Origin of the sequence: Aeromonas sp. QDB25 (assembly GCF_027707725.1) — a bacterium.
In the GTDB taxonomy this organism is placed as follows: Bacteria; Pseudomonadota; Gammaproteobacteria; order Enterobacterales; family Aeromonadaceae; genus Aeromonas; species Aeromonas caviae.
This window is the reverse complement of sequence record NZ_JAPCIZ010000027.1, coordinates 1-55,733: the sequence shown is the minus strand read 5'-3', so window position 1 is coordinate 55,733 and position 55,733 is coordinate 1. Positions and strand designations below refer to the sequence as shown.

Below are 55,733 nucleotides of genomic sequence, written 5' to 3'. Positions count from 1 at the left end.
ATGAAAAGCTAGCCAAGAGTTTTGCAGCCTTTATCAAACTGGCTTTCTGCCTTCGCTACTTGCGCGAGTTATGTGTGGACAGAAAACCAGCATTTTGAGAACACAGCCTAGCCGACATCATAAAGAAGAGGGCACCCTGGGGTGCCCTCTTCTCATGTGGGGTGTTCATCCATGACGGGCGCTCAGCGCAGCACCGCACCCGCCTCGGCCAGCAGGGGCCTCAGCACACTGCGATGGCAGCGGGACTCCTGTTCGCAGTAGCACCCCACCGAGAAATGGGTGGTGTGGGAGAGGGCGGCCAGCAGGGCCAGATCGTGCTTCGCGGCCGGGGCGGCCATCTCGGCCTTGTACTGCTTGCAGAAGGCGGTCCACCGGGCCGGGGTGTCGGCAGCCTGACCGAGTTTCATGGTCTCGGCGCTGGGGGCCAGATTGGGGAACCAGACGTCGTACCAATCCTGGCTGGCGAACGCCGCTTTGGGCACGCCGCGAGGGGGGCGACGCACGGTGCCGATGCGAAGCCCCTCATCCTCGAGGCGGGGGCTGCCGAGTCGCACGATGGCGATCGCCATGGCAGGACTTACTTCTCTTCGGCCACTTTCAGCGCCTGACCGTAGCAGATCACCTGCTTCAGGCAGCCGGGCACGTCGCTGAACTCGGCGCACTTGTCGAAGCTGACGCCGTTGCCCCCCATGTCCGCCACGCGGCGGCGGGCCAGGGTGCGGGCTTCACCGGCATTGGGCACCGCCTGATTGGCATCGCTCTGGCAGGATTCCCCCTCGACGGTGCCGAGATAGAGGTAGTTGAGGTCGGCGAGCTCGCTCTGCTCGTAGATCCGCACGCTCCCCGGCTTGAAGTACTCGTCGAAGTTTTCCTTGTCCAGATTGCTGTTGAAGGCGAAGTCGGCGCAACCGGAGGCAATCAGGGGCATCATCAGGATCAGGCGTTTCATATCGGCATCTTGTTGGGTGGCGAGTGGGCCATTATAGGGGGCAGTCGCCGATGGCGACCAGCCCCATTTTTAGCCATATCAATGGATTGTAGCGAGACGATCCCGGATCAGGCGGGGGCCAGCCGCCGGTGCAGGCTGCGGTAGTGATCATCTTCCAGCAGCTCCTGGTGGGGGGCACACAGACGGATGCGACCCTCTTCCATCAGGGCTACCCTGTCCATCCGTTCCAGCCCCAGCAGGCGGTGGGAGATGAGCAGCAGGGTGCGATCCGCCCCCAGGGTCAGCAGCAGATCCATGATCTCCCGTTCGGTCTGGGTATCGAGCCCTTCGGTGGGCTCGTCCAGCAGCCAGAGCGGTGCATCGTGGAGCAGGGCGCGGGCGATGCCGATGCGGCGGCGCTCCCCGCCGGAGAGCGGACGCCCGCCATCCCCGAGCCAGGCATCCAGTCCCTGTTCGGCCTGCTCACCCTCATCGCGCAGCAGAGTTCCGAGCCCCACCTGGGTGAGTACCTCGATGAGCCGTTCGTCGCTGGCTCCGGGGGCGGCCAGGGTGAGGTTGCCACGCAGGGTATCGGCAAACAGGTGGACCCGCTGGCTCACCACGGAGCAGGAGGCGCGCAGCGCCTCTTCGCTGTAATCGGTGAGGGGCTTGCCATCGAGCAGGATCTCCCCCGATAGGGCCGTCCACTCCCGGGTCAGCAACCCCATCAGGGTGGACTTGCCACAGCCGGTCTGCCCCAGCAGCGCCAGCTTCTCTCCGGCATGCAGTTGCAGGGTGCACCCTTGCAGCACGGGTGCATCCTGGCCTGGATAGGTGAAATACAGGTCGCTTATCTGCACGGCACCCCGGGCAGCGGGGGCTTGCTGTGCTCCCCACTCCGGCGCCTTGGCCTCTTGCAGGATCTCGTTGAGACGGCGGGCGGAGGTGAGGCTGGTGGAGAGGTGCTGGAAGGCACCGGCCAGCGGCAGCAGCGCCTCGAAGCTCGCCAGGGTAGCGAACACCATGAGTGCCGTGATGGGGTCAGGGGCATTGCCACCGACGCCGTGACCGGCCAGCCAGAGCATCAGGGTCAGAGTCCAGCCGCTCAGCAACTGCACCGAGAAGGCGGCCAGGCCGCTGACGCGGGCCATGCGGGCCTGGGCCCGGATCAGGGCCTGCTCCGCCTGCTGCAATCCGGTGAGCGCCTCGGGAGCGGCGGCGAACATCTGCAGTTCGGCCTGGCCGTCCAGATAGTCCACCATGCGGGTGCGCAGGTTGGACTTCTCGGCGATGAGCTGGCGGCCCGGCGCGCGCCCGGCAAAATAGAAGACCAGGGGCAAGGCCAGCATGCCAAAGAGTAGAATGGCTCCCAGCGTCAGCGCCAGGCGACCATCGAAGAAGGAGAGGAAGAAGACCAGCCCGAGGCAGCTCAGCAGCGCCGCCCCAATGGGGGTGATGAGGCGCAGATAGACGTGATCCATGGCATCGATGTCGGCCACCAGACGGTTGAGCAGGTCAGCCTGGCGAAAACCGGCAAGGGAGCCGGGGGAGAGAGGGGAGAGCTTTTGCCAGAACCAGAGCCGCAGCCGGGTCAGCACCCGGAAGGTGGCGTCGTGGCTCACGACCCGCTCGCCCCAGCGACTGGCGGTGCGCACGATGGAGAAGAAACGCACGCCCCCCGCAGGGGTCATGTAGTTGAAGGTGTCTCGGGTGGCGACCGCCAGCCCGGCGACGGCGGCGGCGGAGAGGAACCAGCCGGAGAGGGAGAGCAGGCCCATGCCGGCCACCAGGGTGACCAGGGCCAGCAGCAGGCCGATGGAGAGGCTGAGCCAGTGCTGGCGATAAAGGCGCAGGAACGGCAATAGATCAGTCATCGAGAGAGTCTCCGAAACCTTGGGATTGCGACAGGAGGCGGGCGAAGGGGCCCTGGGCCTCGCCGAGTGCGGCAAAACGTCCCTGCTCCACCAGCTTGCCGTGCGCCAGCACCAGGATGTTGTCCATCTGGCTGAGCTGATCGAGGCGGTGGGTGATCATCAGCAGGGTCTGACCTTGTGCGGCCTGTTCGAGGGCGCTCATGACGGCTCGCTCAGAATGGCGATCCAGGCTGGCAGTGGGTTCATCCAGCACCATCATCTGGGTCGTCTTGAGCAGGGTACGGGCAAGGGCGATGCGCTGGGCCTGGCCGACGGAGAGACCGCCCGCCTGATCCCCGACCCGATAGTCCAGCCCTTTCTCGTTGACGAACTCCCAGGCCTGGGCGCGCTTGAGCGCGGATTCCAGCTCGGCGTCGCTGGCGGATGGTCTGGCCAGAAGCAGGTTGTCCCGCAGGGAGCTGTGGAAGAGTTGGGGATTCTGGGAGAGCCAGCCTAGCTGCTGGCGCCACTGGCTGATGTCCAGGGTACGAAGTTCCACTCCGTTGACGCACAGGGAACCGCGATAGGGGGCAAAACCGAGCAGGGCATTGACCAGGGAGCTCTTGCCCGCGCCGCTGATGCCGACCAGGGCGGTGCGCGTGCCGGCTTCCAGCGTGAAATCGAGGGGACCGACCAGCACCTTGCCCTCGGCGCTCAGCACTTCCAGGCTGCGGGCTTCTACCTTGACGGGGCCATCCGCATGGAAAGGGAGCGTCCCGGAGGCGGGTTCGCTCACGTCGGCCTCGAGAAATTCCAGCAGTTGTTCGGCGGCGCCAATGGCCTGTGCCTTGGCGTGATAGTGGGCACCGAGTTCCCGCAGCGGCGCGTAGAACTCGGGGGCGAGGAAGAGCACGAACAGGCCGGTAAAGAGGGTGACCTTGACGCCATAGCTGCCAAAATTGAGGTGATCGATGTAGGAGAAACCGAAGTAGACGGCCACCAGGGCCACCGCGATGGCGGCGAAGAACTCCAGCACGGCCGTGCTCAGGAAGGCGAGGCGCAGTACCTCCATGGTGCGCTCGCGAAAATCTTCCGATGCATCGCGGATGGCCTCCCCTTCCGCCCGGGTACGCATGAAAAGCTGCAGGGTGCGAAGTCCCTTCAGGCGATCGAGGAAGTGGCCTGAGAGGCGCGCCAGCGACTGGAAGTTGCGGCGGTTGGCATCGGCGGCACCCACCCCCACCAGGATCATGAAGAGAGGAATGAGGGGGGCCGTGCCGAGCAGAATGAGGCCCGCCGCCCAGTTGACCGGGAACACGGAGACCAGGATCACCAGGGGAATAAAGACGGCGATGGCCATCTGGGGCAGATAGCGGGAGAAGAAGTCCTGCATCTCTTCGATCTGCTCGAGCAGCAGGCTGGCCCAGCTACCGGCGGGGCGACGCTGGATATAGGCAGGGCCGAGCCTGGCGAGGCGGGTGAGTACCAGCTCGCGGATGGCCTGGCGCACCGCACTGCCCGCCTTGAAACTCGCCACCTCGCGGCCATAGGCCAGGGCCGCCTTGGTCAGGGTCACCAGCAACAGACTGATGAAGAGGGGGGCGGAGTGCTCCGGCGTGGAGCCTTCGATGATGAAACCGTGCAGCAGGGTCGCCAGCAACCAGGCCTGCATCACCATCAGGACGCCCTGACCCAGCCCGAAGGCGATGGAGATGCCGATCCAGCGCCGACCATGGCCCGATTGTTTGCGCAACCAGCCATAGAGATGTTTCTGTCTGTTCTTGTCCATTACCACCCTCCTCAAACGAGTGGCGCAAGACTATCGTCGCCCCCACGGCTTGGCAACCTTGCAGAACCGGGCGGAGGAACATCATTGTGTGAAAAATCGGCTTCATGCTCATTAGTTGGCCGAACAGCTTGATTTATGGCAAAAAATGCGAGGTCGGTGATTGCGCTCGGCGGCAAAATGCATATAGTAGAGGCCACTGACGCGGGTGTAGTTCAATGGTAGAACGGTAGCTTCCCAAGCTGCATACGTGGGTTCGATTCCCATCACCCGCTCCACATTCCAGATAGCGGCACGCGCCGTTGTCCATATCAGCCAGATGGCTGTCTGTCGTGGGGATTCCCCATCACACCAAGCAAGTTTTGATGCCTAGCGGGCATCGTATAATGGCTATTACCTCAGCCTTCCAAGCTGATGATGCGGGTTCGATTCCCGCTGCCCGCTCCAGTCTTCACACAAAAAGCCCACTCCTGCGAGTGGGCTTTTTGTTGTGCATTTTTTGAGGGGCAAGTTGCCTGGGGGCGACTTGCAGACATGGAAAAGGCGCCACAGGGCGCCTTTTCAACTCGGGAGTGGGGAGGATTACTCCTGCTCCAGCTCGCCGCAGAAGCGATAGCCTTCGCCATGGATGGTGGCGATGATCTCCGGGGTGTCGCCCACGCTCTCGAAGTGCTTGCGAATACGGCGGATGGTCACGTCCACGGTGCGGTCGTGGGGCTTGAGTTCGCGGCCCGTCATCTTCTTGAGCAGCTCGGCACGGGTCTGGATCTGGCCCGGGTTCTCGCAGAAATGCAGCATGGCGCGGAACTCGGAGCGGGGCAGCTTGAACATGTCCCCTGCCGGGCTGACCAGGGCGCGGCTGTTGATGTCCAGGGCCCAGCCATTGAACAGATAACGTTCCACCAGCTTCTTCTCTTCGCCACCGGCGGCCACGTTCATGGTGCGGCTCAGCAGGTTGCGGGCACGGATGGTCAGTTCACGGGGATTGAACGGCTTGGTGATGTAGTCATCTGCGCCGATCTCCAGCCCCAGGATCTTGTCCACTTCGTTGTCGCGACCGGTCAGGAACATCAGGGCGATGTTGTCATCTTCACGCAACTCGCGCGCCAGCAGCAGGCCGTTCTTGCCCGGCAGGTTGATGTCCATGATCACCAGGTTGATGGTGTGGCTGGTCAGGGCCTGGTGCATCTCGTCACCGTTGTTGGCTTCCAGCACGATGTAGCCTTCGGCTTCGAAGATGCTCTTGAGGGTGTTGCGGGTGACCAGCTCGTCTTCGACGATCAGAATATGTGGTGTTTGCATGAGTATTCCCAGATTCTTATCAGTTAATTATCGAAATTTTAACACTCTTTGGCGTTATCCGACCGGTCCTGAAAATTTATTACGTCATCCTGGGTATGAATATCAGGTCGAATCATCGCGAATTTGGTAACTATGTCGGCAAGCATCCCTGTGCCGTACATGGGCTCTCAACAAGTCTGAACAAGAGAAGCCCGGAGAGGTAGTCCATTACAAAAGTTGCTGCATTTTATCAGTTAACAGGCGCATAACAACACTCTTTGCCGTCAGATAGCAACTTTTTAACTCAGCTTTGATATAAGTCAATCCCCGAGTTCGCAGCATCATACTTGGGCTGACCCGCTTTTTCGCCCTTAATAAATGTAATGGGATGTAACATGTGGTTGACATGACTTTGTGGGAAAACTACAGAAAAGTGTGCTTCATCGCCCCCTTTGCACCCCCCAACTGCCCAGCCTATGCCATTGTCACGGCCTGGAACCCGGCCAGCCAGTGGGTGGGGCTGCGCCGCAATGCCCGTCGCCAGCGAGCCCTTGTCCGGCAAGTGGGCGAGTGTCCCGTCATGGGAGAGGTCTGGGGGAGCGATGAGGATGGGCGCTGGCAGGAGGCGTCTCTGTTGTTGCCGCTTTCGCTGCCAGAGGCGATCCGGTTGGCCGCCCGATTTGGCCAGAATGCCCTCTATTGGGTGCGTGAAGGAGAGCTCTGGCTGGTGCCCGTGTTGCTGGAAGGGACGCCCTGTCATCTGGGGGCGCTTGCGTCCCGCTGGCGGTTCAGGCCTTCAGGCTGACATGGCCCCCCGCCATCCGGACAGGACACCCGGCCGGTGGATTGTCAGCGCCCCGACATGATGAAAGAATGAGCGAACACATTTCACTCCATGGAAGGATGATGATCATGCTGGACCTGCTGCCCGACCTTTGCGATGAACATGGCGATGCCCTTAGGATCGCTGACCCCCTGTTTCAGGACTATGGCGGCAAGGCGCTGTTTTACGGCGAGGCCGTGACCCTCTCCTGCTTTGAAGACAACAGCCTGGTGCGTGAGCTGGTCAATCGTCCCGGCCATGGCAAGGTGATGGTGATCGACGGGGGCGGCTCCCTGCGTCGGGCGCTGCTCGGGGATCAGCTGGCCATCAAGGCGGTGGAGCAGGGGTGGGAGGGGATCCTCATCAATGGTGCCGTGCGGGATGTGGGGACGCTGGCGACCCTGGCGCTGGGTGTCAAGGCCTTGGCCCCCTGCCCGGTCAAGACCGAAAAACGGGGCCTGGGCACGCTGGACACCGTGGTCTCTTTTGCCGGTGTGACCATAGCGCCCGGCGACTATGTCTACGCCGACCTCAACGGTGTGCTGGTGAGCGGCGCCAGGCTCCTCTGAGCCTCAGAAGTTGAAGCCCACTCCCAGAGTGAGAAAGTGTTCCGTACTGAAGGCACTGAGTCCGTAATTGGCGGTGATGGCCAGGGAGGGGGTCACCAGCAGGCTGCTGTTGAGCTCCAGCAGGGTGCTGGCCTTGCTCACCTCCAGCTGTTTGAGCTGGCTGCCGATGTTGAGTGACGGGGAGAGGCGATAGCGCACCCCAGAGCTGATATTGAAGCCGGCCTGCCCACTTTGGGGGCCGATGGCGGGGCCGGCCTCCATGTAGAGGCTGATGTCATCCTGAAGCGGGTATTGATAGCCGGTATTGATGAGCCAGAGGTCGAAGTTGTCGCCCAGGTGGCTCTGGTTGCCGAGCAGTACGCCGGAATAGCTTTTGACGTAGAGCGGGTTATCCGATTCGGTCTGGAGAAAACTCCAGTCGGCGGCCTGAGCCGAAAAGACGAGGCTGGATGCCATTGCGATGACGAGAGACTTGACCATTCGTTTCCCCTCCCTGGGTCCGAACAGGACTACAAGCATGGCACATGCCAGCGGGGAGTAAAGGGAACCCCGATCACAATAAAAGAGTTTTGATTGACGCTGCAGTCATGGTACACAGGCCCCTCACTCCGTGTCGTTACGACACGCTCCATCACGAGGTGAACTGATGAACAACAAACTGATCCTGCTGGCCGCTCTGGCCCTGGGAGGCTGCGCCATGACTACGGGTTCCACTCTGGCACAATTGCAGGCATCGACCTGGCAACTGCAAGGGGCGAGCGGTGATACCTTCACCCTGCAGGTCGCCGGTGACAAGGTGGCGGGCAAGGGCGGCTGCAACCGCTACTTTGGCGGCATCACAGAGCAGGGTGACGGCGTGTTGACGCTGGGCGCCATGGGTTCGACGCGCATGATGTGTGCGGGGGATCTGGCCGGCAAGGAGATGAACTACCTGCAGACCCTGGAGAAGGTGGCGAGCTTCCAGATCAGCGGCAAACAGCTGGTGCTAAAGGATGCCGACAAGGCCACCTTGCTGACCTTTGACGCCGTGAAATAAGCCGGAATCTCGTCAAAGGCTGTCGCAGGCGACCCCTGCGCCAGCGTGCAGAAGAATGTGAAAAGGGACGCCATGGCGTCCCTTTTTGTGCCTGATGCCGGGTCATCCCCCTCGCTGGAAGCGAAACCGCTTCTTGCGTCGGTAGGGATAGACATCCTCGAACATCCCCTCCTTGATGTTGCTCTGCAGCATCTTCCAGTAGTTGGCATCGAAGAGCTCCTTGTGCAACTGCATCATGATCTCCCGCACCTGGGGTTTTTGCAGCAGGAAGGTGGCGAACTCCTCCGGGAAGATGTCGTTGGGTGCCACCGAATACCAGGGTTCGGCGCTCCACTCGTCCTCCGGGTAGCGCGGCGGCGGGATCTGGCGGAAGTTGCACTCCGTCATATAGCAGATCTCGTCGTAGTCGTAGAAGACCACCCTGCCGTGGCGAGTCACCCCGAAGTTCTTGAACAGCATGTCGCCGGGGAAGATGTTGGCCGCCGCGAGCTGGCGGATGGCGTTGCCGTACTCCTCCAGGGCGAGGCGGGTCTGCTGTTCGTCCGCCTGATCCAGATAGAGGTTCAGGGGGATCATCTTGCGCTCGGTGTAGAGGTGCTTGATCACCAGCTTGTCGGCGGTGAGGGTCAGCGCAGAAGGCGCCACCGCCTTGAGCTCGGTCAACAGCTCCGGCGAGATGCGATCGAGGGGAAACTCGAAGTTGGTGAACTCCTGGGTATCTGCCATGCGGCCCACTCTATCGTGCTGTTTTACCAGCCGGTATTTCTCCTTCACCTGCTCGTGGCTCACCTCCTTGGGCGGGGTAAACTCGTCTTTTATCACCTTGAACACCACATCGTAGGAGGGGAGGGTGAACACGCTCATCACCATCCCCTTGATGCCGGGCGCAATGACGAACTGCTCCCGGCTCTGGGCCAGGTGCTGCTGGTAGTGACGATAGAGCTCGGTCTTGCCGTGTTTCTGGCAGCCGATGGCGTTGTAGATTTCATAGTCCGGCTTGCGGGGCATGATCTGGCGAAGGAAGGCCACAAAGAGCGCCGGTACCGGGGCATAAACCATGAAGTAGGCGCGGGCGAAGCCGAACACGATGGAGGCCAGCTCCGGCTCGAAGATGACGGTGTCCACATAGATGCTCTGACCGGTGCTGAGCAGGGGCAGGATGAAGGGATAGACTTCTCCCTTCACCCGGATGAGCCCCACCAGATAGGCTCCCTTGTTGCGATAGAACACCTCCCTGAGCAGCTCGATGGCGAAGGGCTCCTCGTGCAGGATGGCCGGGCCGCTCTCTGCCAGATGGCGGTGGATGTCCATGATGTCCCGCTGCTTGTCTTCGAAAGGGAGGGTGAAGCTGTAATCCCCGAGCAGCTGGCTCAGGGTCTGGGGCAGGTGGGAGAGATCGGTGCGATAGATACGCAGCAAGGATCCCAGGTCAGGCTTGTCGCCCCGGCTCACGAAGGGGTGGATATAAAGGTTCTCGTCGCGGATGTTGCGATGGCGGAAGATGCGGCGATAGACGGAATTGAAGAAGGACTCCGCCACCTCGAAGTTCTCGCAGCGGGGCAGGAGATCGCTGAAGGCGCCTTTCACCTGCTTGAGCAGGGCCTGGGTCGGCAGCTGCTCCCCCATCATCTGTTTGATCTGCGCCGTGGTGGCGCCGACATGGTGATCATAGAGGCGGATGCGCTCTCGACCGGCGAGCTGGACCCCCAGCCAGTCGCTGTTCTCGAAACGGCTCTTGCTGCCCTGGGTTATCTCGAGAAAGCGGCTGTAAAACGACTCAAAACGTTGCAGGATCGTCTCGGCGACCGCTTGCTCCAATGGCTGCTGCATCTCTCTCTTCCTTGTGATCTGTCGGGCCCATGGCGTCAGTGCCCTGAGGCGGCGGACTCGCGTCCAAGGCCACTATGGCAACATCCAAACATCTGTTCAAGTGGCAATATTTCGGGATAAACGGTAGATTGCGCCCCTGTTTTGCCGACGGTTCGCCGCAGTTCGCGGCGTCGGCCCCATCCTGGAGAGAACCCGATGAAACTCTATTTTGTGCTGGTGTCGCCCGCCCGTGCCGCCAACGTGGGGGCTGCTGCCCGCGCCATGAAGACCATGGGCTTCGATGCCATGCGACTGGTGGGGAGCCGGGTGCACGAAGAGGAGGAGGCGAGCTGGGTTGCCCACGGGGCGCAGGAGATCCTGACGGATGCGCAAGCCTTCGACACCCTGGAAGAGGCCCTGGCGGACATGGATCTGGTGGTCGCCACCACCGCCCGGCAGCGCGGCCGCTACCAGCACTACCTCACCCCGGCGGACATTCGCGACCAGATCAGGGCCAAGCCCTCCCTCGAGAAGGTGGCCATCGTGTTTGGCTGCGAGGAGTCCGGACTCTCCAACGAACAGCTTGCCCAGGTGGATCTCATCAGCTACCTGCCTCTCAAGGTCTCATACCCGTCCCTGAATCTGGGTCAGGCGATCATGCTGTATGCCTATGAGCTGAGTCCGCTGCTCGATGACCAGAAAGTGAGCGACGAGCAGGACGTAGCAGAAAATTTCGAGAGTGCCGGGCAGGTTCGCGTGCTGAAATCAAAAACAGCAGAATTGCTTGGTGAACTCGGAGTTTCGCAGGATGAAAAACTGCATCAATGGGTGATGGACCGGGTGCCCATGCTGCCGCAGCGGGATCTCAATATGCTCCATCTGCTCTGCAAAGACCTTGCCCGCAAGTTTGGCAAGGAGGTTTAGGTTGACAGCCCCTCGCCGGGCGCGGTATTGCTAACAACCAGATTCGTTCAAGAGTGTTCGTCATGCAGCTATTCACCAACGTCATCACCACCACCATTATTACCGGTACCACCACAGGTGGCACTGGGGCCGGTTGATGCGCTGACGAACAAGCACAGAAATCAGAAAAAGGCCCGTACCCACCCAGTACGGGCCTTTTTTGTTGGATTGTTTTTAGACCAATTAGCAGATCAATTTGCAGGGAATACAGGGAGATAGCGATGAGAGTGTTGAAATTTGGCGGGTCGTCACTGGCCGACGCAGAGCGTTTCTTGCGGGTTGCCGATATCGCGGTGAATACCCATGGCCAATCCCAGGTGGCCCTGGTGCTGTCGGCACCGGCCAAGGTGACCAATCACCTGGTCGCCCTGGTGGAACAGACCAGTCGCGGCATGGATGCAAGCAGTACCCTGTTCGAGATCAACGGTATCTTCTCCCGTCTGCTGGCCGGCTTGAAGGCCGCCTATCCCGCGCTGGATGACAAGGCGCTGCAGGCTCGTTTGACCAGTGAACTGGATCAGGTGGAGCGGCTGATGCAGGGTATCCGTCTGCTGGGGCTGTGCCCGGACAACGTCCAGGCCCGCATCCTGAGCCGTGGCGAGAACCTCTCCATCGCCTTCATGCACGAGCTCTTGCGGGTGCGCGGCCTCGAGCTGGATCTCATCGTGCCCGAGCAGTTGCTGGTCACCGATGGCGGTTACCTCGAAGCCCATGTGGACATCGAAGCCTCCCGGGTGCGCTTCGCCGCCAAGGGCCTGCGCTCTGATTGTCTCTACCTGATGCCGGGCTTCACCGGTGGCAGCGACAAGGGCGAGACCGTGCTGCTGGGCCGCAACGGCTCCGACTATTCCGCAGCCGTCTTGGCCGCCTGCGTCGATGCCGAGTGCTGCGAGATCTGGACCGACGTGGAGGGCTGCTACAACTGCGACCCGCGCCTGGTACCGGATGCCTACCTGCTCAAAACCCTCTCCTATAAAGAGGCGATGGAGCTCTCCTACTTCGGTGCCAAGGTGCTGCACCCGAAGACCATCGCCCCCGTGGCCCAGTTCCACATTCCCTGCCTCATCAAGAACAGCTTCAACCCCCAGGGTCCGGGTACCCTCATCGGGGTCGATCAGGGGGATGACGATCTGAAGGTGAAGGCCATCTCGGATCTCTCCGGCATGTGCATGTTCAACGTCTCCGGTCCCGGCATGAAGGGCATGGTGGGCATGGCCGGTCGCATCTTCTCCGCCGTCTCCCGCGCCGGGGTCAGCATCGTGCTGATCACCCAGTCGTCCTCCGAGTACAGCGTCAGCTTCTGTATCCACAGCTACGACAGCGACAAGACCCGCAAGGTGCTGGAGCGCGAGTTCGAGCTGGAGTTCAAGAACCAGTTGCTGGACCCGCTCGAGATCATGACCGATCTGGCCATCATCTCCCTCATCGGTGACGGCATGCGTACCTCCAAGGGGATGGCGGCGCGCTTCTTCACCTCCCTGGCCCAGGCCTCCATCAACATCGTCGCCATCGCACAAGGATCGAGTGAGCGCTCCATCTCCGCGGTCGTGCGCTCCGGCAAGGTGGCGGAAGCCATCAAGGCGTGCCACCAGAACTTCTTTGGCAGCCAGCAGTTCATCGATCTCTTCGTGGTCGGGGTGGGCGGCGTCGGTGCAGCCCTGGTGGATCAGATTGCCCGCCAGCAGCCGGTACTGGCCGAGCAGGGCACCGGCCTGCGTGTAGTGGGCATCGCCAACAGCCGTCAGATGGCGGTCAACAAGGACGGTCTGGCCCTCGCCAACTGGCGTGAACAGCTGGTGGAAGCACAAGGCAGCTTCAGCCTGGAGGCGGTGAAGAAGCTGGTGGAAGAGAGCCACCTCATCAACCCGGTGATCGTCGACTGCACCTCGAGCGAAGCCGTGGCCGTCCAGTACGCCGATTTCCTCGGGGCCGGCTTCCACGTGGTCACCCCGAACAAGAAGGCCAACACCGGGTCGCTGGATTACTACAAGGCGCTGCGTCGCACCGCCCGCCAGACCCGTCGCAAGTTCCTGTACGAGACCAACGTGGGCGCGGGCCTGCCGGTCATCGAGAACCTGCAAAACCTCATCAAGGCCGGTGACAAGCTGCGCGCCTTCGACGGCATCCTGTCCGGGTCGCTCTCCTTCATCTTCGGCAAGCTGGACGAGGGGATGGCCTTCTCCGAGGCTACCCAGATCGCCCGCGGCAACGGCTTCACCGAGCCGGATCCCCGTGACGATCTCAACGGCATGGACGTGGCTCGCAAGCTTCTGATCCTGGCCCGCGAGGCCGGCATGGCGCTGGAGCTCTCCGATGTGGAGGTGGAGCAGGCACTGCCGCCGGGCTTTGACGTGAGCGGCGACGTGGAAGCCTTCATGGCCCGCCTGCCCGAGGCCGACGGCTGGTTCCGCGACCAGTTCGCGGCGGCCCAGCGTGAAGGCAAGGTGCTGCGTTACGTCGGCTCCATCGAGGGTGGCAAGTGCAAGGTGGCCATCAAGGCGGTGGGTGGCGACGAGCCCCTGTTCAAGGTAAAAGACGGGGAGAACGCGCTCGCCTTCTTCTCCACCTATTACCAGCCCATCCCCCTGGTACTGCGCGGCTATGGCGCAGGGACCGAAGTGACCGCCGCCGGTGTCTTCGCCGACGTGCTGCGCACCCAGAACTGGAAGCAGGAGCTGTAACATGAGTTCAGAGATGAACCCGAATGTAGAAATCGGCGGCAGCGTGGTGGCCTATGCCCCGGCCTCCAGCGCCAACCTGAGCGTGGGTTTTGACGTCCTGGGGGCAGCGCTCGCCCCCGTGGATGGCTCCCTGCTGGGTGACCGCGTCCAGGTCAAATCGGCAGAGGTGCCTTTCGCTCTCTCTTCCGTGGGCCGTTACGCCCACAAGTTGCCGGACGACCCGAAAAAGAACATCCTCCACGACTGCTGGGTCGCCTATGGCGAGGCGCTCGAGAAGCGCGGCCTGGGTCTCAAGCCGCTGGAAATGGTGCTGGAGAAGAACCTGCCGGTGGGCTCGGGCCTGGGATCGAGCGCCTGCAGCGTGGTGGCGGCGCTGGAAGGGCTGAACGCCTTCCACGGCGCGCCCCTGAATGAACACGACCTGCTGCTGTTGATGGGGGAGATGGAAGGGAAGATCTCCGGCTCCGTCCATTACGACAACGTGGCGCCCTGTTATCTGGGCGGCATGCAGCTGGTGCTGGAGGAGGGGGGCGTCATCAGCCAGGGCATCCCGGTGTTTGACGAGTGGTACTGGGTGGTCTGCTACCCGGGCACCGTGGTCTCCACCGCTGCCGCCCGCGCCATCCTGCCGGCCCAGTATCGCCGCCAGGACTGCCTCACCTATGGCCGCCGGCTTGCCGCCTTCGTGCATGCCAGCTACAGCCGCCAGGAAGGGCTGGCCGCCAGCGTCCTGAAAGACGTGATCGCCGAGCCTTATCGCGCGGCCCTGATTGAAGGCTTCAACGAGGTGCGGGCCCAGGGGGCCCAGAACGGGGCGCTGGCCACCGGCATCTCGGGGTCCGGTCCCACCGTGTTCGTGGTGATGAAGGATCTGGCCCAGGCCGAACGCATGAAAGAGTGGATGGAAGCGCACTTCGTGCGCAATGAAGATGGATTTGCCCGGGTCTGCAAACTGGACATGGCCGGGGCACGGGTAACAGGAAGCGAGCTATGAATCTTTACAACATCAAGGACAAGAGTGAACAGGTGAGCTTCGCCCAGGCGGTGCGTCAGGGTCTGGGCCGCGAGCAGGGGCTGTTCTTCCCAGAGACCCTGGAGCCGCTGGCCGACGTGGATGCCCTGCTGGATCTGCCGCTGGCCGAGCGCTCGGCCCGCATCCTGAGCCACCTGCTGGGTGACGAAGTACCGGCTGCCAAGGTGAGCGAGCTTATCGACGCCGCTTTCACCTTCCCGGCGCCCCTGGTGAAGCTGAAAGATGGCACCTATGCCCTGGAGCTGTTCCACGGCCCGACCCTGGCGTTCAAGGATTTCGGCGGCCGCTTCATGGCCCAGTGTCTGGCTGCGTTCAGAACCAATGACAAGATCACCATTCTCACCGCCACCTCCGGCGACACCGGCGCCGCCGTGGCCCACGCCTTCTACGGCCTGGAGGGGATTGAAGTGGTGATCCTCTACCCCAAGGGCAAGATAAGCCCCTTGCAGGAGGCGCTCTTCTGCACCTTAGGCGGCAACATCCGCACCCTCGCCATCGACGGTGACTTCGATGCCTGTCAGGCACTGGTCAAGGATGCCTTCGACGATGAAGGGCTCAAGACCGCCATCGGCCTCAACTCCGCCAACTCCATCAACATCAGCCGCCTGCTGGCCCAGGTCTGCTACTACTTCGAAGCCGTGGCCCAGCTGCCGAAAGCCCAACGGGCCAAGGCGGTCATCAGCGTGCCGTCCGGCAACTTCGGCAACCTCACCGCGGGTCTCATCGCCAAGGCGCTGGGGCTGCCGGTGAAGCGCTTTATCGCCGCCACCAACGCCAACGACACCGTGCCGCGCTACCTGAAAACCGGCCAGTGGGAGCCGCACCAGACAGTCGCGACCCTGTCGAACGCCATGGACGTGAGCCGCCCCAACAACTGGCCGCGCGTGGAAGAGCTGTGCCGTCGCAAGGGCTGGGCGCTGGAAACCTTGGGCTCAGGGATGCGTGATGATGCCCAGACTCGCGATGCGCTCAAACGCCTGCATCAGCTGGATTACCTGTGCGAGCCCCACGGGGCGATTGCCTGGGATCTGCTGAACGAACAGCTTGGGCAAGACGAGGTTGGGGTGTTCCTGTGCACCGCCCATCCGGCCAAGTTCAAGGAGTCGGTAGACGAGATCCTGAATCTGGATGTGCCGCTGCCGGGCCCGCTCGCCAAGCACGCCGCGCTGCCGCTCCTGTCTCACGATCTGCCCGCAGACTTTGGCCGCCTCAAGGCCTTCCTGCTCGGTTAAGCCGTCATGAGACGCTGACGATCCCCCGCTTTTTCGCGAAAGCGGGGGATTTTTTTATGTCCGGTATTGATGTCCGGTATAGGGCGGGTAGCCCGCCCTGATCCCCCTGAAACAAGGAGCACGGCATGAGCCCGCATCCCCTTCGCACCCTGATCGAGACCTGTGACGCCGCCATCTCCCGGCGCGACTTCGACGCCCTGATGGCCTTCTACGCCGAAGACGCCGCCCTGGTGGTCAAACCCGGCATGGTAGTGCGTGGCATTCCCGCCATCCGCCGCGCCTTCACTGCCATCTCCGATTACTTTGACGGTCAGCTTGAGGTGACCCAGGGGGCCATGGAGGTGATCGAGGGGGCCGACAATGCCCTGGTGATCATGGAGACCCGGCTGCGCTACCCGGGCGGAGAGGGGTGGATTGCTGAAACCCGGCGCGCTACCTATGTGTTTCGCAAAGAGCCCGGCGGGCAGTGGCGCTGCACGGTGGACAACTCCTACGGCACCACGCTGCTGGGGGCATAGCAGCCCGGCGATCGGCCTGCAACCGACTAGCGCAGTCACACTGGCTCGGCGTAGCCAGAGTGCGTGTATAGCGTGCGTAATCAAGGCTCACCATCAAGGCCGTGCAGCCAGACCGGTTAGTCAGATTGAGTAGCCAGATTGAGTAGCAAGAGCCAAGCCATCCAGGCCGGAGAACCCGAGCCGCACGCAGGGCACCGCTCTGCCTGGGAGGGGGCATCACAGCGCAGCCCACGGCGCAACTCCCCGTTTTGGTTGTGCCTCACAACCTGCTGGCAGAAAGTGTGCTGACAGTGATTGCTGCGACGTTTTTACGAATCTGGTTTGCACTCTCGTTGTTATGTTCGCCCCTGGCAGCACAACCCTGTCTGTGGGTCATTTCCGGCCCTCCGTGGCCCGTTGACCCGTCCCTCCGTGGCCCGTTGACCCGGTCTGCCGTGGCTGCTAATCAGGGGACTGCTTGACACCCTTCATGGACGAGCAGAGCCGCAGATGCCTCGACGGCGCGGCTTATCGACAACAACAACACCACAGTGCAGGGAGCAAACCATCATGTGGCCGTACCGAAAAATAGTGACCCAGTCCCTCAAAACCCCCCTGATGATCGCCAGGATCATGTTTTACCTGGCCCTATTATTGGTCTTCCCCCTGCCAATGATCATGCTATCGGACTCTCCAGCGGCAGAGATCGGGCGTTTCTCTTACATCCTGGTGACGTTTCCCATCGCCATGGGGCTGATGCTGATATCGAGCCTGATGGCCATCCTGATAGCCATGGTGGAGTCGCGAAACCAGCAACCATCACAGGGGCGGTGGTAAGAGGGCCCTCGCTTGGCGAGCCATCCAATAAAAAACCATCCCGGGCGGGATGGTTTTTTTGTTGCCGGTCACCCAGAACGGCCCTGATTCTAAATTGGGACACCCACCTTTTTGACATTACTACATCTGAACACGCGACCTGCCGGGTAAACGTTATTTACCCGATCTTGAGCGGGTTCTTGGAGGCGAAATGTGTGATGGCAGATGGAGCCAGCTGAGTAATGGCTGGCTCAGAAAGGTGGGTATCCTAGATTTTAGGATTTTGTGGGTATCCCGGAATTCCCTTCACTTTAACATTTAATTACGATAGGTATAGACTTCAAGACCATGGATTGTTTCAAAATCTTTGTCGTCGGTAAGGAACTTTCGTATATTATTTTTTAATGCAACATGTGTCATGATTGAATCATAGGAATCGAGCTGACTAGTACTTAATATTTCTATACACTTCTGGCTTAGCTCGGAGTCTCCTACAAAGTCAAGGCAACGGGACATGCTTGTGATAGCTTGCCAAGCAGCTTTTATCTCTGAAATAACCTTTTCTCTGCATGTATTTATTTTTCTAAAATCTTTTAATTTTATATGGCGATTTGCTTGGTCTTCACGGTATATATCGAATTCTATTCTCTCTATTACATGAGCAATTTCCGTGAGGGTGAGTGCTGAATGATACATGCTGGCTCCAGCATCAAGAATTTTCTCTATATAGCTGGGGTACTTCTCTATTTGATAGTTAACGAAAGGCTTGTTTGCAGAGCTGAAATCACGAGATGAAAAGTAAGTAGTCCAAAGCCATACATTTGTATCAATAAAAAAAGAATCCCCTGCTTGTGGGGTGGAAAGTTTTTTTTGAACACTCATGGTATAATATTCACTCCTGATGATCAGAAAGTACTTTTATTATTGATGTGTTATTTTTATAAAATGTAAGTGCGTTATCTATAACTAAATTTAATAGTGAGCGACCAGTTTCATTCATACCATCTATATTTATATGTGCTATAAGGCGCTCAATGCTTATGTCTTTTAATAGGAGACCAAAACTAGAGTTAAAAAATGGAGATGCATAATATTCAACATTAGTAAAGTCGATATGCAGATAAGCATCCTCACCTATAAGGACCTTCATTTCTTTATAAAGCTTATTGCCGGATGCCATTGATATTGCATTCCGACCTATAAGTTCACTAACAATTATATTCTTTTTCATACATACGGCTCCTGATAGCTAAAAGTAGGCTTCAATGTGATCCCTTTTGGGAGTGAAGCTATATTTCTTATTGTCACAGTTTATAATGATGTTAACGAGTGTGCCAGGAAAATTCACATCGGTTTGAGTGACATGATACTTGGAGTCAGATGGGTTTAATTTTGCTAAACAGTTATTGCTATATATTCTTATTTCTCCACAATTAATATAAACAAATTCTTTAAGGATATCAAAGCCGAGACCTCTCGGTAAATCACTTGAACTGTCAGTTCGCGTAGAGTTACCCTTCAGTAGTGCCCATTTCATTGCTTCGGAAGGCTTCAGTTCTGGCTGTGAAACACTAGTAACACGTTCAATTATTCCACCGCCTAAATCTAGCACTGATAATGCAAGTTGCTTGGATTTCGTTCTATATTGGCCGCATGAAATCACTTTTAAATCGAAAGGGTTTTTATTTAGTCCGTGACCATAAGCATTGGTGAATATCTCTACCAATTTACTTATTATTAAGTTCTTCAGATTTGAATCAATATTTAGTTTTTCTTCACTGAGCCAAACATTGCTTAGATAGTCTGTTAATTCATTGTCATCAGGAATTATATCATGCTCAAAATAACCAATGTGCCCATTATTGATCGGTATAGACGAATTTTTTTCTATATAGTACATAAAGCCAGTTTCAATCAGAGTGTCTAATACTGGTTTACTTATGGTGTCTACTTGAAAACCTATGCCTCGCTCAGGAATTAAATAGGAGCTAATATTAAGGATTGATTTTGGTGTTCTGCTGTGATTGGAATTTATATAGTTACATAGACCGCCGATAATTGTTATTGCGTTCTGCTCTATAATCGAACACTGTTTAAAGTCTAGGTAAAAAAAATTATTAGGGTTCTTTATGATGTATTCAGATAGTTTTATTAAATAATGGTACCCATAATCATTGTCCTTAATTGATGGGATTTGAACTATAATTTTTCCCAATCTGGAAACCTTTAATATGATAAATGAATGAAATAGTTCGCTAGATACAGATGAAGTCTTGAGCATTGTCTTGCGTACGACAATACAAAGAATTACTACATCTCACGCTACCGCCCCTGGATTACAGCTTCCAATGCGCTCCATTAACCAGCGGGCGGGGCCCGGATGGTGCTATAGGCGCCGAATGACCAGCATATCCTCAAGCCTCATACGCAAACCAGTCAAAAGTTGGCGCAACCGCAGGGAACGACTGGATTTTTTGCGCCAGCTCACCAATCGTCGTCTCTTGGTAAGACGATGGAGGTGAACAGAAGAAGCTGGGGCCTTGCGAGCACGGCGGCACTTTGGTTGTCATCAAGCGGGGGGACTATAGTGCAGCGAGGCGAGGGTGCCTCGTTTGGCCCGCGTGAGTGGGGGCCAATCACAATGGATAGAACAATGGGAGTGTGACATATGAAGCGGATCCTGATGGTGTTGAGTCTGTGTGTGACGGTCATGGGCATGGGAATGGGGGTAGCCCAGAGCGCGACCTCTGGCGCGCAGCAAGAGTGCGAGGCCCAGGCGGCGGTGAAGAAGCTGGCGGGCGCCGCCAAGACCAGCTTTGTGGGCAAGTGTGTCAAGGATGCCTCTGCCAGTGCCAAGGCAAGCCAGTGCGAGAAAGCGGCCGCCGACAAGAAGCTGGCTGGCGCGGCCAAGAACAGCTTCGTGCAAAAGTGCCTGAAGACGGACGCAGCCGCCGACAAGGCGGCCCAGTGCGAGAAGGCGGCAGCGGACAAGAAGCTCGCCGGGGCGGCCAAGAACAGCTTTATCCAGAAGTGCGTGAAAACCGCCTGAGCCGGTGAGGCTCTGAGACCAACGCAGGTTGAGGCAGTGACGAGAAAGGGGCCCTGGGGCCCCTTTCTCTGTTGTGATGGGTGGTGGGGGCCGCCCTCGCCGCCAGTGTGCCCGGCCATAAGCTCCGGGCGGGGAGCTGACTTGATCCCTGCCTGGTCATCACTCTCCCTGGGTTGGCTGGGTATGTTCGGGGGCGCTGCTCAGCAGATCCTGCCCCTCGTCCTGGCTCAGCACCAGATAGCGCTCGTACTGGCGCAAGACGTCGGCACTCAGCTCGTCCCGGGTCAGGTACTGGATGTCGTAACCGGCGCGGCCATCGGCAAAATAGGTGATGGGCTCGAAGATGCGGGCCTCGGGATCGTGGTTGTGGGCCGCCTCCAGGGGGTTGAAGGCGGGGGCGGGGCGGGCTTCGATGCGCACCCCGTAGCAGAAGTCCCGGCGACCTTGCTGGGGTACCAGCAGATGGCACTGATCCGGCCCATCCTCTTCGACCCGGCTGGTGATGCCCCGGGCAGCGAACTCCTGACTCAGGGCCGTCAGGGCGGGCAGGGCGACCTTGTCCACAAAGGCGCGGGCCTCCTGCTCGGTGGAGGGGCGCAGCAGGTGATCCATCCGGGTGCGCCACTGCTTGCCGTTCCAGAAGTCAGTGGCGGGGGAGAGGCGCCTGGCCGAGTGCTCCTTGTCTGCGACAAGGCCGCGGCAGAGTCCGAGGCAGAGCAGCACCATGATGAAGGCAAACGGCAGGGCGGCGATGAGGGTCATGGACTGGAGTGCCGCCAGCCCCCCTGTGCTCATCAGGGTACCCGCGGTGACCCCGAGCAGCAGAGCCCAGAACAGGCGCTGCCAGACCGGTGAGCCCTCCTTGCCCTGGGTGGCGATGTTGTCGATGACGAAGGCTCCCGAGTCGGCGGAGGTGACAAAGAAGACGCTGATGAGGATCACCGCGAGGGCCGAGGTGATGTCCGCTCCCGGCAAGAGGTCAAAGAAGTTGAACAGCAGGGTATCGATGTTGCCGACCGAGTTGATGAGGCTTGTGCCCCCCTCATGCTGGCTGGCCCAGATGGCGGCGTTGCCGAACACCGTCATCCAGAGCAGATTGAAGGCGGTGGGCACGAACAGGACGCCGAGGATGAATTCGCGCAGGGTGCGTCCGCGGGAGATGCGGGCGATGAAGAGGCCGACGAAGGGGGACCAGGAGATCCACCAGGCCCAGTAGAGCAGGGTCCAGTTGCCGAACCAGCCCGCCTGGCGGGTCTCGCTGTAGGTGAAGGTGCGGAAGGTGAGCTGGCTCAAAGAGGAGACATAGTTGCCAATGTTCTCCGAGAGGGCTCCCAGCAGGTACTGGGTGGGGCCGGCTACCAGCACGAACAGCAGGAGCACGATGGCGAGAAAGAGGTTGAGCTCGGAGAGGCGCTTCACCCCCTTGTCGAGACCGGTGACCGCCGAGATGCCGGCGAGGGTGATGACGACCCCGATGAGGCCGAAGCGAAACAGCTCCCCCGAGGTGTCCATGCCGGTGAGGCGGGTGATCCCCGCCGAGAGTTGCATCACGCCATAGCCCAGGGTGGTGGCGATGCCGAAGATGGTGCCCACCAGGGCGAAGACGTCCACCGCGTGGCCGAGCGGCCCGTGGATCTTCTCCTTGAAGATGGGATAGAGGCCGGAGCGGATGGTCAGGGGCAGGTTGTAGCGAAAGCCGAAGTAGGCCAGCACCAGGCCGACGATGGCGTAGATGGCCCAGGCGTGAAAGCCCCAGTGGAAGAAGGTGGTGACCATGGCCTCGCGGGCGGCCACCTGGGTCAGGGGCGTCGCCTGGGGCGGGGAGACGAAGTGACTCATGGGCTCGCCCACCCCGAAATACATGAGCCCTATCCCCATGCCGGCGGCGAACAGCATGGCGAGCCAGGAGGTGAAGCTGAACTCCGGGCGGGCATCGTCCGGCCCGAGGCGAATGTTGCCAAAGTGGCTGAAGGCGATCACCAGCAGCAGGATCAGGAACATGCCGACCACCAGCACATAGAACCAGCTGAAGTGCTGGGCTATCCAGCTCTGGCCGCTGCCAAAGAAGCGGGCGGCGGCCTCCGGGGCCAGGGAGCAGATGGCCAGCAGCGCCAGGATGAAGAGCAGACCCGGGATGAAGATGGGCAGCGACAGGGTGCATCTGGGAGGGCGAGGAGCGTTCATGGGACACCTTTGGGTGGAAGGACTCAAGACACTATAGGCCCCTCGGGTGCAAAGCAGACAAGGGGTGGACGGCGAGTGACGGGGTCAATGGCCATGAACACCGTGGGGGAGGCACTCGTCGCCCTGTTTTTTTTATCGCAATTTATTCCATTAAATCATATGGTTACCGCTGCCTTGTTTGTTAATGGCAAGTTAATGCCGTTTTTTGGGAAATCTTTTCCCCCCTCGTCCGGTTCTATTGAACGTAGCCGGATGAGATGCGCCGGAGACATCACTCTCGACAACAAGGAATAGAGACATGAACGTGAAAAAAAGTACTGCCATCGCCTCTGCCATGACGGGTCTGCTGGCCCTGGGTGCCCAGTTCATCGCCGCGCCGGCCATGGCTGCGGATGACAAGGAGAAGTGCTACGGCGTGGTCAAGGCGGGCAAGAACGACTGCGCCACCAAGGGCGGATCCTGCGCCGGCACCGCCAAGATGGATGCCCAGGGGGATGCCTTCGTGGTGGTGCCCAAGGGGCTGTGCGAGAAGCTCGCTGGCGGGTCCCTGCAACCCAAGTAAGCCGCATGCCATGGTGTGGCGCCCGCCACATCATGGCCCTATCTATTGAGAGCCCAGCCATGAACCCCTTGATCGGTATCGGTTTACGCCCCCCGCACTACGACGAGATCCGCCACACCCTGCCCGGAGTGGGCTGGCTTGAGGTACACAGCGAAAACTACTTCGAGCGCCACAGCCAGGGCTTCGAGGTGCTGGCGGAGCTTGCGAGGCACTACCCCGTGAGCCTTCACGGAGTCGGCATGTCGCTGGGCTCCGCCGATCCTCTCGATGCCGGGCACCTGCGCCAGCTGGCAGCCCTGGTGGCGGCCATCTCGCCGGTGCGGGTGTCGGAGCACCTGAGCTGGGGCAGCATCGGCGGGCGCTATTTCAACGATCTGCTGCCCATGCCCTACACCCGGGCCGCTCTTTTGCACATGAGCGACAAGATAGATCGGGTGCAGCAGACACTGGGCAGACAACTGCTGGTCGAGAATCCCTCCTCCTACCTGCAACTGGCGGGGGAGATGGGGGAGGCCGAGTTTCTGGCCGAGCTGGCTGGGCGCAGCGGTTGCGGCGTCCTGCTCGATCTCAACAACCTCCATGTGAGCGCGGTCAATCACGGCCTGGAGGTGGACGACTATCTGGCGACTATCGACCTCGACACGGTCGGCGAAATTCACCTGGCCGGTTTTACCGAGAAGCACCTGCCTCAGGGGCCCCTCTATATCGACACCCACAGCACCCCCGTGGCCGAGCCCGTCTGGGTGCTCTACGAGCAGGTCTGCCAGCAGCGCGCCATCCCCACCCTGATTGAATGGGATCTGGCGATCCCCCCGCTGCCGGTACTGCTGGGAGAGGCGCAGCGTGCCAGCGAGATCCTGAGCGCGGCACAGCAAACATCCAGGGAGGCCGCCCATGTCTGAGCGTGTTTCCCCGCAAGGTACTTTTGCGAGCGGGCTGCTCGGGGAGGCCGCCCATGTCTGAGCTTGCTTCCCTGCAACGCGCTTTTGCAAGCGGTCTGCTCGGCCAGGATGATGCCATCCTCGGGCACATCCAGCCGGGACGCTTTGCCCCCGACGCCCTGTTGCAGATCTATCGCAACAACTTCATCCTCGGCCTCACCGAGGTGCTCGCCAGCAGCTACCCCGCGGTACGCGCCATGGTTGGCGAGACCTTCTTTGAGGCGGCGGCACGAGGGTTCGTGCTGGCGGCACCTCTGGAGGAGGGGAGCGTCATGGACTACGGGGAGGGCTTTGGCGACTGGCTGGCACGCTTGCCCACCACGGCCGCGTTGCCCTGGCTCGGGGATCTGGCCCGCTTCGAGTGGGGGCTGGAGCGGGTTTCGCTGCTTGCGCCAGAGACGCGGCGCTGGCCCGCCGAGCGGCTTGCCGCCATGACCCCTGAGCACTGGGAGCGGCTGGTGCTGCATCCTGCCTGCGATCTGCAACTCCTGGAGAGCCCCCATCCGGTGCTGGCGCTCTGGCAGATGGCCCTGCACGGCGGTGAGACGGTCAGGGAACTGGATGCTGTCTGCTCCCTGGCACTCAAGAAACGCCCCGGACACCGGGTCGACCCCATTCCCCTGGATGCCGCCGCCTGGCGTCTGCTGCAAGGCTGCCTGCAGGGCAGGCCGCTGGCCAGCCTGCTGGCTCAGGATCCCGCCATGGCCGAACACCTGGCCCCCCTCATCACCCTCGACCTGCTGGTCGATCTGGAGCTTGCCCCATGACAACGCAAACCCTTGCCAGGCCCCTTGGCCCCCTTGTTGAACGCATCTTGCCCTGGTGCAGCGGTGGCCTGTTGCTGCTTGCCAGGCTCTGGGTCGCCACCATTTTTCTGCGATCCGGCTGGCTCAAGTTCACGGCCTGGGACAGCACCCTCTATCTGTTCGAGTTCGAATATCAGGTGCCCTTGCTGCCCTGGCAGTGGGCGGCCTATGCGGGCACGGCGACCGAGCTGTTGCTGCCCCTCTTCCTGCTGGCGGGCCTCTTCACCCGTCCGGTCGCCTTGCTGCTGTTTGGCTTCAACGCCATGGCGGTCATCTCCTACCCGGCCCTCTGGGCGGGGGGCTTTCACGATCACCAGTTGTGGGGCTGGATGCTGCTGACCCTGGCCGTGTGGGGGGCGGGCCCCCTGGGGCTCGACAGCTGGCGCCTTGCCCGTCGCTCGCCTCCGGCGTAAGGTGGCCGCACACGAGCCCTGCCTGACTGACGGGCGGGAAAGGAATGTAAAGGAGAAGAGATGAAGGTACGCGAGGCCCTGGCGGCCGATATTCCTGCCCTGACGACACTGCGCATGGCGCTCTTTTGCGAGGTGGGGGAACTTGCCCGGCCCGATGAGGAGCCGGTCCTCAGGGAGGCGACGCAGGCCTACTTCATTCAGGCGCAGGAAGAGGGCAGCGCCCGTAGCTGGGTGGTGGAGGAGGAGGGCGAGGTGGTGGCGTGCGCCACCCTGGCACTCTTCGTGCGCCCGCCCTACCCGGGCAATCTGGCGGGGCGGGAAGGGTACCTGCTCAACATCTACACCCGGCCGGCCTGGCGCAGACGGGGAATGGCGAACGCCCTGCTGGTGGCCATGGTGGCGTATGCCCGCGAGCAGCAACTGGGCAAGCTGTGGCTCCATGCCAGCAGTGATGGGCGCGCTATCTACGAACGGTTCGGCTTTGCCGGCAATCCCGCCTGCCTCGAGTGCGTTCCCGCTCGTTAGCCGCCTTTTTCACCGCCGGGCTGATCCTCTTTCACCTGGGCTGCGTATTGGGAGCCCTTGGCGGCATCGCCGCTTTTCTATACACTGCGCGCCCCATTCGTTTCAGTCGTCCGACCACTTATGTCGGCGCTGGCGGTGCCGATACCCTCTGTGGGTGAGGCCGTGGTGCCCATGGGGATGGTCAACGAGGAAGAAGTGTCATGTTCAATCAGAAGCTCAAAGCGCAGTTGCAGGCATGCCAGACCCGGCTCGACGAGGAGCAGGGCATCATAGAGGCGATCAAGGCGGGTGCCGCCACCGTCATCTTCAGCCCGGAGGGGATCATCCAGGAGGCGAGCACTCCTTTCCTGGCCCTGATGGGATATGGTGCCGCCGAACTGATTGGGCAGCCCCACAGCCAGCTCTGTCCGAGGGCCTGGGGGGAGTCCGGTGACTATCGCCAGTTCTGGCGCCGCCTGGCCCAGGGAGAGGTGCAGTCAGGCACCTTCGAGCGCGTGAACCGGCAGGGGGAGACGCGCTGGCTGGAGGCGACCTATTTCCCGGTGAAGCACCAGGGCCGGGTGACTCGGGTACTCAAGATTGCCAGCGACGTCACCGAACAGCACCAGCGGCTTGGGCGGCTCGAGGCGCTGACCGAGGCACTGGACCGCTCCCGGGCCATGATCGAGTTCACCCCGAACGGCGACATTATCCATGCCAATGCCAACTTCCTGAGCGTCATGGGTTACACCCTGAGTGAGATCGCGGGCAGGCACCACAGGATCTTCTGTGACGAGGCCTTTCTGCGCGAGCAGCCCCGTTTCTGGGAAGAACTGGCCCGGGGTCAGTTCAAATCCGGCCTCTTCATGCGCCACAACAGCCGGGGGCAGGCCGTTTGGCTGGAGGCGACCTACAACCCCATCCGGGATGGTAGCGGCAAGGTGGTGCGGGTGGTGAAGTTCGCCAGCGACATCACCGCGCGCATCGAGCAGAACCACGCGACCCGGGAGGCCGCCCGCCTGGCCCACAGCACCGCCCAGGAGACCCTGCACAGCGCAGAGGAGGGGGCGGGCCTGCTGCGCGCCGTGGTGCAGACCTCTTCCCTCATCGCTTCCCAGGTGGATGAGGCCATCGCCCTCATCGGCCAGCTCAACGAGCAGTCCAGAAGCATCGAGGCCATCGTCTCGACCATCAGCGCCATCGCCGATCAGACCAATCTGCTGGCCCTGAACGCCGCCATCGAGGCGGCGCGGGCGGGTGAGCAGGGGCGCGGGTTTGCGGTGGTGGCGGACGAGGTGCGCCAGCTGGCCGCCCGCACGTCGCTCTCTACCGACGAGATCGCCAGGGTGGTGCAGAAGAACCGCGAGCTGACCGCCAGGGTGACCGACGACATGGCCGGGGTGGCGGGCAGCGCCGAACTCGGCAAGCAGCAGATCGCCGGAGTGGACAAGCTGATGAGCGAGATCCACCAGGAGGCGGACAGGGTCTCCCAGACGGTGTCGGCCCTCTCCATCTGAGGGGCTGACCGCAAGATTGCCAACAGAGTGAGCGATCGGACGGCCAGGCTGAACCCTGGCTGTATGACGCCCCCCTTCGTCATTGTGCCGCCCGGCCCCCTTGTTTAGGCTGCCGCCTCCTTTTTATTGAGCAGGTAGACAACAATGGCAGTACGACAGAGAGGCAGGGCACTGGCCCTGCTGCTGGGAATGGGGGCGAGCCTGGGGCTCGGTGGTTGCATGGGTCAGATGGGTCTCTCTTCCATGGTGACCAAGGGCAACCTCAGCGTGGTGGACAACCGCTACGGCCGTGCCGGCGTCTTCGTGCTGCTCTCCCCCGTCTATGGCCTGGCGGCCACGGCGGATCTCTTCGTGTTCAACACCATCGAATTCTGGTCCGGCAAGAACCCCATCACCGGCAAGGCGCCCGCCCTGGTGGATCAGAAGAGCGATGCGATCATCAAGGTGAACCAGCACCTAGATCCTGCCCTCAACCAGGTGCCGCTGGCCCTGCTGCCCCAAGGGGTGCGCGAGGTACAGGTGAGCTACCCGGACGAGCGCACCGCCCAGATGGAGATCCACTACATCGACGGTCAGCGCAGCCTGATGCGGGGAGAGATGCGCGGGGAGCGACTGGATCTCTATCTGGACGACAAACTGGTCTCGACCCTGAGCCGCGAGCAGCGCGATGCGGCGGCAAGCCGGGGAGCGGTGCAGGTATAATTTGTCGCGCCCCTGATCCTTTACTCCCGACAAATGCTATACATGCCTGCGGGCAAGTACGCCCCGATGTAGAGGGAGTGGGCTATGACGGTAAACGGGTTGCGTTTGGCAGAGCTGATTGGTTCTCTCAGCCATGCCCTGGACATGACGGAAGGGCAGCCGAGAGGCCATTGCATCCGCTGCTGCTGGATAGGCTCTCGTCTGGGGGAGCAACTGGGACTGGATGCCCGGCAGCGCCACGACCTCTACTACACCCTGTTGCTCAAGGATCTGGGGTGCAGCAGCAATGCCGCCCGCATCTGCGAGCTCTATCTCACCGACGATCTTCACTTCAAGCGCGACTTCAAGCTGGTGGATGGCTCCCTCTCCGAGGTGGTCAACTTCGTGCTGGGCCACACCGGCTTGCAGGCGGATCTGCTGGGCCGTTTTCGCAGCCTGTTCCACATCTTTCGCAACGGGGATCAGATAGCCAACGAGCTGATCCTGACCCGCTGCCACCGGGGGGCGGACATCGCCCGCCAGTTGCGTTTCAGCGACGAGGTGGCCCAGGGGATCCTCTCCCTGGATGAGCACTGGAGCGGCAAAGGGCGGCCGCAACAACTGGCGGGAGAGGCCATCCCGCTCTTCTCCCGCATCGCCCTGCTCTGTCAGGTGGTGGACGTGTTTCACGCCGCCGCCGGGCCGGACGCGGCGATGAGGGAGCTGCGCGAGCGCAGCGGCAACTGGTTTGATCCCGCCCTGGTCAGGGCCTTCGAGGCGCTGGCCGACGACGCCTTCTGGCAAGGGCTGGCGGATCCCGCGTTGGCGGAGCGGGTCTTCGCCCACCCGGCGGGGCAGGGGGAAGTGGCGCTGGATGAGGATTATCTGGACGAGATAGCGGCGGCCTTCGGCCAGGTGGTGGACTCCAAGAGCCCCTATACCGCGGGGCACAGCGGCAGGGTGGCGCTCTATACCGACATCCTCGCCGCCCAGATGGGGCTGTCCGAGGCGCGGCGACGCTGGCTCAAGCGGGGTGCCCTGCTCCACGACGTGGGCAAGCTCGGGGTGAGCAACGCGATCCTCGACAAGCCGGGCAAGCTTGACGAGCAGGAGTGGGCGGCGGTGCAGATGCATGCCGCCTACACCGAGGAGATCCTGAGCCGCATCGGCGCCTTCGAGGAGCTGGCCCAGGTGGCTGGCGCCCACCATGAGCGACTCGACGGCAAGGGCTACCCCAAGGGGCTCAAGGGGGAGGCGATCACCCTGGAGACGCGCATCATCACCACCGCCGACATCTTCGATGCCATCACCGCCAAGCGCCCCTATCGGGATGCCATCCCGGTGCCGCGGGCCCTGGAGATGATGGCGGAAAACCTGGGCACGGCCATCGACCCCGACTGCTTTGCCGCCCTGAAGGCGGGGATAGAGGACTTCTCCCTCTACCTCACTCCGGAGCAGCCCCTGGCTCGTGCAAGTTAAGGCGCGAGCCCGAGACAAGCAAGCCCCGCATCGGCGGGGCTTTTTTGTGGGTGGTTGCAGGAGGCGTGATCAGGGGCGGGCCGAGGGCTTGGCATAGGGTTGCAGCACCAGCCCCAGCAGGCGATGGAGGTGGGCGAGCTGCTCGATGAGATGGAGATTGAGCCAGAGGTAGCCGCCAAGGGTGGGGTCGTGTCCCTGGCCTGGTGCCTGGCTTGCGTCCCCATCGAGCCGGGCGGCGGCCTCTTGCAGGCGGCCGATGGCCTGGTCGGCCGCCGTGGTATCGCCGCTCTTGAGCATGAGGGCGAGTTCGGTGAGCACCGACTCCGTCGCCTGCTGGCAGGCGCGAAGCCCGGGGTGGCTCTGCATCAGGAAGTGGCTCTGGCGATCCCGCCAGTAGGTGTTGGCCAGCATCTCCAGGGTGCAGACGCTGTTGCGAAGGGTGGTCTGGGTCGCCTCGAACAGCGGGCTGCCAAGGCGGGTCTCCTTGACCGCCGGGGCCAGCAGGGGGCGCAGGCTGACTATTTTGGCGAGCAGGCGGGCATGGCTTCGGGTGAGCTTGGGGCGCTCCAGCACGTTGGGGGAGAGGTGGGTGTGGTAGAGCCGCCCGGCCTGCTGCAGGGTGTCGTGCATCTGCAGACGCCAGTGGGTATAGGCCCGCTGGGGGTAGATGCTGCAAAACAGCAGGGCCAGCACCGATCCCAGGATGACGTCGCCACTGCGCCAGAGCGCGGTCTCGATGTCCCCTGGCACCCCGCCGACGATGACCCCCAGGGTGATGCCGATGAGCAGCCCCACATAGGGGCGCTTGCCGAGCGCCAGGTAGCCGCACAGGAACATGATGGCGCAGCACCAGGCCAGCATCAGGGGCAGGGAGTAGAGCTCCAGATAGAGGGCCACCACCCCGCAGGCGGCGCCAAAGACGGTGCCCACCACCCGTTGCAGGGCGCGCGACAGCACGTTGCCCCAGAACGAGATGGGGCCCATCACCACCACCAGGGTGATGAGGGGCCAGGTGCTCTCCGGCAGCTTGAGCTCCCGGGTCAGCAGGAAGGTGAGGGTGAAGGCCAGGGCGATGCGCAGGCCGTGGACCAGGCGGTAGCGGCCATAGATGAGCAGATCGAAGCGGGAGAGCGGGGCATTGAGGCGCAAGGGCGTTCTCTTATCTCGGGTCAGGGTTGTGAGGATAGCAAGGGGGACGGCATTCGCCTTGACCTGCGTCGTTTCCCCGGTTCATACGGGCGCACCTGTCGGCAGGCGCACCATGACCCGCTCGCCGGGGGGAAGGGCCAGGCTACCCGGCGCCCGTTCGATGCGGCAGTTGGCACTGTCGTGGCCCCCATCCACCGGGCGCACCAGCAGGGTGCCCGCCTCGTCCTGACTGAGCAAGCCGGGCACAACGCCCTGCTCTGCCGATGGGGGCAGGGCCGCCAGCAGCCGGGCGCAGAGGCGAAGGGGCGGCGGGGCCTGACGGGGTTCGTGCGGGGGCAACCGGGCGCAGATGAAATCGGCGATGGCCTCCAGATCCTCGAAGGGGAACCGGGGCAGGGTCGTGGCCTGGGGGGCGTCGCTCACGAGGGCGACGATGTCAGGATCATCGGGGAAGAGCAGGGGCCGGCCGATGGCGGCGCGATACAGCTCCACCTTGGGAAAGCGCCTGTGCTTGAACCCCTCGACCAACAGCAGATCCAGGGCGCTCCCATCGAAGCGGGCCAGCAGCGCCTCGAAGGGGGGCTCCCCCTCCGGGGTCTCCCGGATCAGGGCGTGGCGCCGGTCGGAGGCCGCCATCACCTGGGTGGCGCCCGCCTGGCGCAGGCGGTGGCTGTCCTTGCCGGGTTGGTCCATGTCAAAGGCGTGATGGGTGTGCTTGAGCACCCCGAGGCGCAGACCGCGCGCCACCAGGCGCGGGATGAGGCGCTCCAGCAGGGTGGTCTTGCCGGTGCCGCTCCAGGCGACGAAGCCGAGCAGGGGCAGGGGGGTCATGGCGCGCCCCCTTCCCGCAGCCTCGCCTCCCAGGCGGCGAGTTCGGCCGGGCTGTTGAGGTTGACGAAGGCGTCGGGCAGGTCGGCAAAGGGCACCACCGCCATCCGGTGGCGGGCAAACCAGGCCCCGGTCTTGCGCTCCCCGTCCGCCAGCGCCTGTTGCAGAGAGGGGCGCAGGGCGCGGCGCAGCAGGGCGACCACGGGCTGGAGGTGCTCCCCGTCGTGGGCCACCACCAGATCGGTGTCCGGGGTGATGGCGGCGCGAAAGCGGGTCATCAGATCAAGGGGCAGGGCGGGGCCGTCACAGGGGACGAACAGCACCCAGTCGTGACGGGCCGCCGTCAGCCCCGCCAGCATGCCGGCCAGCGGCCCCTGGAAGTCGGCCTGCGCGTCCCCGATGACGGGAGCAAGCTGCCGGTAGCGAGCCTGGCTGCGGTTGGCGTTGATCAGCACCTCGTTCACCTGGGGGCGCAGGCGGGTCAGCACGTGTTCGATCAGGGGAGTGCCCGCGAGGGGCACCCAGCCCTTGTCATCGCCCCCCATGCGGGTGGCGCGACCGCCCGCGAGGATGACGCCGCTGACGAGAAAAGCGGGGGAAGAGGAAGGGGTCATGGTGCTCCGTTGCTCGCAAAGGGATGCCCACAGGGGCGTGTCGGGATCTTGCGCCAAGGCGGGCGTGGGAGCAACCTTCGGCTGTCCCGGCAAAGGCGCCTTTGGCCGCAGGGTTTGTCCAAGCTCACAAAACCGGATCGGCAAACGTCATATGATCCCCAGCATTCTGAGTCTTGCTCTCCTGCCTGATGGCAACTTCATGTAAATCAAAGAGAATGACTATGGCTACCGGACAATATCTGCTGTGGAAAGATGCACAGGGTCACGATTTTCGCCCCGTTGCGCTGACGGGCACCAATCTGCTCAACGATCGCAACCTCAACAAGGGTACCGCCTTCACCGAACAGGAGCGGGCCGATTTTGAGCTGGGCGGCCTCTTGCCGCCCCAGGTGCAGACTTTCGAAGCCCAGCTGGAGCGGGTTTATGAGGCCTTCCTGAGCGCCTGCAGCGACATCGAGAAGTACCAGAACCTGCGAGCCTTGCAGGATCGCAACGAAACCCTGTTCTACGCCCTCCTGTCCCGCCACGTGGAGGAGATGACCCCCTACATCTACACCCCGACCGTGGGCAAGGCGTGCCAGGAGTTCAGCCACCGCTTCCAGAAGCCGCGCGGCCTCTACATCACCCCGAAGAACGTCGATGACATGGGCTCCCTCGCCCGCCACATGGATGCCAAGGCGGTGCGCATCATCGTCGTGACCGACAGCCAGGGGATCCTCGGCATCGGCGATCAGGGGGTGGGGGGCATGGGCATTCCCATCGGCAAGCTCGCCCTCTATACCCTGGGGGCGGGCATCCACCCCGCCTGCTGCCTGCCCATCGCGCTGGACGTGGGCACCGACAACCAGGCGCTGCTGGATGACCCCATGTACCTGGGGCAGCCCCACAGGCGCATTCGCGGCAAGGAGTACGACGACTTCATCGACAAGTTCGTGGCCGGGGTCAAGCGCCACTTCCCCAACGCCGTGCTGCAGTGGGAGGACTTCAGCAAGTCCAACGCCTTCAACAACCTGGCCCGCTACCAGCAGGCGCTGCCGTCGTTCAATGACGACATCCAGGGCACCGGGGCCGTGGTGCTGGCGGGCATCATAGGGGCCGTCAAATCCAAGGGGGAAACCCTGGGCCAGCAGCACTACCTGGTCTACGGGGCCGGGGCTGGCGGGGTCGGGGTGGCGGATCAGATCTGCGCGGGGATGATCCGCGAGGGGCTTGACCCGCAGGCGGCGCGGGATCGCATCTATATCCTGGATACCCAGGGGCTGGTGTGTGACAACCGCGAGGGGCTGGATGAGTACAAGCGCCGCTACGCCAAGCCGGGCCTCTTGCTGGCCCAGTGGGATCTGCAGGGCAAGGCGGGGCTGACCGAGGTGCTGCGCCACGTGCCCATCACCGTGCTGCTCGGCACCAGCGGCGCCGGCGGCGCCTTCCAGGAGGAGCACATCCAGCTGATGCTGACTCACTGCGAGCGCCCCATGGTGTTCCCCCTCTCCAACCCCACCGCCAACTGCGAGGCCCTGCCGGAAGACATCTTCCGCTGGAGCCAGGGGCGCGCCATCGTCGCCACCGGCAGCCCGTTCAAGGACGTGCATCATGAGGGGCAGGATTATCGCATCGGTCAGGGCAACAACGTCTTCATCTTCCCCGGCGTGGGGCTGGCGGCCATCGTCAGCCAGATCCGCGAGATAAGCCCGGACATCTTCACCACCGCCGCCTTTGCGCTCGCGGAGTGCGTGAGCGAGGCGGATCTCGCCCGGGGCACCGTCTACCCGAGGATCAGCGAGCTGCGCAACATCTCGGTGCACGTGGCGACCGCAGTGCTCAAGGATATCGTGCGCCGGGATCCCTCCCATCCGCTCATCGGTCAGGATCTGCAAGAGCACATCCTGAGCCATATGTGGGAGCCGGTCTACCTGCCCTATCGCCGGGTCTGAGGTGCGACCTGCCCGCACGTGTCGCGGGCATGACGATGCCATAGAAACAGAGAGGGTGGCCCAGGCCACCCTCTCTGTTTTCCGCCCTGCTGTGTGTGCGGGGCAGGACGCTGCCACCTATTGAGCGGGCGGGGGCACCAGGCGGTCATCGACGCTGCCATCGCCTCGAAGCTTGTTGCCATTGGCATCGACGGCGTCCACGCCGTTGTCATCCACGCTGCCATCACCTCGAAGCTTGTTGCCATTGGCGTCGACGGCGTCCACACCGTTGTCATCCACGCTGCCATCGCCTCGAAGCTTGTTGCCATTGGCGTCGACGGCGTCCACGCCGTTGTCGTCCACCCGGCCACCGGCATGACGCTCCCCGCCTGCATGCTTGTCGCCACCGCCGTGGCGATCGCCGCCAGCGTGCTGGTCGCCACCGGCATGTTCGCCCTGACCACGGTCATCGCCGCCGTGGCCGCTGTCGTCCCCGCCATTGTTTCCGTTATGGCTACTATCGCCTCCATTTCCACTATTGTTTCCACTGTGGCTACTATTGCCCCCACCGCTGCTGTTGCTGCCTCCGCCGCCGCTGTTGCTGCCTCCGCCGCCGCTGTTGCTGCCTCCGCCGCCGCTGTTGCCGCCTCCGCCGCCGCTGTTGCCGCCTCCGCTACCACTGTTGCCGCCGCCATCCCCCCCTTTGTTGTGCACGATCAGCCCATTGGCCACATAGCTGTGGCTGCCATCGAGGATCAGGTTGAACAGCGCCGTGGCGGGCGGGGCATCAACCCAGGAGAGGGAGGCCACCGGCAGTTCGACAGGGTGCGGCGCCAGCGCCAGGTTGCCCGCGCTGCCCCCCTCTGACCAACCCAGCAGGTGCATGCCGATAAAGAGCGGCAGCACGGCGAGGGCCGGGTTTTCGGTGCGGGTCATGGCCGGTGCGATGGCCGCCCAGCCCCGGGTGGTGAGGAAGGGGTGCTCGGCGGTAAAGAAGGGGGGCAGATGATTGAGCCCGTAGAGCCTGCGCCCCCCCAGCGCCACCCGCTCGATGGCCTGGATGCGGTTGCTCTGCCCGTGCCTGTCCCGCACCCGATCGCCGATCCGCAGGGTCTCGATGGGGCGTTCGCAGCCATCGGCCATCAGGATGCGGGTACCAGCAATGAAGCAGGACTTGGCATGGGCCTGGTTTGCCTGCCACTGGTGGTGATCGAAGTCATAGCTCAGCGGGGTGGCGAACAGGGCCAGGGCGATGGCCGAGCCCAGCAGCAGCCGGCGCTGGCTGGGTTTGAACGAGGGCAGTGACATGGGGAACTCCTTGTCGGTGTGGGGTCACGCCTTCGAGTATAGAGAGGGGGTTGGGGTGATATCTGCGTCGACCAGTTGAAAGCCTTGTCATGTCAACTCGCCGGAAAAACGATTGGCGTTGGCCATAAAAGTGCGTAAAATCGCTTCCTCGATGCTTGTAGCAGCGAATCCCGCCTAAAAAGCCAGTTTCATGCCCTCCCCAAGCAGTAAAAGGCAACAAATGACGCCGTTTGGTCCGTTGGCTGCCTTGAAAACGTCTTGTGATGACTGAAAAGTGTCAAATATCCCTGTCAGTTATCAAAAAATTAAGGATACCCATGTTTTCCTTGGTCAAGCAAAGCGTCGCCGGGCTGCAAATTCTGTTTGTCGCCTTCGGTGCCATGGTGCTGGTGCCCCTGCTCACCGGTCTGAACCCCTCCATGGCCCTGCTTGGCGCCGGTGTAGGCACCCTGCTGTTCCAGCTCTGCACCCGTCGTCAGGTGCCGATCTTCCTCGGCTCCAGCTTCGCCTTCATCGCCCCCATCATCTATGCCACCCAGACCTGGGGCCTGCCCTCCACCATGTTCGGTCTGTTTGCCGCGGGCTTCATGTATTTCATCCTGGCGGCCATCATCCGCGCTCGTGGCATGGGCTTCGTGCACAAGCTGCTGCCCCCCGTGGTCATCGGTCCCGTCATCATGGTGATCGGCCTGTCGGTGGCCCAGGTAGCCTGCAACATGGCCATGGGCCGTGCCGGCGGTGAGCAGGTGGTGCCTGCCACCACGGCGCTGACCCTGGCGGGGATCTCGCTGGCGGTCACCCTGATTGCCGCCGTGTTCTGCAAGGGCTGGATCAAGCTCATCCCCATCCTGTGCGGTGTCATCGCCGGTTATGTCTCTGCCGTGCTGATGGGCCAGGTGAGTTTCGACGGCATGGTCAACGCCCCCTGGCTGGCGCTGCCCCACTTCGAGACCCCGGAGATCAACTGGGCCGCGGCCCTCTTCATGCTGCCGGTGGCCATCGCCCCCTGCATCGAGCACATCGGCGGCGTGCTGGCCATCGGCGGGGTGACCGGCAAGGACTACACCAAGGATCCGGGCCTGCACCGCACCCTGGCCGGTGACGGCATCGGCGTCTGCTTCGCCGGTTTCATCGGTGGCCCCCCCGTCACCACCTATGCGGAAGTGACCGGCGCCGTGATGATCACCCGCAACTTCAACCCGGTCACCATGACCTGGGCCGCGGTGTTCGCCATCATTCTGGCCTTCTTCGGCAAGTTCAACGCCCTGCTCACCTCCATCCCCATGCCGGTGATGGGCGGCATCATGCTGCTGCTGTTCGGATCCATCGCCGCCATCGGTCTCAAGACCCTGGTGGAGTCCAAGGTGGATCTGGGGCTGTCCCGCAACATCGCCATCGTGGCGGTGACCCTGACCGTGGGTGTCGGTGCCCTGGAGATGAAGATCGGCGACTTCGCCCTGGCGGGCGTGGGGCTGGCCTCGGTGGCGGCGATCCTGCTGAACCTCATCCTGCCCCAGCACTCCGAAACGGGTGCCATGGAGAGCGCCAAGGATTAAGCGCCTGGCTTGCTGTACGTTGAGATGATGAAAAAGAGGCCACCTTCGGGTGGCCTCTCTTTTTTTGCCTGCGTACCACTGAACCCGGGCTCCCATGTGAAGCGGCTACACTCAGGGGCACCATTGACGGGAGAGGACGAAAGGATGAAGAGGGCATGGATCCTGGCCCTGCTGGGGCTGATGGGGAGCGGCGCGGCCGAGGCCGGTGCGGTGCGCTACGAGGTCGAAGGCAAGCCGTTCGAGGGGTATTACCTGGCGGGTGCCGACAAGGATGCCCCCCTGGTGGTGCTGGTGCACGACTGGGACGGGCTCAACGGTTACGAGATCAAGCGGGCCGAGATGCTGGTGGCCCTGGGCTACAGTGTCTTTGCCGTAGATTTGTTCGGTGCCGGGGTCAGGCCGGGCACGGTGGAAGACAAGAAGCGCCTCACCGGGGCCCTTTATCAGGACAGGACCAGGATGCGCACCCTGCTGCAAGGGGGATTGGCGGAGGCGGGCAGGCAGGGGGGGCGGCTCGACAATGCGGTGGCCCTCGGTTACTGCTTTGGCGGCGCCGCCGTGCTGGAGCTGGCCCGCAGCGGGGCGGATCTCAAAGGGGTGGTGAGCGTACACGGCGGGCTGGAGACCCCGGCCGGGCAGGACTACAAAGAGGCGAAGGGACAGTTGCTTGTCCAGCACGGCAGCGCCGACGAGGCGGTCTCTCTGGGTCAGTTTGCGGCGCTGGTGGCCGAGCTGGAGAGCGCCGGGGTGAAGCACGAGGCGACCAGCTACAGCGGCGCCCCCCACGCGTTCAGCGTCTTTGGCTCGGACAACTACCGCGCCGATGCCGATGCCAAGTCCTGGCAGCGTTTCACCGGTTTCCTGAAGGAGGTGACCGGCTCCTGAGGGGGCCGGCTCACGCAGGCCATGGCAGTGCCATGGCTTTCTTTATGCCCGTTTTTTGCCATCTCAGGGGAGGGCGAGCACCCTCACCCACATGGCCCCCTTGCCCACCTCGCTCCGTGGGCCCGGGGTGAGCTGGCCGCTTTCGGGGTCGATGGCATGCAGTGCCACCTCATGGGATTGCTGCCCGGTCGCGATGAGCCAGTGGCCGCTGTGGTCGATGGCAAAGCCCCGGGGACAGGCCTCGGTCGGGAAGTGGCCGAGGGGGGTGAGGGCGCCATCTTGGGGGGAGACGCCGAACAGGGTGAGCAGGCTGCTGGCCCGTTCGCTGGTGTAGAGAAAACGTCCATCCGGGGTCAGGTGCAGGTCGGCGCCCCAGCGCTCCCCCTCATAGCCTGGGGGCAGCATGTCCAGGCTCTCGCGCGCCACTATCTGTCCGTCCGCCTCCCTGTGGTAGCGACTGAGGGTGGCGTCGAGTTCGTTGAGGCAATAGAGATCGCCGTTGTCCGGGTGCAGTGCCAGATGGCGGGGCCCGGCGCCGGGGGCGGTGTGAATGTCCCCCAACGGATGGGGAACCAGCCTCTCGTCCACCAGGGCAAAGCGGCGCACCCTGTCCTCTTTCAGGCAGGCCACCAGCAGATCCTGCTCCCCGTTTTGCCCCGGGAGCCAGGTGACCGAGTGGGCCGCCATCAGGTGGTCGAGACGCTGGTGAGGGGGCTGCATCCGGCCCGCCTGATCCTGGCGGGAGACGGTGACGTGGTTGAAGGCGTAGGAGGCGGCAAAGAAAAGGCGGCCGCTCCCATCGGTGCAGGTGTGGGAGGCGCTGCCGAGCAGTGGCGCCGAGGTCGGGGCCCCGAGCCGCCCATCGGCGGCGATGGGGAAGCTCAGCACCCGAAAATCGGGGCGCACCCCCGCATGGAGCCAGCGCCGGTCCGGGCTGATGACCAGGGGCTGCACCTCGCCGCCGGTCTGCACTTCCTGCAGCGGGGCGAGGGTGCCTGCTTCGAGGCGAAACACATGGATCAACCCGCTCACCGGGTTGGCCACATAGACCACTTGTTGCATTGCATCTCCTTTGCGACGGCCATCCGTCGGGTCAAGGGAAAGGGGAGTCCCGGCGTCTCAGGCGGGGATCAGGATCTCGCGAATGACGGGCACCACTGACAGTACCAGCAGGGCTGCCATCACCTGGTTGAAGCGGCGACGGGCAAGATCGTTTGCCAGCCAGCGCTTGAGCAGGGAACCGCACAGGAGCCAGAGTCCGACGCAGGGGAAAGAGACGATGAAGAAGGTCAGGGCGATGACGAGGTGCTGCTCAAAGGGGTCGCTCCCCGCGCTGGTGAAGGCGGCGATGGCGCCGGTGGCAACCACCCAGGCCTTGGCATTGACCCACTGGAACAGGGCACCCTTGAAAAAGCCGAACGGGCGGGCCCCGTTGCTGTCAGTCATCCCGTCCGTCGGGCGGGCGATGAGCCAGGCAAGATAGAGCAGATAGAGGGTGCCCGCGCACTTGATGAACATGTGGAGTTCGGGGAAGCGGGTAAAGAGCTGGCCAAAGCCCAGCCCCACCAGCAACAGCATCAGGGTGAAGCCGACGCAGATCCCCATGAGCAGGGGCAGGCTCTTGCGTATCCCGACGCTGGCGCCGGCGCTCATCACCATGATGTTGTTGGGGCCGGGGGTGACCGATGCCGAGATGGCAAAGAGCACCACGGCGTAGAGAGAGTCCATTGGGTTCCTCGTGCAGACAGTCCGTTGTCTTCCCTATATTGGGGGCGATCTGCGCTTTCCAAGGCGGGGGGCGGGCAGAAAAAAACAGGCCCCGTGACGGGGCCTGTGAAGCGGGCGGGATCAGACGGGCTGGTTCCCCGCCGGCGGCAGCGCCGGGCGGGATTCCACCTTCTGTTCGTCTCCCTGCATGTTTTTGATGTAGACGTCCATCTGGTTGAACGCGATCTCGATGCCATGCTCGCGGAACAGCACGTCGATGCGGCGGTTCAGCTCGTCGATGGCCGGGTTGCGATCCCCCAGCTCGCTCACGAAGAAGCGCAGCTCGTGATCCAGGGTGCTGGGCCCGAAGGTGAGGAAGTAGACGATGGGGGCCGGGTCTTTCAGCACCCGGCTGTTCTCCATGGCGGCCTGCATCAACAGCTTGCGGGTCAGATCCAGATCCGAGCCATAGGCCACCCCGACCCGGGCGATGACCCGGGTGACGGTGTCGGACAGGGACCAGTTGATGAGCCGCTCTATCATCAGCTGCTGGTTCGGGATGATCACCTCCTTGCGGTCGAAGTCGGTGAGGGTGGTGGAGCGGATCCTGATCTTGTTGACCGTGCCCGAGATGGTGCCGATGGTGACGGTGTCGCCGATCCGCACCGGGCGCTCGAACAGGATGATGATGCCCGAGATGAAGTTGGAGACGATCTGCTGCATGCCGAAACCGATACCGACCGAGAGACCGGCGGCCAGCCACTGCAGTTTCTCCCACTGGACCCCCAGCATGGCCAGCGCCGTCAGGCTGCCCACCCCGATCAGGGCGTAGTTGAGCATGGTGGTGAAGGCGTAGGCCGTGCCCTGGGCGAGACGCAGCTTGGAGAGCACCAGCACCTCCAGCAGGCCCGGCAGGTTGCGGGCCAGCGACAGAGCCGCACCAAACACGAAGAGGCCGGTCAGCACGTCGCTCAGGCTGATGGGATAGAGCACGGCGTTGGCCCCGGTCCCCTCGCTCTTGTGCCACAGCACCACGCTGTCGAGGTAGGTGAAGACCGCCACCAGATCAGACCAGAGCCAGTAGAAGGCGACGCCGAACACCAGCAGCAGCATGATGCGGGTCAGACGCAGGGACTGCTGGCTGACCTCTTCCAGATCCATGGGCTGCTCTTCGATGGCTTCGCCCCCTTCCGCATCCTCCTGGGTCTTGTGTTCCCGCTTGGCGACCGCGCGGCGATAGGCCAGACGACGGGCCGCCAGCTCAAGACCGCGCAGGGCGGTGCGATAGACCAGACCCCAGATGATGATGAGGTAGAAGGACTCGATGAGCCTGCCGGTGAGTTTCAGGGCCGTGTAGTAGTAGCCAAGGGCTGCCAGCACCATCAGGGCCACCGGCGCCAGCGCCAGGGCGACGGCGGTCAGGGTCTGCAACATGCTCGCCTCGCCCTTGATGCGGGCGCGGGAGATGGGCAGCACCAGGTAGGCGGTCAGCCCCAGCAGCAGCATGGTCATGCCCTGACCGATGACGTCGTTGCCAAGGGAGGAGGGCTCCACCACCGCCTTGGTCGACAGCATGATGAGGGGCAGCAGGGGCAGCCAGAGGTAGCGCATGCTGTTGCGCTTGGCCTGCAGCTCGTCCCGCGGCATGCGGAAGTGGGTCTCGCCGATGCCCCCCGGTCGCATCACAGACAGGTAGACGCTGAACACCAGATAGCCGAGGGCCAGGTTCAGGGTGATCTGGAAGATGAGTCTCGGGCTCAGCAGGCCGCAATAGGCGAGCAGCAGGCCGGCGGCCAGGATGAAGAGGGTGCCCGGCAGGCGTTGCAGCACGGTGAACAGCAGGGCACGGGGGGTGTGCCACTGGCTGTCCTGACGAAAACGTCCCAGATCCTTGACGATCTTCTTCTGGCGCTCGAGCAGGGTGCCGCGCTTCCACAGCAGCAGGCCGCCCACCAGCAGCAGCGGCAGGGAGAGCAGGGAGACCGCCAGCAGCATGTCGCCCCAGCCGCTCCAGTCCGGTTTCAGCACCCAGTCGGAGGCCTGCTTGAAGGCCTGGGCCGGCCAGGTGATGAACCACTTGGCATCGATGGGCTTGTTGCTGCTCACCCAGAAGATGTGCTGCTGCAGGGTGAACTCGATGGAGGCATAGACCCGGGTCAGCTGCTGCTGGGTCAGTTGCAGGCTGATGGCGTTGGTGAGCTGGGCATCCATCTGGCGGTTGAGCTGATCCAGCAGGCCGATGCGGGTGTCGATGAGCTTGGCAAGGCTGGCCCTGTCTTCGTCGCTCACCGTCTCGCCGCTGCTGGCGATGAGGTTGTCCAGATACTGGTTCTTCTGGAACAGCTGGTCACGCTGCTGGCTCAGTTCGAACTGGGCCAGGTGCAGGTCGGCGATCTGCTCCTCCAGGTTCTTCACCAGGGTGGAGGGGGCCGCTTCCAGTTGCTGGTAGAGCTGATAGAGGATGCGCGAGAGCAGCAGGTTGCCCTTGAGCATCTGTACCTGTTCGTTGAGGTTGCGCTCGGTCTGGGTGCCGCGCTCCAGCATGCTCTTCGCCTGCAGGTTCTTCTGGGCCAGGGTGTTGAGGCTGTTGGTGGAGCTGATGAGTTGCTGGCTGAGCTGGTAGTTGAGCTCCTGCTCTTTTTGCACCAGGGGGTTGTCTTCGGCGGCCACCAGTTCGCCGGTCTCTTCGGCAGTCTTCTCGGTGTCCCCCAGGCGCTTGGCGCTGCTCTGCTCCTGCAATGCCTGCAGTTTCTGCTCTTCACTGGCGAGACGGGCACTCTGGTAGTCCCGTTGCTTGACCACCAGGTCCTGCATGCTGGTGCGGTTGTCCAGCTCCTTTTGCAGGTTGGCCAGTTGCAGATCCAGCAGGGCCAGTTCGGCATTAAGCTTCATTTTCTCGGCGCTGCTCACCCCGTCCCCGGCGTTGAGGCGGGTGCGGATCTCCTGGCTGCGCTGATAGGCGCGGCTCATGCTGGCCTGGGCCCGCTCCGGCAGGGTCTGCAGGTTGGTGATCTGGCTGCCGATGGTGCCAAGGGCCTCCTGGGCCGCCTGCATGTTGGCCATGATCTCGGGTTGGCGGGCATCGAGCTCCGCCAGGCTCATGGTGGCGTATTCGCTCTTGAGCTGCTCCGGGCTCTTGCCCTGGGTCAGGGCGTCGAGCTTGGCGCCGATCTCCTTGAGCTCTGCCGGCAGGGTGCGCAGGCGTTCGCTCTGGGTTTTGGCCTTGCTCTTCTCCTTGTCGATGCTGTCGAGGAGGGAGAGGGTGTCAGTCAGGAACTTCTGGTCCGCCTGCTGGCTGGCCGTGGGGGTGTCCGACTTGCCGAGGGCGTCGAGCGCCCGCTGCACGGTGGCGCGCTGGGGCAGATCCTGCGCCAGGGTGCTCGGGGTCCAGAAGGTGATGAGTAAACAGAGCAGCGGCAGCAGGGTGGCCGAGGCTCTTTTGAAGCGTGTTGAGAGCATAAAGCGTCCGGGTGATTATGCGATGTTCGGGGGATTTTCCACCAGGGTAAAATCCGCGTGGATTCTAGCACCGGCGCAAGAGGGGCAGCAGGGGGAGAGATAAAAAAAAACGGCGCCCGCAGGCGCCGCTTTCATCGGTTCAGGACTGATTACAGTACGTGAACGGAGGCGGTGTTGGTGGTACCGCTCGGTACCAGGGCACCGGAGACCATGACAACCACATCACCCTTCACGCCCATGCCGATTTCCAGCGCGGCTTCTTTGCCGATGCGATAGAAGTCGTCGGTGGAGGCGATGGAGTCAACCACGTGAGCAACCACACCCTTGGTCAGCACCAGCTGGGCAGCGGTCTTCTTGTTGGTGGTGATGGCCAGGATCCAGGCTTTCGGGAAGTACTTGCGAATGGCCTTGGCAGACTTGCCGCCTTCGGTGGCAACCACGATCAGCGGGGCGTCCAGCTTCTCGGAGGTCTCTACCGCGCCTTTGCAGACCGCTTCGGTGATGCGCAGCTTGTTGCTGTCGTTGGCAGCAGACAGGTTGGACGGCATCACGGCATCGGTACGCTCGCAGATGGTGGCCATGATGGTCACGGCTTCCAGCGGGTACTTGCCCTTGGCGGACTCACCGGACAGCATGACTGCGTCGGTACCGTCCAGGATGGCGTTGGCCACGTCGCCGGCTTCGGCGCGGGTCGGACGCGGGTTCTTGATCATGGAGTCCAGCATCTGGGTGGCGGTGATGACCACTTTGCGGGCTTTGTTGCACTTCTCGATGATCATCTTCTGGGCGAAGATCACTTCTTCTACCGGGATCTCGACACCCATGTCGCCACGGGCAACCATGATGCCGTCGGAGACAGCCAGGATCTCGTCGAAGTTGTCCAGGCCTTCCTGGTTTTCGATCTTGGAGATGATCTGGATGTTCTCGCCGCCGTGGGCTTTCAGGTGCTCACGGATTTCCAGCACGTCTTCTTTCTTGCGAATGAAGGAGGCAGCAACGAAATCAACGCCTTGCTCGCAACCGAAGATGAGGTCGCGCTTGTCTTTCTCGGCCAGGGCCGGCAGCTTGATGGAGACGCCCGGCAGGTTGATGCCCTTGTTTTCGCCCAGGTCACCGTTGTTGAGCACTTTACAGATCACTTCGCGCTCGGTGATTTCGATGACGTCCAGGCCAATCAGGCCGTCGTCAACCAGGATGCGGTTGCCGACGCGCAGGTCGCTGGCAAAACCGGCATAGGTGACGGCGACTTTGTCTTTGTTGCCCACCACGGTCTGGTCGGTGGTGAAGGTGAAGGTCTGGCCGGCGACCAGGGAGACGTCGTTGCCGCCTTCGAGCTTGATGGTGCGGATTTCCGGACCCTTGGTGTCCAGCAGGATGGCTGCGTGCTTGCCGGTTTCGGCCATGACAGCGCGCAGGTTGCTGATGCGACCACCGTGTTCGGCGTAGTCGCCGTGGGAGAAGTTCAGGCGCATGACGTTCATGCCGGCATCCAGCATCTTGCCCAGCATTTCTTTGGATTCGGTCTTGGGACCGATGGTGCAGACGATTTTGGTCTTTTTCATGTCAGTCTTCATGGTTAAGGAATTTCCGCCGTGCAATATACACCAGTTTTTGGATACTTTTTATGATCCAGAAACAACGTTTTGAGCGAAAACGGCCTCAATTTGAAAGATAACGTTTTCGCTCACAGCTCATTTTAGGGGCTAAAATAATTGATTTTCCGCAACTGAGGCCATTTGGTTCCCATTTCTGGCCTCGCATCCTGCCCGATCCCATGTTGTTAAATGACAAACAACAGGGCCCCATTGCGGGGGCGATCCGGCCCGATGCCGTTGGCCGTCATCCAGTGTAGTCACTCCCTCCCGCGGCGTCAGGGCGAAGCAGCGCAAGGCAGGAGCCGGTTGGCCTACAGCGGAAAAAAACGCCGCCCCTCCCGGCACGTCGGGAGGGGCGGCAGCCCTCTGGATCAGCCGAAGAACCAGTAGCCGCGGTTGACCAGCCGGGTCAGCAGTTGCAGGAAGCCCGCCTGATCGGCCAGTTCCACCAGCGCGTCCTGGGTGATGATGTCCTTGTCGCACAGGAGTGTGATGGCGGCCGGATCCTCGCTTGGCAGGGTCCAGGCTTCGCCGTCGATGTAGCAGGTGCGGCTCTCGCCGCTGAACCAGACGCTGCGCAACCCCGGCACCTTGATGGCGGGTTCCCCCTGGCTCAGCAGGTCGGCCACCTCGTCGGCGCTGTAGTCCGGCTCCACCGGATTGACGTCCAGATCGTGCTTGGCCTCGGAGATCATGGTGCCGAACCACTCCTTGAACAGGGTCTCGTCGTCGAGGGCCTGTTGCATCAACTCCCGCAGGCGGTGCAGCTCATGGGGCTGGATTTCCCCGTGGCGGGCGCGGGGCTGGAGGTCCGGGTCGCCGTAACGTTCGGTGCGGATCTCGTTGTCGATCAGGTGATCGGCAAAGGAGGAGACAAGGGCCTTGGCGTCCGGCGCGCGGAAACCCACCGAGAAGTTCAGGGAGGGCTCGATGGCGTAGCCCTCGTGGGGGAATCCGGGCGGGATGTAGAGGATGTCGCCCGGCTCCATGATGGCGTCGATGATCGCCTCGAACGGCTCGCAGTGCAGCAGGGCCGCGTGGGCGGCGAACTCGTTCAAGGGCTTGGCATCGCCGACGCGCCAGTGGCGTTTGCCCTGGCCCTGGGTGATGAAGACGTCGTAGTTGTCGATGTGGGGACCGACGCCGCCGTGAGGGGTGGAGAAGCTCACCATCACATCGTCAAAACGCCAGCCCGGAATGAACTGGAACGGCAGCGCCAGTTCGTTGACCTCGGGAGCCCAGTGGTTGCAGGCTTGCACCAGCACGGTCCAGTTCTCTTCACCCAGGTGATCGTAGGATTCGAAGGGGCCGTGGGCCGCCTCCCACTTGTTGTTGAAGCGGGTGACGAGGCGCGATTCAATCACCTCTTCCATGGCCAGACCTGCCAGCTCGTCCGGGCTGATGGGATCCTGAAAGTCAGTGAAGCCGCCCTTGATGAGCAGTGGGCGCTTCTGCCAGTAGTGCTCTAGGAAGTGAGCGATATCCAGATTGAGTTGGTACATAGATCTTCTCGTCAAAGGGTTCGACAAAGGTCAAGAGAGGTCTTGCCAGAGGCGGTGGCTGGCCTCGGGCAAGACCTCTTGCAAAGGGTGTATAGGGTGCCACATAAAATAACCGGGGCCCTGTTGCAGATCATGCACAGGGCCCCGGTGGTGTCACTTATCCGCTTATTTCAGCAGATCGACCAGACGCTGGGCGTCGCCGATGTAGTTGGCCGGGGTCAGCTTCTTCAGCTCGACCTTGACCGCTTCCGGCAACTCCAGAGTGTCGATGAAGGTGCGCATCCCTTCGGCATCGACGCGGCGGCCACGGGTCAGCTCCTTGAGCTTCTCGTAGGGCTTCTCGATCCCGTAGCGGCGCATCACGGTCTGGATCGGCTCGGCCAGTACTTCCCAGTTGGCATCCAGATCGGCGGCCATGGCGGCGTCGTTGGCTTCCAGCTTGGAGATACCCTTGAGGGTCGCCTGATAGGCAATCAGGGAGTAACCCACCGCCACCCCCAGGTTGCGCAGCACGGTTGAGTCGGTCAGATCACGCTGCCAGCGGGAGATAGGCAGCTTGCTCGCCAGATGCTGGAACACGGCGTTGGCCAGACCCAGATTGCCTTCGGAGTTCTCGAAGTCGATGGGGTTGACCTTGTGGGGCATGGTGGAGGAGCCGATTTCGCCGGCGATGGTGCGCTGCTTGAAGTGGCCCAGCGAGATGTAGCCCCACACGTCGCGGTCGAAGTCGATCAGGATGGTGTTGAAGCGGGCCATGGCGTCGAACAGCTCGGCGATGTAGTCGTGTGGCTCGATCTGGGTGGTGTAGGGGTTCCAGGAAAGGCCCAGGGAGGTAACGAACTCCTCGGAGAACTGGTGCCAGTCCACATCCGGGTAGGCGCTGATGTGGGCGTTGTAGTTGCCGACCGCGCCGTTGATCTTGCCGAGGATCTCCACCGCCATGATCTGCTTGTACTGGCGCTCCAGTCGGTAGGCGACGTTGGCCATCTCCTTGCCCATGGTGCTCGGGGTGGCCGGCTGACCGTGGGTACGGGAGAGCAGCGGCATGTCACGGTACTCAACGGCCAGGCGCTTGAGCTCGGAAATCAGCTTCTCGCAATAAGGCTTGATGACCTCTTCGCGGGCGGTTTTCAGCATCAGGCCGTGGGAGTTGTTGTTGATGTCTTCCGAGGTGCAGGCGAAGTGGATGAACTCGCTGACTGCGGCCAGCTCCGGGTTCACTTCGACTTTCTCTTTGAGGAAGTACTCCACCGCTTTCACATCATGGTTGGTGGTGCGCTCGATCTGTTTGATGCGGGCGGCATCCTGCTCGTTGAAGCTCTGGACTATGCCGTCGAGCAGGGCACTGGCGGCCGCGCTCAGGGCAGGGACTTCCGGTATCCCGGCGTGGCTGGCCAGTTTTTGCAACCAGCGCACCTCGACTTCGACGCGAAAACGCAGCAGGCCGAATTCGGAGAAGATAGGGCGCAGGGCATCGGCCTTGTCGCCATAACGACCGTCAATCGGGGAAACAGCAGTCAGCGCGGACAGCTCCATGGGGTGAACTCCTGATGATTGGTGTGGGGGTTAAAATCGTTTGGCCAGTTCCACCATCTTCTTGCGGGCGAAGATGATCTGGGTACGGCTGCCGCCGAGCTGGCGCCACAGCACCACGGCGCGGATGCCTGCGAGCAGCAGGGCGCGCACCTTGTGCTGCACCAGGGGCTGCTGCAGGAAGAGCGGGGTGCCCGCCACCTGGATGCGTGGCCCGATGGGGCTGATAAGGTCGCTGTAGATGCTCGCCATGTTGGCCAGGATCTGCTCGTCGAGCAGATCGAAATGCTGTTGCTGGCGGCCGATCTGGCTGATCCGCTCCCCCAGCATGTTGAGGATGTCCTTGCGCTTGGCGAGCTTGCGCTCCAGCGCGATCAGGCTCACCACGTAGCGGGTCAGCTCGGCATTCTTCTGGCTGCCGTCGGCCCCCAGCTGTTCCACCAGGGCGCGATAGCCGTCGCGAATGGCCAGGTGGCTGCCGAACACTTCCAGCGGCTGCGTGGGGTTGGTGACCAGAATGCTTTGCAGGCTCTCGCGCAGGGAGGCTTCGTCGCAGGAGCCGTCACGGGCCACTTTCTGCACCAGATAGGCGGCCTGGCAGATGCCTGCGAAGGCCATGGTTCTGTCTTGGAATTTGTCGCTCATATCTTCACAGCCCTGTTCTGTTCTTTCACCGGCCGATGCCATTATCCGGCCTGGAATGTGTCGGCCATGTCTTCACAGCCCTGTTCTGTTCTTTCACCGGCCGATGCCATGATCCGGCCTGGAATGTGTCGGCCATGTCTTCACGGCCCTGTTCTGTTCTTTCACCGGCCGATGCCATGATCCGGCCTGGACGTTGCCAATCATGCATCGCTGCCTGGTACTGTTTTTCTTTGTCCCCTCTCCCTCAGGGAGAGGGTCAGGGTGAGGGTGGTTACCCCCTCATCCCCAACCCTTCTCCCGCGAGGGGAGAAGGGAGTACAGCGCGGACGCTCGTGAGCGCCCAGCCCTTAGACCGGATGGCTGAAACGCTGTTCTATGATGCCGCCGCCCAGACACACTTCCCCGTCGTAGAAGACGGCGGACTGGCCCGGGGTCACCGCAGCCTGCTTCTCGTCGAAGATGACCCGGATGGTCTCGTCGTCGATGGGCTGGATCAGGCAGGGGATATCTTCCTGACGATAACGGGTCTTGACGGTGCAGCGGCGCGGCGCCCGAATGGGGGTGCGATCCACCCAGTGCAGCTGGCTCGCGACCAGGCCGTCGGAGTAGAGGCGGGGGTGTTCCCCTTGTGCCACCACGAGCGTGTTGCGCTCCACCTCTTTGTCCACCACGTACCAGGCCTCTTCGGTGGCATCTTTGCGACCGCCAATGCCAAGCCCCTTGCGCTGGCCCAGGGTGTGGTACATCAGCCCCTGATGCTCGCCGATGATCTTGCCGTCCACGGTTTCGATGGGACCGGGCTGGGCGGGCAGGAACTTGGCCAGGAAGTCCTTGAACTTGCGCTCACCGATGAAGCAGATGCCGGTGGAGTCTTTCTTCTTGGCGGTGATGAGATCCAGCTGCTCGGCGATGCGGCGCACCTCGGGTTTTTCCAGATCCCCGACCGGGAACAGGCTCTGACCCACCTGGGCTTCGCTCAGGGTATAGAGGAAGTAGCTCTGATCCTTGTTGGTATCCAGACCGCGCAGCAGGCGAGGGCGGCCGGTGCTGTCGTCACGGCGCACATAGTGGCCGGTGGCGATGTAGGTGGCCCCCAGCTCTTCGGCGGCGAATTCCAAGAACGCCTTGAACTTGATCTCCTTGTTGCACAGGATGTCCGGGTTCGGGGTGCGACCCGCCTTGTACTCTTCCAGGAAGTGCTCGAAGACGTTGTCCCAGTATTCGGCGGCGAAGTTGATGGTGTGGAGTTTCATCCCCAGCTTGTCGCAGACGGCCTTGGCATCAGCCAAATCCTGGGCGGCAGAGCAGTACTCGTCCGTGTCGTCTTCTTCCCAGTTCTTCATGAACAAGCCTTCGACCTGATAGCCCTGCTGCTGGAGCAGGTAGGCCGAGACGGAAGAATCCACGCCGCCGGACATGCCGACGATCACCTTGATTTGGCTGTTGTCTGTCATTAGTCGAAGTTACCAGTTCGTTTAAACGGGGCGTATTCTACCAGAGTTTTGCGCCCCCGGTCACATCTCCCTGCCGCCGTTCCCCTTGGAAGCCCGGTGGCGGGAAATCGTTTTTCTTGTCTCGGCCCCATAGCGTCAAAAAGAGCGTCCAATGGCGCTTAGATAAAGGCCTTGAGGGCCGACAGCGGCAGGCGGGTGCCTGCCAGATAGTCCTGGATGCACAGCCACACCAGGGGGCTTCGCAGGGCGGGCTTGCACTCGGCAATCTCCTCCAGGCTGAGCCAGTGACAGGCCAGTACGTCACCGTCGGGATCCTCTGGATGGTGCTGACCGGGCGACTTTTCAAGGTCGAAGATGACGGCGGTGCGCACAAAGGTGGCCTCGCTGTCCGCCGGTTTGAAGAGGTAGACCCCGAGCCAGCCGGTGGGAGCGGCGGTGAGCCCGGTCTCCTCCTTCAGCTCGCGGCAGGCCGCCTGGATGAGATCTTCCCCCGGCTCCACGTGGCCGGCGGGCTGGTTGAAGCGGCGCTGGCCCGCAATCTCCTCTTCCACCAGCAAGAAACGCCCCTGCCAGTGCACCAGGGCGGCCACGGTGAGGCGGGTGGGCAGCGGTGGGTGATCGCTCATAAGGACTCCTTGTCTTGTTGGCTTTGCCCCGGCGGGGGCGCTCGATGCAGATCCGCTGTCGCATTCATTCAGAGGGCTTGGTGCGAGCCGGACGGCGGGCGGTGGTGCGCCCGCCGCTGCGATTGGCCGGGCGCGGGTCTGCCCCGCGGCGGTCCCGCCCCTGGGGTGGATCCTGATCTGTTGGCCGGGCGGTGCGGGGGGCACTGCGGCCAGTGCCCCCGGCTGTGGCGGATGCCCGTGGTTTGCCTCGTGTGGCGGCTGGTCGTGGCGCGGGTGCCAGCTCGGGGGCGGGCAGGGCGCGGCTCTCTCCCGGCGCCAGCCCATCGAGGGTCCACTCCCCGATGGCGTAGCGGATGAGGCGCAAGGTGGGGTGGCCGATGTGGGCGGTCATGCGCCGCACCTGGCGGTTGCGCCCCTCCACTATTTTGATCTCCAGCCAGCAGGTGGGGATCTCCCTGCGCTCGCGTATGGGCGGATTGCGTGGCCACACCGCAGGGTCATCCATGATGCGCGCCCCGGCGGGCAGGGTCATGCCGTCGTTGAGTTCCACACCGGCGCGAAGGGCCGCCAGTTTCTCCTCGCTCGGGATGCCTTCCACCTGCACCCAGTAGGTCTTGGGGGTCTTCTCTCCCGGCTGGGTGAGGCGTGCCTGCAACTTGCCGTCGTTGGTGAGCAGCAAGAGCCCTTCGCTGTCTCGATCCAGCCTGCCCGCGGCATAGATGCCGGGCTCGGTGATGTAATCCTTGAGGGTCTCGCGGCCCGCCTCGTCGGTGAACTGGCAGAGCACCATGTAGGGCTTGTTCAAGAGCAGCAGCTTGCGATCCGCCGGGGCGGGGGCCGGTTTGCGCTCGTTGACGCTCCCTGCGTGCCGGGCCTCCCGGCGTTGGGATAGGTGCACCGTGGTGGGCCCGCTGGCCGTGCTGCCTGCGTCAGGGCGGGCGGAGAGGGAGAGACGGGGACGGGCTGATTTCATCGCATGCCTACCAAAAACAGGGGATGGCGGAGTGTACCACAGGGGGCGGCCATCAGGGGGAGAGCGGGGCTTCCCTCTCGGGTCAGGGGGAGGCGGTGTCCGGCGCCAGTGCGAGGGAGAGGCGCAGCATGTCCTTGTGCTGGATGCCGTGCTCCATCAGGGGCTCGGAATAGTGGATGAGGAAGTGATCCTTCACGACGGCATGGACGCGAAAGCCGTGGCGCTGGTAATAGGCGAGCTGGTGGCCGAAGCTGCCGGTACCGAGCTCGACGCGGCCTATCCCCTTCCCGGCCAGGTTCTCCAGCACGAAGCGCAGCAGGCCGGAGCCGATGCCCTGCTGCTGGCGGCTGGGGGCAACGGCGATGTTGAAGATCTCGGCGGTTTGCTCCCCCACCAGGCCCGCCACGCAGGCCCCCACGACCTCGTTGTCCGCCAGGGCGGCAAAGCCCCAGGCCCCGGGCAGGTAGGCGGCGATGCGCGACGCGGCGGGATCGGCCTCCAGCAGCAGGGCCAGCGGCAGGTGGGCGGGGTTCATCTCGACAAACGTCATCCTTGTTTCTCTTCCTGTTTGTGGCGCCCCGATAGGGTTCACCCGCGTCTCAGTAGGCGTCATGCCGGGGAACAGGGGCGCTGGTCCCCGGGATCGGCGCCGGGCGGTTGAGCAGGAAGACCACCTCGCCCCGGTAGTGGGGGGAGGCGGCCAGTGTTGTCTGCCAGGCGGGATCCCACTCCCCATCCTGCACCAGCCCGACCTTGAACGGGATGGTCAGGTGCGCCATGGCGGGCAGATAGGCCTGATATCCCGGCACCGTGCGCGTGCCCTGATAGGTCTGGATCACCAGCTCGTCCACGGGCAGGCGATTGAGCTCTGCCACGTCCCCCGTTTTCGCCCAGTCGAGCAGCCCCGTCACGCTGAGCTTGCACCCGGGAGGCAGGGCGCGCCGCAGTTGTTGCAGGGCGTTGCCATAGCGATCGAGCTGGCGGGTCGCCGCATCGAAGTCGATCTGGATGCCCGCCACCCTGGCCCCGGCCACGCGCCACGCCTCGTAGAGGCGCACCAGCACCTGCTCGTGGGCGGGGGAGAGGGGGAGGGCGTTGACACGCACCACCAGCCAGACCTGCCCGGCCTTGAGGGGGGAGGGAACCCGCCCCAGCTTGACGAAGCGGGAGCCGCCGGGCCTGTCCAGGATCTCCCCCTGATGCAGATAGAGGGTGCTGGCCTGTTCCAGTACCGGCTGGTGGCGGGTGGCGGACCAGAGCCAGAACCCGTGATAGGCGCTGGCATCGACACTGGCCTCAAGGGGGGTGGCCAGGGTCGTCAGCAGCAGCGCCAGCAGGGCGCGTTCAGGGGGTCTGCTCATGGCTCACCAGTAGTATTTGAGGGATCTGGCCCACACCGAGTTGCCATAGCGCTGCTTGAGGGTGTTGAACCAGGCCTGCCGGGTGCGTTTGGGGATCTCCTGGCTGTCGCAACTGTTGTAGCCGGAGGGGGCATAGCACTGGATGGCGCGATAGAGGGCATAGCTCTTGTCTTCGGGCTCCGCCTTGGGGTTGGCCATCACGGCCTGATAGAGGGCGAGGCGACTCGAGAACGTGGGGCGCTCGTCTTGCGCCAGCCCCCAGATCATCTCGCGATCCTGCCACAGGTCGATATGGGGATCCCGGCTGCGCAGATACTCCCCGAAGCAGTTGAGGGCATGACCATCGTCGGGGCGCTGCACCAGGGTGCCAAGGGTCTGGGCCAGATCCCGGCAGTGGTAGCCCTGGGGCGTCCCCTCTCCGCGCCACTGGAACGCCGAGAGGCGCACATCCCCGTTGGGCACGGGTTCCCAGGGCGCGTCGGCGGGAGGGGTCGCCTCCTTGTAATCGGCGGGGATGAGGGCCACATCCTGCAAGAAGGTGGCCGGGTCGCTGGCGATGAGATCCCGCACCAGCAGGGTATGGAGCGCAATCTGCCGCTCCGCCGCGCTCGGGCCCTGACTGGCTTGCTGGCGCAACAGGGCGGGTTCGGCCTCCTGCTTGAGCACGGCCGCGCGGATGCGCAGCTGGGTGATGGGGCTGCCCGGCTGGAAGATGGCGGCCGTGTTGCCGGTGCGCACCCAGTGATCCGCCAGCACGTTCTCCACGAACGCCTGCTGGGCCTGACCCAGGGGGGAGGCCACCAGTGCCATCAGGGCCTGCTCGGCCTTGTCGAAGGCCTTCATGCCCTGCCAGGCCCAGATGCGCAGCATCTGGTGGCTGAATGCCAGGGTGGCGTCCTCCTGCCCCGGGGAGGGCAGGGCCAGCACCTGCTCGAACTGCTTGTCCAAAAAGAGGGCGTAGGCCTTGAGATAGGCCGCCTGCGCCTGGTGACCGGTTTTTTGCAGGTGCGCGATGGCGTCGTCCAGCTGGGCATCTTGCCAGTCCCGCGGCCGCTCATAGGTCGGTCTGAGACCCCGCAGGGCATTGACGAACAGCAGCGCCGGCTGGGCCGAGTCCTGATAGGCCGCCTGATGGCGATAGGCATCGCCACTGAGCAGGGTGAGATCGATCTCGTTGACCAGGGCCTCCAGCGCCGGCAAGGGTTGGCGGGTTGCCATGGCCTCGTCATAGGCATCCCGCAGGGCGCCGAGATCACCGGCCATCCACTGGATGCGTCTGAACAGTCCTCTGGTCGAGCTGGCGTAGCGCCCTTGCGGGTAGGCCGCCAGATAGGCCTGACCCTGGGCCATGGCGCGGCGAAGGGCCTCCTTGTCGCTCCTGGTCACGTCCTGATCGCCGTATTCGTCCTTCGCCTCCTTCATCGCGAGGTTGATCTCCGTGCGCATCACCATGTAGGTCGCGCTCTCGGCCACCCAGGGGGCCTTGGCCTGCTGCAAGGCGGCAAAGCCTGCGCGGGCCTCCTCGAAGCGGCTCTCGTAGAAGTGCCGGGCGGCCTGCAGATACCCCTGCCACTCAAGGGCTGCATCGCTCATTTCGGTCGCGGGGGCCGGGCTCTCCTGCTGCCCCAGGATCAGCAGACGGCTTCGCAGCAGCGACGTGCGCTCCGGGGCGGGCACCTCGCTCTGCTCGAGGGCGTCCAGAAACGCACTGACCGAGGAGAGGGAGTTGGAGATGGCGTGGCCGTAGAGGGAGTCGTGGCCCGCGTAGTGCTCGAGCAGCGGGGGGAGAGACGGGTCGTAGGCGGCCAGCCGGCTGCCGAGCTGCTCGCGCAGCGCCGGGTCCTCCACCTCCTCCGGCTGGGGGAGGCGGGTGAGGTAGAACAGCGGCTGGCTGCGCTCGTTCAGCGGATCCGCCGGCAGGGTGAAGGGCAGGGGGTGATGCTGGGCATCCCCCAGCAGCATCAGCAGGTTGCCCCGGGTGTCGTTCTCGTTGAGATAGAGCGGATAGGTGGGGAGAGGGCAGTCGGTGAGCCAGAAGCCGCACCCGTCACCGTCACCGGAGGCGAGGGCGGGCAGTGCAACCAGCGTCATCGCCAGCACCGAGCAGTGGGTCAGAGATGTCATGGGATCGCTATCCGTTTGTGGGCCCGCGCCGTGCGTGACGCCCGGGCCGGAAAAGGGGGTTCGCAGTGGCGGGCAATAGTACGAAACAGGGTCACAAACGACAACCCATTATGACCTGGTCGGCGCTCTCCCTGTCAGGACGCCTGCTCCATGCCGTCTATTTCGGCGCGGCCTTGTCAGGCCGGTAGCGGGTTTCGGTTATCTGGTCGAGGCGCAGGATCAGGGTGTCACCCCCCTTGAGGCGATAGGCGCAGTGGGCGGTGTTACAGCCGATGCGGATATGGGGTTCATCCCCCAGCAGAGGGGACTGGCTATGGGCCTTACTCTCTGGCCAGTTGCCTTGTTCGAGGTGGGTGATTTGGTCTTTAGCGAGCTCTTCCCCCATAGGTTTGATGTGTTCTGACGCCATGATGACCAGCAAGGGAGGCAGTATAAAAACAGTAAATTTGAAGTAAGTACGTTTTAACCAGCTCAAACAGTGGAAGGTAAACGGAGCAGGATAGTGATGAGCAATCTTGCCTCCTTTTTGCACAATGGGAAGCCGCTCGACAAAGCGAAATAACCACCATGAGAGCCTCAGCCGCCATTTCACTTTGAAAAATAAAAATGTGAGCGAGAGAAACAGTCCGGCTACCGCCGTAACGAGCGGTAGCACATAGGGTAAGAACAGTTGAATGAGCAGATAAAATCCGTGAAATAAGGTGGTGTCTGGGGATAGAGAGAACTCATCGAGCCTGTAAATCCAATTGTGTAACCGCCCACGAATAAGTAACTTTTTCAAAAGGATACCTTCGTGGGTAAGCAAATGGACCAAGACACACTCAAAGCTCTGGCTGCTGAGCTGGCCAAAGACATCAAGTCTGAAAAAGATCTCGGCACCCTCACCCAACAGCTGATCAAGCTCACCGTCGAGACCGCGCTCAATGCCGAAATGGACGAGCATCTGGGCTACCAGAAACACGCCCCACAAGGCCGTGGCACCGGCAATAATCGCAATGGCTATTCCACCAAACGCCTCAAAGGGCAGCACGGAGAGGTCACCATCCAGGCGCCTCGTGACC

General features: G+C 62.6%; 51 protein-coding genes, 2 tRNA genes, 1 pseudogene and 1 other annotated feature. Of the genes and pseudogenes, 25 read left to right on the top strand and 29 right to left on the bottom strand.

Annotation, left to right across the window (positions count from 1 at the left end; translation table 11 throughout):
• A pseudogene (locus PG883_RS11575) lies at positions 1-98 on the top strand (IS5-like element ISAs34 family transposase); the annotation flags it as partial.
• Between the two features lie 84 nt (positions 99-182).
• On the opposite strand, the gene PG883_RS11570 reads toward PG883_RS11575, so the two are convergent.
• The 4 genes from PG883_RS11570 to cydD form a co-directional block, all read right to left on the bottom strand.
• Positions 183-569, bottom strand: coding sequence for a DUF488 domain-containing protein (locus tag PG883_RS11570; protein WP_102948740.1), 387 nt, complete (start codon positions 567-569; stop codon positions 183-185).
• An 8-nt stretch (positions 570-577) separates the two neighbouring features.
• Positions 578-949, bottom strand: coding sequence for an Rcs stress response system protein RcsF (gene rcsF / locus PG883_RS11565; protein WP_010673578.1), 372 nt, complete (start codon positions 947-949; stop codon positions 578-580).
• Between the two features lie 107 nt (positions 950-1,056).
• A complete protein-coding gene (gene cydC, locus PG883_RS11560; RefSeq protein ID WP_128297172.1) occupies positions 1,057-2,802 on the bottom strand; it encodes a heme ABC transporter ATP-binding protein/permease CydC in 1,746 nt (581 codons plus the stop codon).
• Positions 2,795-4,570 (bottom strand): heme ABC transporter permease/ATP-binding protein CydD, encoded by a 1,776-nt coding sequence (gene cydD / locus PG883_RS11555; protein WP_045523929.1) that lies wholly within the window; start codon positions 4,568-4,570, stop codon positions 2,795-2,797. Before cydD ends, cydC begins: the two co-directional genes overlap by 8 nt.
• 201 nt (positions 4,571-4,771) lie before the next feature.
• Between cydD and PG883_RS11550 the strand changes: the two genes are divergently transcribed.
• Both PG883_RS11550 and PG883_RS11545 read left to right on the top strand, forming a co-directional pair.
• Positions 4,772-4,845: transfer RNA gene (locus tag PG883_RS11550), tRNA-Gly, on the top strand.
• A 94-nt stretch (positions 4,846-4,939) separates the two neighbouring features.
• Positions 4,940-5,014: transfer RNA gene (locus PG883_RS11545), tRNA-Gly, on the top strand.
• Positions 5,015-5,149: 135 nt separating this feature from the next.
• Here PG883_RS11545 and arcA read toward each other — a convergent pair.
• Positions 5,150-5,869 (bottom strand): two-component system response regulator ArcA, encoded by a 720-nt coding sequence (gene arcA / locus PG883_RS11540; protein WP_010673581.1) that lies wholly within the window; start codon positions 5,867-5,869, stop codon positions 5,150-5,152.
• Positions 5,870-6,254: 385 nt separating this feature from the next.
• On the opposite strand from arcA, the gene PG883_RS11535 reads away from it, so the two are divergent.
• Positions 6,255-6,653, top strand: coding sequence for a DUF3293 domain-containing protein (locus tag PG883_RS11535; protein WP_128297171.1), 399 nt, complete (start codon positions 6,255-6,257; stop codon positions 6,651-6,653).
• A 107-nt stretch (positions 6,654-6,760) separates the two neighbouring features.
• The gene (locus PG883_RS11530; protein WP_042015815.1) at positions 6,761-7,240 is read left to right on the top strand and encodes a putative 4-hydroxy-4-methyl-2-oxoglutarate aldolase; all 480 of its coding nucleotides are present in this window, start codon (positions 6,761-6,763) and stop codon (positions 7,238-7,240) included.
• Positions 7,241-7,243: 3 nt separating this feature from the next.
• Here the strand turns inward: PG883_RS11530 and PG883_RS11525 are convergent, their stop codons facing one another.
• Complete coding sequence (locus PG883_RS11525) at positions 7,244-7,720, bottom strand: hypothetical protein (protein WP_128297170.1); 477 nt, start codon at positions 7,718-7,720, stop codon at positions 7,244-7,246.
• Positions 7,721-7,886: 166 nt separating this feature from the next.
• On the opposite strand from PG883_RS11525, the gene PG883_RS11520 reads away from it, so the two are divergent.
• On the top strand, positions 7,887-8,276 hold the full coding sequence (locus PG883_RS11520) for an META domain-containing protein (protein WP_039039356.1): 390 nt from the start codon (positions 7,887-7,889) through the stop codon (positions 8,274-8,276).
• Between the two features lie 102 nt (positions 8,277-8,378).
• On the opposite strand, the gene aceK is transcribed toward PG883_RS11520, so the two are convergent.
• The gene (gene aceK / locus PG883_RS11515) at positions 8,379-10,106 is read right to left on the bottom strand and encodes a bifunctional isocitrate dehydrogenase kinase/phosphatase (RefSeq protein ID WP_010673586.1); all 1,728 of its coding nucleotides are present in this window, start codon (positions 10,104-10,106) and stop codon (positions 8,379-8,381) included.
• A 195-nt stretch (positions 10,107-10,301) separates the two neighbouring features.
• Between aceK and PG883_RS11510 the strand changes: the two genes are divergently transcribed.
• The 6 genes from PG883_RS11510 to PG883_RS11485 all read left to right on the top strand — a co-directional run bounded on the left by PG883_RS11510 (position 10,302) and on the right by PG883_RS11485 (position 17,328).
• Complete coding sequence (locus PG883_RS11510; RefSeq protein WP_039039357.1) at positions 10,302-11,009, top strand: tRNA/rRNA methyltransferase; 708 nt, start codon at positions 10,302-10,304, stop codon at positions 11,007-11,009.
• A 68-nt stretch (positions 11,010-11,077) separates the two neighbouring features.
• Positions 11,078-11,212, top strand: a sequence feature (Thr leader region).
• A gap of 57 nt (positions 11,213-11,269) precedes the next feature.
• Positions 11,270-13,729: a bifunctional aspartate kinase/homoserine dehydrogenase I gene (thrA, locus tag PG883_RS11505; RefSeq protein WP_041214768.1), complete on the top strand. Its 2,460-nt coding sequence runs from the start codon at positions 11,270-11,272 to the stop codon at positions 13,727-13,729.
• 13 nt (positions 13,730-13,742) lie between these two features.
• Positions 13,743-14,723, top strand: coding sequence for a homoserine kinase (gene thrB, locus PG883_RS11500; RefSeq protein WP_010673589.1), 981 nt, complete (start codon positions 13,743-13,745; stop codon positions 14,721-14,723).
• Positions 14,720-15,994, top strand: a complete 1,275-nt coding sequence (gene thrC, locus PG883_RS11495; protein WP_041214769.1) for a threonine synthase — start codon at positions 14,720-14,722, stop codon at positions 15,992-15,994. The genes thrB and thrC overlap by 4 nt, the downstream gene beginning before the upstream one ends.
• 125 nt (positions 15,995-16,119) lie before the next feature.
• Positions 16,120-16,512 carry a YybH family protein gene (locus PG883_RS11490; protein WP_128297168.1) on the top strand — a complete coding sequence of 131 codons (393 nt, stop codon included), beginning with the start codon at positions 16,120-16,122 and terminating at the stop codon, positions 16,510-16,512.
• Between the two features lie 549 nt (positions 16,513-17,061).
• A complete protein-coding gene (locus tag PG883_RS11485) occupies positions 17,062-17,328 on the top strand; it encodes a hypothetical protein (RefSeq protein WP_128297167.1) in 267 nt (88 codons plus the stop codon).
• A 297-nt stretch (positions 17,329-17,625) separates the two neighbouring features.
• Here PG883_RS11485 and PG883_RS11480 read toward each other — a convergent pair whose 3' ends face one another.
• From PG883_RS11480 to PG883_RS11470, 3 genes are read right to left on the bottom strand one after another with little or no spacing between them, the layout of a single operon-like run.
• Positions 17,626-18,189, bottom strand: a complete 564-nt coding sequence (locus PG883_RS11480; RefSeq protein WP_128297166.1) for a type II toxin-antitoxin system VapC family toxin — start codon at positions 18,187-18,189, stop codon at positions 17,626-17,628.
• Positions 18,190-18,199: 10 nt separating this feature from the next.
• Positions 18,200-18,538: an STAS-like domain-containing protein gene (locus tag PG883_RS11475; protein ID WP_128297165.1), complete on the bottom strand. Its 339-nt coding sequence runs from the start codon at positions 18,536-18,538 to the stop codon at positions 18,200-18,202.
• Between the two features lie 18 nt (positions 18,539-18,556).
• Positions 18,557-19,522 (bottom strand): hypothetical protein, encoded by a 966-nt coding sequence (locus PG883_RS11470; protein ID WP_128297164.1) that lies wholly within the window; start codon positions 19,520-19,522, stop codon positions 18,557-18,559.
• Positions 19,523-20,017: 495 nt separating this feature from the next.
• On the opposite strand from PG883_RS11470, the gene PG883_RS11465 reads away from it, so the two are divergent.
• Positions 20,018-20,356, top strand: a complete 339-nt coding sequence (locus PG883_RS11465) for a hypothetical protein (RefSeq protein ID WP_373870874.1) — start codon at positions 20,018-20,020, stop codon at positions 20,354-20,356.
• 159 nt (positions 20,357-20,515) lie between these two features.
• Here the strand turns inward: PG883_RS11465 and PG883_RS11460 are convergent, their stop codons facing one another.
• The gene (locus PG883_RS11460) at positions 20,516-22,540 is read right to left on the bottom strand and encodes a BCCT family transporter (protein WP_201896798.1); all 2,025 of its coding nucleotides are present in this window, start codon (positions 22,538-22,540) and stop codon (positions 20,516-20,518) included.
• A 298-nt stretch (positions 22,541-22,838) separates the two neighbouring features.
• On the opposite strand from PG883_RS11460, the gene PG883_RS11455 reads away from it, so the two are divergent.
• The 8 genes from PG883_RS11455 (at position 22,839) to PG883_RS11420 (ending at position 29,443) form a co-directional block, all read left to right on the top strand.
• Positions 22,839-23,102 (top strand): BufA1 family periplasmic bufferin-type metallophore, encoded by a 264-nt coding sequence (locus PG883_RS11455; RefSeq protein WP_010673595.1) that lies wholly within the window; start codon positions 22,839-22,841, stop codon positions 23,100-23,102.
• A 59-nt stretch (positions 23,103-23,161) separates the two neighbouring features.
• Entirely contained in the window at positions 23,162-24,004 is an 843-nt protein-coding gene (gene bufB, locus PG883_RS11450) for an MNIO family bufferin maturase (protein WP_128297432.1), read from the top strand.
• Between the two features lie 53 nt (positions 24,005-24,057).
• Entirely contained in the window at positions 24,058-24,810 is a 753-nt protein-coding gene (locus PG883_RS11445; protein ID WP_128297431.1) for an HvfC/BufC N-terminal domain-containing protein, read from the top strand.
• Positions 24,807-25,262 carry a DoxX family protein gene (locus PG883_RS11440; protein WP_045523951.1) on the top strand — a complete coding sequence of 152 codons (456 nt, stop codon included), beginning with the start codon at positions 24,807-24,809 and terminating at the stop codon, positions 25,260-25,262. Before PG883_RS11445 ends, PG883_RS11440 begins: the two co-directional genes overlap by 4 nt.
• A 60-nt stretch (positions 25,263-25,322) precedes the next feature.
• A complete protein-coding gene (locus PG883_RS11435; RefSeq protein ID WP_128297430.1) occupies positions 25,323-25,787 on the top strand; it encodes a GNAT family N-acetyltransferase in 465 nt (154 codons plus the stop codon).
• Positions 25,788-25,987: 200 nt separating this feature from the next.
• Positions 25,988-27,283 (top strand): methyl-accepting chemotaxis protein, encoded by a 1,296-nt coding sequence (locus tag PG883_RS11430; RefSeq protein ID WP_128297429.1) that lies wholly within the window; start codon positions 25,988-25,990, stop codon positions 27,281-27,283.
• A gap of 144 nt (positions 27,284-27,427) precedes the next feature.
• Positions 27,428-27,985, top strand: coding sequence for a DUF3332 domain-containing protein (locus tag PG883_RS11425; protein ID WP_128297428.1), 558 nt, complete (start codon positions 27,428-27,430; stop codon positions 27,983-27,985).
• A gap of 84 nt (positions 27,986-28,069) precedes the next feature.
• The gene (locus PG883_RS11420; RefSeq protein ID WP_045523958.1) at positions 28,070-29,443 is read left to right on the top strand and encodes an HD-GYP domain-containing protein; all 1,374 of its coding nucleotides are present in this window, start codon (positions 28,070-28,072) and stop codon (positions 29,441-29,443) included.
• Between the two features lie 69 nt (positions 29,444-29,512).
• On the opposite strand, the gene PG883_RS11415 is transcribed toward PG883_RS11420, so the two are convergent.
• The 3 genes from PG883_RS11415 to mobA all read right to left on the bottom strand — a co-directional run bounded on the left by PG883_RS11415 (position 29,513) and on the right by mobA (position 32,034).
• A complete protein-coding gene (locus PG883_RS11415) occupies positions 29,513-30,592 on the bottom strand; it encodes an FUSC family protein (RefSeq protein ID WP_045523960.1) in 1,080 nt (359 codons plus the stop codon).
• Positions 30,593-30,673: 81 nt separating this feature from the next.
• The gene (gene mobB, locus PG883_RS23945; protein ID WP_201896712.1) at positions 30,674-31,423 is read right to left on the bottom strand and encodes a molybdopterin-guanine dinucleotide biosynthesis protein B; all 750 of its coding nucleotides are present in this window, start codon (positions 31,421-31,423) and stop codon (positions 30,674-30,676) included.
• The gene (gene mobA / locus PG883_RS11405) at positions 31,420-32,034 is read right to left on the bottom strand and encodes a molybdenum cofactor guanylyltransferase MobA (RefSeq protein WP_128297592.1); all 615 of its coding nucleotides are present in this window, start codon (positions 32,032-32,034) and stop codon (positions 31,420-31,422) included. Before mobA ends, mobB begins: the two co-directional genes overlap by 4 nt.
• A 221-nt stretch (positions 32,035-32,255) precedes the next feature.
• On the opposite strand from mobA, the gene PG883_RS11400 reads away from it, so the two are divergent.
• Entirely contained in the window at positions 32,256-33,965 is a 1,710-nt protein-coding gene (locus PG883_RS11400; RefSeq protein ID WP_010673606.1) for an NAD-dependent malic enzyme, read from the top strand.
• A 117-nt stretch (positions 33,966-34,082) separates the two neighbouring features.
• Here the strand turns inward: PG883_RS11400 and PG883_RS11395 are convergent, their stop codons facing one another.
• Positions 34,083-35,252: a Hint domain-containing protein gene (locus PG883_RS11395; RefSeq protein ID WP_201896713.1), complete on the bottom strand. Its 1,170-nt coding sequence runs from the start codon at positions 35,250-35,252 to the stop codon at positions 34,083-34,085.
• Positions 35,253-35,569: 317 nt separating this feature from the next.
• Between PG883_RS11395 and PG883_RS11390 the strand changes: the two genes are divergently transcribed.
• Positions 35,570-36,808, top strand: coding sequence for a uracil-xanthine permease family protein (locus tag PG883_RS11390; RefSeq protein ID WP_041213272.1), 1,239 nt, complete (start codon positions 35,570-35,572; stop codon positions 36,806-36,808).
• A 144-nt stretch (positions 36,809-36,952) separates the two neighbouring features.
• Complete coding sequence (locus PG883_RS11385) at positions 36,953-37,693, top strand: dienelactone hydrolase family protein (protein ID WP_128297280.1); 741 nt, start codon at positions 36,953-36,955, stop codon at positions 37,691-37,693.
• Positions 37,694-37,756: 63 nt separating this feature from the next.
• On the opposite strand, the gene pgl is transcribed toward PG883_RS11385, so the two are convergent.
• From pgl to PG883_RS11315, 14 genes are all read right to left on the bottom strand, one after another.
• Positions 37,757-38,755 carry a 6-phosphogluconolactonase gene (pgl, locus tag PG883_RS11380; RefSeq protein WP_201896714.1) on the bottom strand — a complete coding sequence of 333 codons (999 nt, stop codon included), beginning with the start codon at positions 38,753-38,755 and terminating at the stop codon, positions 37,757-37,759.
• 57 nt (positions 38,756-38,812) lie between these two features.
• Positions 38,813-39,421, bottom strand: a complete 609-nt coding sequence (locus PG883_RS11375; RefSeq protein WP_128297278.1) for a LysE family translocator — start codon at positions 39,419-39,421, stop codon at positions 38,813-38,815.
• Positions 39,422-39,541: 120 nt separating this feature from the next.
• Positions 39,542-42,859, bottom strand: a complete 3,318-nt coding sequence (gene mscK / locus PG883_RS11370; RefSeq protein WP_053288265.1) for a mechanosensitive channel MscK — start codon at positions 42,857-42,859, stop codon at positions 39,542-39,544.
• 149 nt (positions 42,860-43,008) lie between these two features.
• The gene (pykF, locus tag PG883_RS11365; RefSeq protein ID WP_010673615.1) at positions 43,009-44,421 is read right to left on the bottom strand and encodes a pyruvate kinase PykF; all 1,413 of its coding nucleotides are present in this window, start codon (positions 44,419-44,421) and stop codon (positions 43,009-43,011) included.
• A gap of 404 nt (positions 44,422-44,825) precedes the next feature.
• Complete coding sequence (locus PG883_RS11360) at positions 44,826-45,956, bottom strand: ribosomal protein uL16 3-hydroxylase (RefSeq protein WP_128297277.1); 1,131 nt, start codon at positions 45,954-45,956, stop codon at positions 44,826-44,828.
• Positions 45,957-46,121: 165 nt separating this feature from the next.
• Positions 46,122-47,492, bottom strand: a complete 1,371-nt coding sequence (gene purB, locus PG883_RS11355; protein ID WP_128297276.1) for an adenylosuccinate lyase — start codon at positions 47,490-47,492, stop codon at positions 46,122-46,124.
• A gap of 30 nt (positions 47,493-47,522) precedes the next feature.
• Positions 47,523-48,134, bottom strand: coding sequence for a high frequency lysogenization protein HflD (gene hflD, locus PG883_RS11350; RefSeq protein WP_010673618.1), 612 nt, complete (start codon positions 48,132-48,134; stop codon positions 47,523-47,525).
• 347 nt (positions 48,135-48,481) lie between these two features.
• The gene (gene mnmA, locus PG883_RS11345; RefSeq protein ID WP_010673619.1) at positions 48,482-49,588 is read right to left on the bottom strand and encodes a tRNA 2-thiouridine(34) synthase MnmA; all 1,107 of its coding nucleotides are present in this window, start codon (positions 49,586-49,588) and stop codon (positions 48,482-48,484) included.
• A gap of 158 nt (positions 49,589-49,746) precedes the next feature.
• Positions 49,747-50,214, bottom strand: coding sequence for an NUDIX hydrolase (locus PG883_RS11340; protein WP_270807223.1), 468 nt, complete (start codon positions 50,212-50,214; stop codon positions 49,747-49,749).
• 64 nt (positions 50,215-50,278) lie between these two features.
• The gene (locus PG883_RS11335) at positions 50,279-51,187 is read right to left on the bottom strand and encodes a pseudouridine synthase (protein ID WP_201896715.1); all 909 of its coding nucleotides are present in this window, start codon (positions 51,185-51,187) and stop codon (positions 50,279-50,281) included.
• A gap of 82 nt (positions 51,188-51,269) precedes the next feature.
• Complete coding sequence (locus PG883_RS11330; protein ID WP_201896716.1) at positions 51,270-51,737, bottom strand: GNAT family N-acetyltransferase; 468 nt, start codon at positions 51,735-51,737, stop codon at positions 51,270-51,272.
• 49 nt (positions 51,738-51,786) lie between these two features.
• The gene (locus PG883_RS11325; protein ID WP_201896717.1) at positions 51,787-52,548 is read right to left on the bottom strand and encodes a DUF3142 domain-containing protein; all 762 of its coding nucleotides are present in this window, start codon (positions 52,546-52,548) and stop codon (positions 51,787-51,789) included.
• Between the two features lie 3 nt (positions 52,549-52,551).
• Complete coding sequence (locus tag PG883_RS11320) at positions 52,552-54,672, bottom strand: hypothetical protein (RefSeq protein WP_128296851.1); 2,121 nt, start codon at positions 54,670-54,672, stop codon at positions 52,552-52,554.
• Between the two features lie 157 nt (positions 54,673-54,829).
• Positions 54,830-55,453: a hypothetical protein gene (locus PG883_RS11315; RefSeq protein ID WP_270807222.1), complete on the bottom strand. Its 624-nt coding sequence runs from the start codon at positions 55,451-55,453 to the stop codon at positions 54,830-54,832.
• A gap of 24 nt (positions 55,454-55,477) precedes the next feature.
• On the opposite strand from PG883_RS11315, the gene PG883_RS11310 reads away from it, so the two are divergent.
• Positions 55,478-55,733: transposase (locus PG883_RS11310; RefSeq protein ID WP_270807224.1), on the top strand; the 256-nt coding region annotated here is incomplete at its 3' end.

What these genes read in the sequence shown, in the direction of transcription:
- PG883_RS11570 (WP_102948740.1), bottom strand. Translation starts at nt 569, where the DNA reads ATGGCGATCGCCATCGTGCGACTCGGCAGCCCCCGCCTCGAGGATGAG.
- rcsF (WP_010673578.1), bottom strand. Translation starts at nt 949, where the DNA reads ATGAAACGCCTGATCCTGATGATGCCCCTGATTGCCTCCGGTTGCGCC.
- cydC (WP_128297172.1), bottom strand. Translation starts at nt 2,802, where the DNA reads ATGACTGATCTATTGCCGTTCCTGCGCCTTTATCGCCAGCACTGGCTC.
- cydD (WP_045523929.1), bottom strand. Translation starts at nt 4,570, where the DNA reads ATGGACAAGAACAGACAGAAACATCTCTATGGCTGGTTGCGCAAACAA.
- arcA (WP_010673581.1), bottom strand. Translation starts at nt 5,869, where the DNA reads ATGCAAACACCACATATTCTGATCGTCGAAGACGAGCTGGTCACCCGC.
- PG883_RS11535 (WP_128297171.1), top strand. Translation starts at nt 6,255, where the DNA reads ATGACTTTGTGGGAAAACTACAGAAAAGTGTGCTTCATCGCCCCCTTT.
- PG883_RS11530 (WP_042015815.1), top strand. Translation starts at nt 6,761, where the DNA reads ATGCTGGACCTGCTGCCCGACCTTTGCGATGAACATGGCGATGCCCTT.
- PG883_RS11525 (WP_128297170.1), bottom strand. Translation starts at nt 7,720, where the DNA reads ATGGTCAAGTCTCTCGTCATCGCAATGGCATCCAGCCTCGTCTTTTCG.
- PG883_RS11520 (WP_039039356.1), top strand. Translation starts at nt 7,887, where the DNA reads ATGAACAACAAACTGATCCTGCTGGCCGCTCTGGCCCTGGGAGGCTGC.
- aceK (WP_010673586.1), bottom strand. Translation starts at nt 10,106, where the DNA reads ATGCAGCAGCCATTGGAGCAAGCGGTCGCCGAGACGATCCTGCAACGT.
- PG883_RS11510 (WP_039039357.1), top strand. Translation starts at nt 10,302, where the DNA reads ATGAAACTCTATTTTGTGCTGGTGTCGCCCGCCCGTGCCGCCAACGTG.
- thrA (WP_041214768.1), top strand. Translation starts at nt 11,270, where the DNA reads ATGAGAGTGTTGAAATTTGGCGGGTCGTCACTGGCCGACGCAGAGCGT.
- thrB (WP_010673589.1), top strand. Translation starts at nt 13,743, where the DNA reads ATGAACCCGAATGTAGAAATCGGCGGCAGCGTGGTGGCCTATGCCCCG.
- thrC (WP_041214769.1), top strand. Translation starts at nt 14,720, where the DNA reads ATGAATCTTTACAACATCAAGGACAAGAGTGAACAGGTGAGCTTCGCC.
- PG883_RS11490 (WP_128297168.1), top strand. Translation starts at nt 16,120, where the DNA reads ATGAGCCCGCATCCCCTTCGCACCCTGATCGAGACCTGTGACGCCGCC.
- PG883_RS11485 (WP_128297167.1), top strand. Translation starts at nt 17,062, where the DNA reads ATGTGGCCGTACCGAAAAATAGTGACCCAGTCCCTCAAAACCCCCCTG.
- PG883_RS11480 (WP_128297166.1), bottom strand. Translation starts at nt 18,189, where the DNA reads ATGAGTGTTCAAAAAAAACTTTCCACCCCACAAGCAGGGGATTCTTTT.
- PG883_RS11475 (WP_128297165.1), bottom strand. Translation starts at nt 18,538, where the DNA reads ATGAAAAAGAATATAATTGTTAGTGAACTTATAGGTCGGAATGCAATA.
- PG883_RS11465 (WP_373870874.1), top strand. Translation starts at nt 20,018, where the DNA reads ATGGGCATGGGAATGGGGGTAGCCCAGAGCGCGACCTCTGGCGCGCAG.
- PG883_RS11460 (WP_201896798.1), bottom strand. Translation starts at nt 22,540, where the DNA reads ATGAACGCTCCTCGCCCTCCCAGATGCACCCTGTCGCTGCCCATCTTC.
- PG883_RS11455 (WP_010673595.1), top strand. Translation starts at nt 22,839, where the DNA reads ATGAACGTGAAAAAAAGTACTGCCATCGCCTCTGCCATGACGGGTCTG.
- bufB (WP_128297432.1), top strand. Translation starts at nt 23,162, where the DNA reads ATGAACCCCTTGATCGGTATCGGTTTACGCCCCCCGCACTACGACGAG.
- PG883_RS11445 (WP_128297431.1), top strand. Translation starts at nt 24,058, where the DNA reads ATGTCTGAGCTTGCTTCCCTGCAACGCGCTTTTGCAAGCGGTCTGCTC.
- PG883_RS11440 (WP_045523951.1), top strand. Translation starts at nt 24,807, where the DNA reads ATGACAACGCAAACCCTTGCCAGGCCCCTTGGCCCCCTTGTTGAACGC.
- PG883_RS11435 (WP_128297430.1), top strand. Translation starts at nt 25,323, where the DNA reads ATGAAGGTACGCGAGGCCCTGGCGGCCGATATTCCTGCCCTGACGACA.
- PG883_RS11430 (WP_128297429.1), top strand. Translation starts at nt 25,988, where the DNA reads ATGTTCAATCAGAAGCTCAAAGCGCAGTTGCAGGCATGCCAGACCCGG.
- PG883_RS11425 (WP_128297428.1), top strand. Translation starts at nt 27,428, where the DNA reads ATGGCAGTACGACAGAGAGGCAGGGCACTGGCCCTGCTGCTGGGAATG.
- PG883_RS11420 (WP_045523958.1), top strand. Translation starts at nt 28,070, where the DNA reads ATGACGGTAAACGGGTTGCGTTTGGCAGAGCTGATTGGTTCTCTCAGC.
- mobB (WP_201896712.1), bottom strand. Translation starts at nt 31,423, where the DNA reads ATGACCCCCCTGCCCCTGCTCGGCTTCGTCGCCTGGAGCGGCACCGGC.
- mobA (WP_128297592.1), bottom strand. Translation starts at nt 32,034, where the DNA reads ATGACCCCTTCCTCTTCCCCCGCTTTTCTCGTCAGCGGCGTCATCCTC.
- PG883_RS11400 (WP_010673606.1), top strand. Translation starts at nt 32,256, where the DNA reads ATGGCTACCGGACAATATCTGCTGTGGAAAGATGCACAGGGTCACGAT.
- PG883_RS11395 (WP_201896713.1), bottom strand. Translation starts at nt 35,252, where the DNA reads ATGTCACTGCCCTCGTTCAAACCCAGCCAGCGCCGGCTGCTGCTGGGC.
- PG883_RS11390 (WP_041213272.1), top strand. Translation starts at nt 35,570, where the DNA reads ATGTTTTCCTTGGTCAAGCAAAGCGTCGCCGGGCTGCAAATTCTGTTT.
- PG883_RS11385 (WP_128297280.1), top strand. Translation starts at nt 36,953, where the DNA reads ATGAAGAGGGCATGGATCCTGGCCCTGCTGGGGCTGATGGGGAGCGGC.
- pgl (WP_201896714.1), bottom strand. Translation starts at nt 38,755, where the DNA reads ATGCAACAAGTGGTCTATGTGGCCAACCCGGTGAGCGGGTTGATCCAT.
- PG883_RS11375 (WP_128297278.1), bottom strand. Translation starts at nt 39,421, where the DNA reads ATGGACTCTCTCTACGCCGTGGTGCTCTTTGCCATCTCGGCATCGGTC.
- mscK (WP_053288265.1), bottom strand. Translation starts at nt 42,859, where the DNA reads ATGCTCTCAACACGCTTCAAAAGAGCCTCGGCCACCCTGCTGCCGCTG.
- pykF (WP_010673615.1), bottom strand. Translation starts at nt 44,421, where the DNA reads ATGAAAAAGACCAAAATCGTCTGCACCATCGGTCCCAAGACCGAATCC.
- PG883_RS11360 (WP_128297277.1), bottom strand. Translation starts at nt 45,956, where the DNA reads ATGTACCAACTCAATCTGGATATCGCTCACTTCCTAGAGCACTACTGG.
- purB (WP_128297276.1), bottom strand. Translation starts at nt 47,492, where the DNA reads ATGGAGCTGTCCGCGCTGACTGCTGTTTCCCCGATTGACGGTCGTTAT.
- hflD (WP_010673618.1), bottom strand. Translation starts at nt 48,134, where the DNA reads ATGAGCGACAAATTCCAAGACAGAACCATGGCCTTCGCAGGCATCTGC.
- mnmA (WP_010673619.1), bottom strand. Translation starts at nt 49,588, where the DNA reads ATGACAGACAACAGCCAAATCAAGGTGATCGTCGGCATGTCCGGCGGC.
- PG883_RS11340 (WP_270807223.1), bottom strand. Translation starts at nt 50,214, where the DNA reads ATGAGCGATCACCCACCGCTGCCCACCCGCCTCACCGTGGCCGCCCTG.
- PG883_RS11335 (WP_201896715.1), bottom strand. Translation starts at nt 51,187, where the DNA reads ATGAAATCAGCCCGTCCCCGTCTCTCCCTCTCCGCCCGCCCTGACGCA.
- PG883_RS11330 (WP_201896716.1), bottom strand. Translation starts at nt 51,737, where the DNA reads ATGACGTTTGTCGAGATGAACCCCGCCCACCTGCCGCTGGCCCTGCTG.
- PG883_RS11325 (WP_201896717.1), bottom strand. Translation starts at nt 52,548, where the DNA reads ATGAGCAGACCCCCTGAACGCGCCCTGCTGGCGCTGCTGCTGACGACC.
- PG883_RS11320 (WP_128296851.1), bottom strand. Translation starts at nt 54,672, where the DNA reads ATGACATCTCTGACCCACTGCTCGGTGCTGGCGATGACGCTGGTTGCA.